The sequence below is a fragment of the Streptomyces sp. NPDC021093 genome (assembly GCF_044333135.1).
Classification (GTDB): Bacteria; Actinomycetota; Actinomycetes; order Streptomycetales; family Streptomycetaceae; genus Streptomyces.
This window is the reverse complement of sequence record NZ_JBIRQJ010000018.1, coordinates 57,672-114,670: the sequence shown is the minus strand read 5'-3', so window position 1 is coordinate 114,670 and position 56,999 is coordinate 57,672. Positions and strand designations below refer to the sequence as shown.

Here is a 56,999-nt window from a genome sequence, read left to right as displayed (position 1 = left end):
ACCTGGCCTTCCGCTGGATCCGCCTGGCCGCCCGCGTCCCCGTCCTGCGCACCTTCGTGGCCGCCGTCCTCGCGCCCCGCCACAAGGAACTGCGCACCGAGGCCCTCGGCCTGCGCATGCACGGCCCGTTCGGCCTGGCCGCCGGCTTCGACAAGAACGCCATCGCCATCGACGGCATGACGATGCTCGGCTTCGACCACATCGAGATCGGCACGGTCACCGCCCAGCCGCAGCCCGGCAACCCCAAGAAGCGCCTCTTCCGCCTGATCGCGGACCGCGCGCTCATCAACCGCATGGGCTTCAACAACGAGGGCTCCGAAGCCGTCGCCGCGCGCCTGGCGGCCCGTAACCCCGCTCTCGGTAAAAAGCACAGCAGGGCGACTGTCGGCGTCAACATCGGCAAGACCAAGGTGGTCCCGGAGGAGGAGGCCGTCGCCGACTACGTCACCTCCACCGAGCGCCTCGCCGCCCACGCCGACTACCTCGTCGTCAACGTGTCGTCCCCGAACACCCCCGGCCTGCGCAACCTCCAGGCCACGGAGTCGCTGCGTCCGCTGCTGACCGCCGTACGGGAAGCCGCCGACCGGACCGTCACGGACCGCCGCGTCCCGCTCCTGGTCAAGATCGCCCCCGACCTCGCGGACGAGGACGTCGACGCGGTCGCCGACCTGGCCCTGGAGCTGGGCCTGGACGGCATCATCGCCACCAACACCACCATCGCCCGCGAGACCCTCGGTCTGAAGTCGTCCCCCGAGCTGTACCAGGAGACCGGCGGCCTCTCCGGCGCCCCCGTCAAGGCCCGCTCCCTTGAGGTTCTGCGCCGCCTGTACGCCCGTGTGGGCGACGATCTCGTCCTCGTCGGGGTGGGCGGCATCGAGAACGCCGAGGACGCCTGGCAGCGCATCCTCGCCGGTGCCACCCTGATCCAGGGCTACAGCGCCTTCATCTACGAGGGCCCCTGCTACGCCCGCGCGATCCACAAGGGCCTGGCCGCGCGCCTGGCCGCCAGCCCGTACAAGACCCTCGCCGAGGCCGTCGGCGCAGACGCCAGGAAGCAGGCCTCCGCATGACTGTGATCCCCTTCGGCATCCGCCTCCGTACGGCCATGGACACCCGTGGCCCCCTCTGCGTGGGCATCGACCCGCACGCCTCCCTGCTGAGCGCCTGGGGCCTGGACGACGACATCAAGGGCCTGGAGACCTTCACCCGCACCGTCGTCGAGGCGCTCGCCGACCGGGTCGCCGTCCTCAAGCCGCAGTCCGCGTTCTTCGAGCGGTTCGGCTCGCGCGGCATCGCCGTACTGGAGAAGGCGGTCGAGGAGTCCCGGGCCGCCGGGGCGCTGGTCCTGATGGACGCCAAGCGAGGCGACATCGGCTCGACGATGGGCGCGTACGCGGCCACCTACCTCGACCCCGCGTCCCCGCTCTTCTCCGACGCGGTCACCGTCTCCCCGTACCTCGGCTTCGGCTCGCTGCGCCCGGCGCTCGACCTCGCGAAGGAGAACGGCGCCGGTGTCTTCGTCCTCGCCCTCACCTCCAACCCGGAGGGCGCCGAGGTCCAGCGCGCCACCGCGGCCGACGGCCGCTCCCTCGCCCAGCTGATGCTCGACCACATGGCCGCCGAGAACGCGGGCGCCGATCCGATGGGCTCCGTCGGCGCGGTCGTCGGCGCGACCCTCGGCGACGCGGGCGCGAACCTCGCGATCAACGGTCCGCTGCTCGCCCCCGGCATCGGCGCGCAGGGCGCGACGCCGGCCGACCTTCCCGGAGTCTTCGGTTCCGCGGTCGGCAACGTCGTGCCGAGCGTGAGCCGCGGCGTGCTGCGCCACGGACCCGGTCCCGTTGGACTCCGGGACTCGGCCCAGCGCTTCGCGGACGAGGTGCGCGAGGCCGTTTCGGGAGCGTGAACGCCCTGTCGGGAGCGGCCGGGGCGCGCTGTTGACGAAATCCTGACCCAAATCCCGGGTGTTATGGGGTAAATGTCCCGCTCGTCTGAGGCTGACCAGGACTTTTAGTCCGTTCTCACTGACGGGAGCGGCCATGCCCGCTAGTCTCCGACGAGAGCAAACGCACAGCTCCACCGTGTGTTGCTCACCGCGTGCGGGGTCATTGGCTTCGCACCGGTCCGTATCCGACAGTTCGACATCCGAGGTGACGTAGGCGTGGCTCTTCCGCCCCTTACCCCTGAACAGCGCGCAGCCGCGCTCGAAAAGGCCGCCGCGGCTCGCCGGGAGCGGGCCGAGGTCAAGAATCGACTCAAGCACTCCGGCGCTTCCCTCCACGAGGTCATCAAGCAGGGCCAGGAGAACGACGTCATCGGGAAGATGAAGGTCTCCGCCCTCCTTGAGTCCCTGCCCGGTGTGGGCAAGGTCCGCGCCAAGCAGATCATGGAGCGGCTCGGCATTTCCGAGAGCCGCCGGGTGCGTGGTCTCGGCTCCAACCAGATCGCATCCCTGGAGCGTGAATTCGGCGGCAGCGCTGCCTGAGCGCTCCCGCCGGAGGTCCGGCGTTCCCGGCACCCCCGGGAAGCTGGAATAATCGCTCCATGGCTGCAACATCCCGGGGGACGTCCCCCGCACCCCCGGACGTACGTCCGCGGCTGACCGTGCTCTCCGGCCCCTCAGGGGTCGGCAAGAGCACGGTCGTGTCGCATATGCGCAAGGTCCACCCCGAGGTCTGGCTCTCCGTCTCGGCCACCACCCGCAAGCCGCGACCCGGCGAGCGCAACGGTGTCCAGTACTTCTTCGTCACGGACGAGGAGTTCGACAAGCTGATCGCCAACGGCGAACTGCTGGAGTGGGCCGAGTTCGCGGGCAACCGCTACGGCACCCCGCGCAACGCCGTCTCCGAGCGTCTGGAGGCGGGTGAGCTCGTGCTCCTGGAGATCGATCTGCAGGGTGCACGCCAGGTCAAGGAGTCGCAGCCCGACTCCCAGCTGGTCTTCCTCGCTCCACCGAGCTGGGACGAACTGGTCCGTCGGCTCACCGGCCGCGGCACCGAGTCGCCCGAGGTCATCGAGCGGCGACTGGCCGCCGCCAAGATCGAACTCGCCGCCGAGGCCGAGTTCGACACCACCCTTGTCAACACCTCCGTCGAGGACGTAGCACGTGAGCTGCTAGCCTTGATGGAAGTTGTTTGATCTTTGTCCACTTTTTTCGGGCGCCCCAGAAGACCGGTCCTCCGGGAAGCCGGGTATCCCGGAAGTTTTCGGAAGGTAGAGCGTGTCCTCTTCCATCACCACGCCCGAGGGCATCATCAACCCGCCGATCGATGAGCTGCTTGAGGCCACGGACTCCAAGTACAGCCTCGTGATCTACGCGGCCAAGCGCGCGCGTCAGATCAACGCGTACTACTCCCAGCTCGGCGAAGGCCTGCTGGAGTACGTCGGTCCGCTGGTGGACACCCACGTCCACGAGAAGCCGCTCTCGATCGCCCTGCGTGAGATCAACGCGGGTCTGCTGACGTCGGAGGCCATCGAGGGCCCGGCGCAGTAGCCAGTACCAGCCCCACCGGCAGTACCAGCACCTTCATCACAGGCCCGACGGCACGTCCGTCGGGCCTGTGGTGTGTGATGGGTCCGTACGCATCCGATGAGCGCGGGGAGCCGTAACTGTGGAGAAGCCGAAGGTCGTCCTGGGGGTCAGCGGGGGCATCGCCGCCTACAAGGCGTGCGAGCTGCTGCGCCGGCTGACCGAGTCCGGCCATGACGTACGGGTCGTACCGACCGAGGCGTCGTTGCACTTCGTGGGCGCGGCCACCTGGTCGGCGCTGTCCGGGAACCCGGTCTCCACCGAGGTCTGGGACTCCGTCCACGAGGTCCCGCACGTCCGCATCGGCCAGCACGCCGATCTCGTCGTCGTCGCCCCGGCCACCGCCGACATGCTCGCGAAGGCGGCCCACGGGCTCGCCGACGACCTCCTCACCAACACGCTCCTCACCGCCCGCTGTCCGGTGCTCTTCGCCCCCGCGATGCACACCGAGATGTGGGAGCACCCGGCCACCCAGGAGAACGTGGCGACGCTGCGCCGCCGCGGCGCGGTCGTCCTGGAGCCCGCCGTCGGCCGGCTGACCGGTGTCGACACCGGCAAGGGCCGCTTCCCCGACCCGGTCGAGATCTTCGAGACCTGCCGCAGGGTCCTGGCACGCGGAACCGGTGCACCCGACCTCTCCGGCCGCCACGTCGTGATCAGCGCGGGCGGCACCCGTGAGCCGCTGGACCCGGTCCGCTACCTGGGCAACCGCTCCTCGGGCAAGCAGGGGTACGCCCTCGCCCGCACGGCCCTCGCCCGCGGCGCCCGTGTCACGCTCATCGAGGCGAACACCGGCCTGCCCGACCCGGCGGGCGCCGACATCGTGCGCGTCGGGACGGCCGTACAGCTGCGGGAAGCCGTCCTCAAGGCAGCCGCCGAGGCCGACGCGGTGGTGATGGCGGCCGCCGTCGCGGACTTCCGCCCCGAGACGTACGCCACAGGGAAGATCAAGAAGAAGGACGGCGAAGAGCCCGCGCCCATCGCGCTGGTCCGCAATCCGGACATCCTCGCCGAGGTCGCGGGCGGCGGTACGGGGGAGCGGCTGCGCCCCGGACAGGTCGTGGTCGGATTCGCCGCCGAGACCGACGACGTACTCGCCAACGGGCGCAAGAAGCTCCTGCGCAAGGGCTGTGACCTGCTCGTCGTCAACGAGGTGGGGGAGCGCAAGACCTTCGGCTCGGAGGAGAACGAAGCGGTCGTGCTCGCCGCGGACGGAGCGGAGACCCCGGTGCCCCACGGGCCGAAGGAGGCTCTCGCCGACGTCGTGTGGGACTTGATTGTCCCTCGTCTCGGGTAGACCGTTCTCTCCCTTCTGGGACGTTTTGGGAGTCGGGAATCCCGCCAAAACGGGATTTCTTACCCCTGGCGTCGCTCACTTTCCGTACTGCACAATGCAGTGCCGCGGATCACACAATGGCAATTCGGTGAGACACGTGGTCCAGCAGGCAAGAGCGACCGATAAAGTGGAAGCGGACCGACGCCGGGCGCAGCTCCCGGCCGGTCCACCAATGATCAGCCAGCAGCCGCTGCAACCCCAGGGAGCGTTGTGTCCCGTCGTCTCTTCACCTCGGAGTCTGTGACCGAGGGCCACCCCGACAAGATCGCTGACCAGATCAGCGACACGATTCTCGACGCGCTCCTGCGGGAGGACCCGACATCCCGGGTCGCCGTGGAGACCCTGATCACGACGGGCCTCGTGCACGTCGCGGGTGAGGTCACCACGAAGGCGTACGCGCCGATCGCGCAGCTCGTGCGCGAGAAGATCCTCGACATCGGCTACGACTCCTCGAAGAAGGGCTTCGACGGCGCCTCCTGTGGCGTCTCGGTGTCCATCGGCGCTCAGTCCCCGGACATCGCGCAGGGCGTCGACACCGCTTACGAGAAGCGGGTCGAGGGCGACGAGGACGAGCTCGACAAGCAGGGCGCGGGCGACCAGGGCCTGATGTTCGGCTACGCGTGCGACGAGACCCCGGAGCTGATGCCGCTCCCGATCCACCTCGCGCACCGTCTCTCCCGCCGTCTGTCCGAGGTCCGCAAGAACGGGACGATCCCGTACCTGCGTCCCGACGGCAAGACCCAGGTCACCATCGAGTACGACGGCGACAAGGCCGTCCGCCTCGACACGGTCGTCGTCTCCTCGCAGCACGCGAGCGACATCGACCTGGAGTCCCTCCTCGCCCCGGACATCCGCGAGTTCGTCGTCGAGCACGTCCTCAAGCAGCTCGTCGAGGACGGCATCAAGCTCGACACCGAGGGCTACCGCCTCCTGGTGAACCCGACCGGCCGCTTCGAGATCGGCGGCCCGATGGGCGACGCCGGCCTGACCGGCCGCAAGATCATCATCGACACGTACGGCGGCATGGCCCGTCACGGCGGCGGCGCCTTCTCGGGCAAGGACCCGTCCAAGGTGGACCGCTCGGCCGCCTACGCGATGCGCTGGGTCGCCAAGAACGTGGTCGCGGCAGGGCTGGCGTCCCGCTGCGAGGTGCAGGTCGCGTACGCGATCGGCAAGGCAGAGCCGGTCGGTCTCTTCGTCGAGACCTTCGGCACCGCCACGGTCGACACGGACAAGATCGAGCACGCCATCGCCGAGGTCTTCGACCTCCGTCCGGCCGCGATCATCCGCGACCTGGACCTGCTCCGCCCGATCTACGCGCAGACCGCCGCGTACGGTCACTTCGGCCGCGAGCTGCCCGACTTCACGTGGGAGCGCACGGACCGCGTGGACGCGCTGAAGAAGGCCGCAGGCCTGTAAGGCTCGTACGCCTGCGGGATTCGTTCGCCCGCGGGAGTCGTTTCACGACGGCCCCGGACCGCTTGACGCGGTCCGGGGCCGTCGTGCTTTTCCGGGTGCTCGTACGGCACGGAATTGCTGTGCTCCGCACGGGACTTGGGCCTAGGGCCTGTCCGGCGGGTCAGGCCGCACAGGGGTGACCTTGCCCGTTCGGTTCGGCTGAGCGGGGCATGGTGCGTGCAGCTGCAAGGCGGAGGATTGAGGCGACGCGGAGCGGGTGGGGCCTCCCCTGGTCGAACGGAGTTGAGAGCTTGGGGAAGATTGACGACAACGCCGCAGATGTGGGTGCCAGGGCACGCGACCGTGGCAAGACCCGTCGGACAGGCCCTAGGGTGGGGGCAGCCCGGTGCGCGGGCGAGCGGATACTTCTGGGTGAACGCACCCTCGCGGGTTCGAATCCCGCCGCCGGTTCCCCGTCGGGAGCCGGTGTGGCCGAGTGGTCCATGGCATAAGTCGCCCTTCGGGGCGTGCGCCGCTCGCCGCTTTGATCTCGGGCGACTTCTTGGGCGGCTGCCCCCGGACCGGTGTCAGAACGGGAGCGGGGAGTCCGCACCGTTCACCCTCTCGGACGTGCCGTCGGATTCGGGGGGACCGGCAGCGTACCGGTCCCGGAGGGCCTGGGCGAACTCCTCGTCCGCGTGCTCCGCCATGTCCGCGACGTACATCGCGAGCAGCGGCACCACCGGGGCGTCCGGGGCGATGTTCAACGCGCGCAACAGCTCCCCGAACGCTGTCTCGGGGGACGGGGCCGACTGCTCCTCGGGAACCTTCGCGAACCCGCCCGGGGAATGCGGCGGGCCGTCGGGCGGGCGTATCCCGTCCGGTGTTCCGGGTGCGTCGGGATCGTCGTCGGGAGGCCCCGCGACCAGGTGGCGCAGTCGCTCGTCGATGTCGGTGTCGTTGACGGCCGACGTGAGCTGGGCGAGCAGCCCGAGGTCCTGCACCGTCCGGTCGATCTTGTCGTCGTTGCGGTGCAGCCACCACACGACCGCACTGCCGGTGTTCGCCAGGACGTCGTCGCCCAGGTAGGCGCGGCGGCTCTGCTCGTACCTGCGCTCGTGTTCCCAGACGGCCTCGTCCTTGCGTACGGCGGCCAGCTTCGCGAGCCGGTCCCGGTCCTGGTCGGAGAGGGTGAGGGAGATGTCGACCGCCATGGCTTCGACCCGGCCGGTCAGGTCGTCGTCCATGGTCGCCAGATGACCGTCCAGCTCGTGCTGCACCAGCGAGGTGCGGGTCGGCGGGCGTACGGCGGTGAGCTGCCGGGCACGGGCCAGCACCGCGTCGACGGCGAGACCGCTCGCGTGGACGGGCGGGGCCCCGGCGGGGACGGAGTGGGGACACCAGCGGACCGTCGCCGAGAAGCGGAAGTCGTAGTCGTCGTAACTGCTGGGCAGGACGACGTCGGTGATCCGAATCTCGCGCTTCTCCAGCGGCGGGAGGGGAAGGTCCGGCTCGCGCAGCAGCTCGTTCGGGAACGGGTTCCGGTGCCGCCCGGCGAAGTGCCTCGCCAGCAGGGGTACGGCGATCAGCAGGGCCGCGACCGGCGGCCACAGCCACAGCGGCCAGCCCCGGGAGAGTCCCAGGATGGTGAGCAGCAGCCCGGTGATCAGGGTGAGGAAGACCGTCACGGTCTTCTGGCCGGAACTCATGGGGCGGTGTCCTCCCGGGATGGGGTGGTGCGGGACCGCTGGGCCAGGACGATCTTCCGGTAGAGCAGGTCCGGGAGTTCGACGGCCCGAGGGGTGGTGGGGTGGTGTACGGCGATGCTGCGGGCACTGTTGTAGAGCCGCCCGAGCAGGTCGCCCCGTTTTCGGCAGGCCGCGACGAGGACGTCCAACAGGCCTTCCGTGTAGGGGCTTTCGCCGCACGCGGCACGGAGCCAGTCCGTCGCACGGGGCGTCCATTCGGTCGTGGGACGTGAGGCGAGGACGGCTGTCCAGCAGTCTTCGAGGTGTTCGCGCACCTGCGTCTCGGCCAGCAGGGGCCGGGGGCGGCCGCCCCGGTCGAGAAGGGGGCCCGGTGCGGACAGGGCGAGGAAGATTCCGGGGTCGGCGGGAGGCGGGCAGGAGGAGGAGCGGGCGATGCGGTACAGCAGCAGGCGCAGCAGCCGGTGGTCGTCCTCGACCAGCCGTACGAGCGCCCGGTGCGCCCGGCCGGGGTCGCCCTCGTGCCGGGCCAGGTGGTGCAGCCGGACCAGTGCGGCGTCGGGGCGGTGCACGGCGATGCCCTGGGCGCACACGTCGACCAGCACCTGGCGGAACTGCGGGGACAGCTGGGAGCGCACCGCCCATTCGAGGACCTGCCTGAGGAAATGGCTGCCGTGCCGCTCGTCCTCCACCGCCTGCTGCAGGGTATGCGCGGCGGCCTGGAGCCGGGGGTGGTCCCGTACTCCTTGTATCGGTTTGACCCAGCGCACGACGAGCGTCTCCAGGTCCTCCGGGCGGTCGGCGGCCAGGCTGTGCTCGACGAACCTCCGTACCAGAGCGGCCCGTTCGTCCGGCGACAGCTCGGGCAGGCTCACCGCCTTCTCGACCCAGGCCCGCAACGGTTCGCGCAGACCGGGGAAGTTGGTGCGCAAGTGGCTCCGGGCCAGCGCGTCGGAGCCTCCGGTGAACCTGACCCGGCCGTCCTCGTCGACTGCGGCGTGCACCTGTCGCAGCCGCTCCTTGAACGGCTTGCGCTCCAGCAGCGCCCGTACCTCCGTCTCCGGATGCGTGGCGTCGAGCAGGAGCGCGGTACCGCGGTGCACGGCGTCCGCCCGTGCCTCGTGCAGCATGGCGGTCGCCAGCAGCAGGGTGCGGGGGCCGCCCTTGCGCACGTCGTCGAACTGGTCCGCGGCCGCCCCGGTGGGGGCGACCAGGGCCAGTGCGCGTGCCCAGCTCGCCGCCGCGGGAAGCCCTCGCGACAGGCAGCGGCAGAGTTCCTGCGCGAGCCCCGCGACCCGGTCCAGGGCCATCTCGCCGGCGAGACATGCGGCGACCTCGTCGGGGGGCCGGTCGGCGAGCCGGACGTCGTGCCCCGCGGTGCGCAGGTGCTTGCGGACGATGTCGGTCTCCATGCCGGGAAGCCGGGAGATCCGGCACCGCATGGAGCCGGGCGCGGAGCCGATGAAGTCGTCCCTGCGGTCCGGCAGCACCACCACGAGCGCCGCATCCCGGTCGTGCAGCGCCCGGCGGAAGGTGGACAGCTCGGAGACCGCGCGTTCCCAGCGGGCCGGGTCGGCCGAGGACAGGTCGAGCCACAGCCGGTCGCCGTCGTCGACGGTGCTCGGGTCCAGCAGCAGGCAGTCGGGGCTCTCCTCCTCGTCCGGGGAGACCTTGCGCAGCGTCCGGCTCCGGGGCAGGAAGCTGCCGAGCAGCATCTGGGCGGTGGCGGAGCGGCCGTCGCCCGGACGGCAGTCGAGGAGCACGGTCCGCCGTTCCGCCAGCACCTCGCACGCCTCGCCGAAGCCGCGCGGCTCCACGAAGTGCGACCGCAGGAGGGTGAGTTCGTCCTCCGCCTGCGCGCGGGGCGGTTTCTGCCGCGGATGGCCCAGCAGCGACTCGTCCCGGTCGGGGCCGCCCAAGTAGACGGGTCCCGTACCGGAGTTGACGAAGTAGGCGTGCGCGAACCGGCTGTCGGTCGTCATCGCCCCTCGTCCTCGCGCCGGGTCCTGGCTCCGAAGGTCTGGTGGATGCCCTCCCGGTTGTCACCGGCGACGTACTGTGCGCCGTCACCGGTGAGATGCGGGGCGTGCACCGCACCGGAGCCGGACTGGACCGGGCCGTGGGCGTGCTCGATGTGCGTCGTGGGCTGCCCCAGGTGCACGCCGCCTGAGATGTCCCGGGCCTGGACGGCCGTACCGCTGTTGTCGCCCATGGAGCTGTGCACGGAGCCGGCCCCGGGGCTCGGCGGGGCGCCCGCCGCCTCCGCCTTCTGCTTCTCCTTCGCCTTCGCCGCCCGTTCGGCCTCGGCGAACTGCGGTACCAGGTGGGCCAGTTCGTCGCCGATGCGGCCCAGCGTCCGCTCGGCGTCCTGGTTGTCGTACCGGAGGGACTGCACATGGGCCAGTCGCTCCAGTTCGGGCGGGAGCACATCCGGACGCAGGCGTTCCGTGCGGCGGCCGATCAGGATCGGCACGACGGGTATCGCGCAGGCGAAGGCCTCCAGGATCTCCCTGCGCACCCAGTCCGCGGGGTCGTGCAGCTTGGGCGACGCCTCCCAGTCCTTGCCGACCAGCGCCAGCAGTACGGCACTGCGCCGCACCCCGGTCAGCAGCTTCTCGTCGAACAGCGTCCCCGGCGGGATCGACTTGCTCGCCCGGAAGATCCGGTCGCTGCCGAAGCGCCGGCTGAGCTCGCGCTCCAGGGTGGTGGCGAACTCGTCGCCGTCGCCGGTGCGGTAGTTGATGAAGACGTCGGCCATGAGCGGGTGCCTTTCGTCGGGCGGATGGGGCGGCAGGGGTTACGGGCGGACGGCCGGGGCCAGCGCGAGGGCGAGCCGGGGGGCCAGCTCGCGGACGGCCGGGTGCGCGGGGTGGCGGCCCAGCGCGCGGCCCAGCCGTCGGAGGTCGAGGGCGACCGTCGCCGAGTCCACCGCGCGGACGGTCCTCAGGAGGTCCGCCGTCAGCGCACAGGCCTGGTCGAGGTCGCCCGCGAGCGCATGGGCGAGGGCCTGGCGGGTGCCGTAGCGGGCCAGGGTGCGGCGGGCGCCCGCCGGGACCCGGGACAGCTCCCGGGCCAGGGCTTCGGCGGCCTCCCGGGGGCGGCCCAGGTCGAGCAGGGACCAGCCGGTGATCATCGACACCGGGTCGGTGAGGTGCGTCGTCCCGAGCACGGGCGCGGAGGTGTCGCCCGCACCGCCGCGGGACAGCAGCTCCCTGGCCCGGTCGAGGCTCCGCATGCAGGCGCCGTGGTCGCCCGCGAGCGCATGGCCCTGGGCCTCGCGCTGGGCGGCGAGGCCGCGCACCCTGGCGGGCGCGCGGCCCGAGTGCGCCTGCCGGGCGAGGGCCACGGTGCCCGCCGCGTCGCCGCGGTAGTACGCGACGAGCCCGCGCCGCACCAGCGCGTAGGACGCGAGGTCGAAATCCCCGGCCGCGTCGGCCAGCTCCACCGCGTGGTCCGTCCAGCGCAGTGCCGCCGTCCGGTCGCCGGACTCCTGTGCCATCCAGCCCGCGAACTCGGCGAACCGGGCGGACAGGGCGAGCAGCTCGCGCGCGGTGCGCGGACCGGACGCGGCGGCCAGCCGGCGCAGCGCACGCGTCTGTTCCGTGAGCGCGGGCAGCACGGCGGCGGGCGACGCGCTCTGGCCCAGCCGGCGGTACTGGGCGAGCAGGGCGAGGTGGATGTCGAGGAGGGGGCCGTCGGCCGGGGGAAGGGGCGGCGCCCCGCCGCCCGCGGAGGCGGCGGCCGGGGTGTCCGCGAGTACGGTCACCGTGCCCGCGAGTACGGAGGCGGCGCCCGCCGTGACGATCTGGCGGCGGGCCGGTCCCGGCGGGGCCGTGCGGTGCGGGCCGAACGGGGCCGTGCGGCCCGCACCTGGCAGCAGGGAGAGCAGGGCGCCGTCGGCGCCCAGTTCCGCGTCGCAGAGCCGGCCCAGTTCGTCGGTGGGCCGTTTGTGCCCGGTCTCGACCTTGCTGATCTGGCCCTTGCTGTAGTGCACTCGGGCAGCGAGCTCGGCCACGGTCAGGCCCGCCGCCTGACGGGCACGGCGCAGTTCACTGCCGAACGTGGAAGGCTGTTCCGGCACTTCGACCCCCTGGTGCGGTAAGCGGCCGGGCACCCCGTCGGGTCCGTCCTCGCGTCCGTCGTCGCGAGCCAGGTTCGGCCCGGGAGACGGCGCGGACAAGGCGGCCGGGGAAGTTTCCCGTTTCCGGAAAGGGAGGCAACCGCATCCGCTTCGGGCTGTCGAGACGGCGATATCGGGCAGTCGGCGCACTCCCGCGGCGGATGCGAGCGGCGGCGGGCGGCCGGTGGGAGGCCGGTGGGCGCACGTCGGCTGTCAGTGCCGTCTGGTAGGAATTTGGCTGTGAGCAGCGACGACGACCAGCAGCAGGGCACGCAGGGCGATCCGCAGGACGGGCCGCCCGAGCAGCTTGCGCTGATGCGGGAGTTCCTCCGGCACGAGAAGCAGGTGCCGAAGGCGAAGCCGCGGACCTGGCGGGGGGCGCCGTTGGCCGCTGAGCTGCCCGTGGCACGGGTCATGGTCAACAAGGGGGTGCTGCACCTGGACCGGTACTTCGACTACGCGGTGACCGAGGAGCTGGACGCGGACGCCCGGCCGGGCGTGCGGGTGCGGGTGCGGTTCGGGGCGGGGGCGCACCGGGTCCGGGACGGCAGGCGGGAGGGCGGCGGGCTGATCGACGGGTTCATCGTCGAGCGGGTCGCCGAGTCGGACTACAACGGACCGTTGGCGGCACTGGCGCAGGTGGTGTCGCCCGAGCCGGTGCTCAGCGCGGAGCTGCTCGCTCTGGCGCGGGCCGTGGCGGACCGGTATGCGGGAAGCCTGGCCGATGTGCTGCAACTGGCGATCCCCCCGAGGAACGCACGGGCCGAGAAGAAGGAGTTCCCCGCCGCGCTGCCCGCGCCCGCCCCGCCCGGGACGGGGAGCTGGGGGCGGTACGAGCAGGGGGCGGCCTTTCTGGAGTCGCTGGCCGGCGGCGGTGCGCCGCGCGCCGTGTGGACGGCGCTGCCCGGGCCGTTGTGGGCGGAGGAGATCGCGCGGGCGGTCGCCGCGACGCTGGCCTCGGGGCGGGGGGCGCTCGTCGTGGTGCCCGACGGGCGGAGCGTGGAGCGGGTGCACACGGCCCTGGGCGAGGTCCTGGGGGAGGGACGGCACGCCGTGCTCACCGCCGACGCCGGGCCCGAGAAGCGGTACCGGGAGTGGCTCGCGGTGCGGCGGGGGGTCGTGCGGGCGGTGGTGGGGACCAGGTCGGCGATGTTCGCGCCGGTCAGGGACCTGGGGCTGGTCGTGGTGTGGGACGACGGGGACGGGAATCTGAGCGAGCAGCACGCGCCGCTGCCGCATGCGCGCGAGGTGCTGGAGCTGCGGGCCACCCAGGACAAGTGCGCGTTCCTGCTGGGGAGTACGAGCTGTACGGTCGAGGCCGCGCAGCTGGTGGCGAGCGGGTGGGCCAGGCCGTTGGCGGCGGGGCGCGAGCAGGTGCGGATCGCCGCCCCGCTCGTACGGACCGTGGGGGACCAGGAGCTGGCGCGCGACGAGGCGGCGCGGGCCGCCAGGCTGCCGAGCCTGGCCTGGCAGACCGTACGGGAAGGGCTCAAGAGCGGGCCCGTGCTGGTGCAGGTGCCGAGGCGGGGGTACGTACCGCGGCTGGCGTGCGAGCGGTGCCGGACGCCGGCCCGGTGCAAGCACTGCGCGGGGCCGCTGGAGGCCCCCGACGCACGGGAGTTGCACTGCGGATGGTGCGGTAGGACCGAGACGGGCTGGACCTGCGCGGAGTGCGGGTTCAACCGGTTGCGGGCGCAGATCGTGGGGGCGCGGCGGACCGCCGAGGAGTTGGGCCGGGCGTTTCCTACGGTGCCGGTGCGGACCTCGGGGCGGGACCACGTGCTGGACGTGGTGCCCGGCGTGCCCGCTCTGGTCGTGAGTACGCCCGGTGCGGAGCCCGTCGCCGAGGGCGGGTACGCGGCGGCCCTGCTGCTGGACGGGTGGGCCATGCTCGGGCGGCCCGACCTGCGGGCAGGGGAGGACGCGCTGCGGCGGTGGATCGCGGCGGCCTCGCTGGTACGGGGACAGGCGGCGGGCGGCACGGTGGTCATCGTCGCCGAGCCGACGCTGCGGCCCGTACAGGCGCTGGTGCGGTGGGACCCGGTCGGCAGCGCGCAGCGGGAGCTGGCCGAGCGGGCCGAGCTGGGCTTTCCGCCGGTGTCGCGGATGGCGGCGGTGAGCGGGCGCGGGGACGACGTGGCGGAGTTCCTGCGGGTGGCGGAACTGCCGCTGGAGGCCGAGGTGTTGGGGCCGATTCCGTTGCCGGTGGCTGATCCGGGGCGGCCTCGGCGGGCGCAGGATCCGCCGGTGGGGGAGCAGTGGGAGCGGGCGTTGGTACGGGTGCCGCCGGGGCGGGGGGCGGCGTTGGCGGCGGCGCTGAAGGTGGCGCAGGCGGCGAGGATGGCCCGAGGGGGAAGCGGGGGAGCGGGCGAGGGCGTGCGGATCAGGGTGGATCCGCCGGACATCGGGTGACGAGGGAGAGGTGACAGGGGGGTGCCCCCTGCCGGGGGACGGCAGGGGGCACCGGTGGGGCGGAGAGGGTCAGCCGTTGCGCGGGCCGGGGAAGGGGGCGGAGCGGGAATCCTCGCGGAGGGACTGGCTGCTCGCCGTCGGCTGCGGCGGCATGGAGCGGGCGGCGGGGACCGCGGGCAGGGTTCCGGGCATCGTCCGCGTGGCGACGGGGGCCGTCGCTGTCGCGGTCGATCCGGTCGCGGAAGCGGGGGAGGACGCGGAAGAGGGTGAGGAGGGCGAAGGCGAGGTGGTGGGGGCGGGCGGGAGGGACCCGGCAGGGGCGGACGAAGCGGACAGGGATCCGGAGGGGACGGACGAAGCGGACACGGAGTCCGTGCCGTGGTGGTCCGGGGCGGTCCCGTTCGCGGACTGCGCCGTGGCCCGGCGTGCGCCGTAACGGCGGTGCACCGCCTGCTTGGTGACCCCGAGCGCCGAACCCACCGCGTCCCACGAGAAACCGAGCGAGCGGTCGAAGTCCACGGCGGCGGTCACCAGTGTCTCGACGCTGTCCCGCAGTTCCTGCGCGAGGCGGACGGTCGGGGCGGGGGCCCGCCCGTACACGACGAAGCCCGTGGAGGGTCCCGAGCGGCGCGGGCGGTAGACGTTGCCCAGCTGGGCGGTGAGGGTACGCAGCGCGTCCACCTGTCGGCGGACCCGCTCGATGTCCCGTACCAACAGGTGCAGGCTGGCCCGCGCTTGGGCGTCATGGGTTGCGTGGTCGGCCATGAAAAAGCCTCTCGAACCGGCGTTGAATGAAGAAGGACGAATGAAGGACGGGGCCGTCAGGTCGTCGGCCCGTTTCGGTCAATCTCTTTTGACCAACGCGCCACCCGGTGTTGTGGTCACGCTCCAGGGGCGTGTCCGCATATGCGCGGGGCGCACGGATGTGCGTACGCCCCCTGGGGCGGGTCCGGGACGTCGCCCATAGACTGGTGCGCTGCCCGATCGCCGACCGAGAGGCTCGTACATTCCCATGAAGCTCGTCTTCGCCGGCACCCCCGAGGTCGCCGTTCCCGCCCTGGACGCCCTGATCGCCTCCCGGCACGAGGTCGTCGCCGTCGTCACCCGGCCCGACGCCCCCGCCGGGCGCGGCCGCCGTCTCGTCGCCAGCCCCGTCGCGGACCGGGCCGAGGAGGCCGGGATCGAGGTGCTCAAGCCGGTGAAGCCGCGCGACGAGGAGTTCCAGGCCCGGCTGCGGGAGATCGGCCCGGACTGCTGCCCGGTCGTGGCGTACGGCGCGCTGCTGCCGAAGTCGGCCCTGGAGATCCCGGCCCACGGCTGGGTCAACCTGCACTTCTCGCTGCTGCCCGCCTGGCGCGGCGCCGCCCCCGTGCAGCACTCGGTGATGGCCGGCGACGAGGTCACGGGTGCGTCGACCTTCCAGATCGAGCAGGGGCTGGACTCCGGCCCGGTGTACGGCGTGATCACGGAGGACGTGCGCCCCACGGACACCAGCGGTGACCTGCTGACCCGGCTCGCCTTCGCCGGATCCGGCCTGCTCGTGGCCACCATGGACGGCATCGAGGACGGGTCGCTGAAGCCCGTTCCGCAGCCCGCCGACGGCATCAGCCTCGCCCCGAAGATCACCGTCGAGGACGCACAGGTCGACTGGCGGGCCCCCGCGCTGCGCGTCGACCGCATCGTGCGCGGCTGCACCCCCGCGCCCGGCGCGTGGACGGTCTTCCGCGGCGAGCGGCTGAAGCTGGTGCAGGCGGGACCGGTGGCGGAGCGCACCGATCTTGCTCCCGGCGAGCTGTCCGCGGGCAAGAACAACGTCCACGTCGGCACCGGTTCGCACGCGGTCGAGCTGCTCTGGGTGCAGCCGCAGGGCAAGAAGCCGATGAGGGCGGCGGACTGGGCGAGGGGCGTGCGCATCGCCCCCGGCGAGCTTCTGACCACGGCGGACGTACGCTGAGGGGAACCCCCTCACTTAAGCGGAGCACCTTTTGAGCGACCAGAAGCCCCAGCAGAGCCGTCCCGCGCGCAAGCCGTACAAGCCGCACCGCAAGCCCCAGAAGGACCCCGTCCGCTTCCTCGCCTTCGAGGCGCTGCGCGCCGTCGACGAGCGGGACGCGTACGCGAACCTGGTGCTGCCGCCGCTGCTCAAGAAGGCCCGCGAGAAGAACGAGGGCTTCGACGGGCGCGACGCCGCGCTCGCCACCGAGCTCGTCTACGGCACGCTGCGCAGGCAGGGCACGTACGACTCGATCATCGCGGCCTGCATCGACCGGCCGCTGCGCGAGGTCGACCCGCCGGTGCTCGACGTGCTCGCGCTCGGCGCCCACCAGCTGCTCGGCACCCGCATCCCCACCCACGCGGCCGTCTCGGCCAGCGTGGAGCTGGCGCGGGTGGTGCTCGGCGAGGGACGCGCGAAGTTCGTCAACGCGGTGCTCCGCAAGATCTCCAAGCAGGACCTGGAGACGTGGGTGGAGCAGGTGGCTCCGCCGTACGAGGACGATGCCGAGCAGCACCTCGCCGTGGTGCACTCGCACCCGCGCTGGATCGTCTCCGCGCTGTGGGACGCGCTGGGCGGCGGCCGGGGCGGCATCGAGGACCTCCTCGAAGCCGACAACGAGCGCCCCGAGGTGACGCTGGTCGCCCGACCGGGCCGGTCCACCGCGGACGAACTCCTCGACGTGCTGGGCGAGGAGTCCGGGCTGCCGGGGCGCTGGTCGCCCTATGCGGTACGGATGGCCGAAGGCGGCGAGCCGGGTGCGCTGGACGCGGTACGGGACGGGCGCGCGGGCGTCCAGGACGAGGGCAGCCAGCTCGTGGCCGTGGCCCTCGCCAACGCCCCGGTGGAGGGCCCCGACAAGCAGTGGCTCGACGGCTGCGCGGGCCCCGGCGGCAAGGCGGCGCTGCTCGCCGCCCTCGCCTCCGAGCGGGGCGCGGCGCTGCTCGCCTCGGAGAAGCAGCCGCACCGCGCGCGTCTGGTGGCGCAGGCGCTGGCGGGGAACCCCGGTCCTTACCAGGTCATCGCCGCGGACGGTACGCGTCCGCCGTGGCTGCCCGGCACCTTCGACCGGGTGCTGATGGACGTGCCGTGCTCGGGTCTTGGCGCGCTGCGCCGACGTCCCGAGTCGCGGTGGCGGCGCCGGCCGGAGGACCTGGAGGGTTTTGCTCCGCTGCAGCGCGGGCTGCTGCGGGAAGCGTTGAAGGCCGTACGGGTCGGGGGGGTCGTGGGGTACGCGACCTGCTCGCCGCACCTCGCGGAGACGCGGACCGTGGTGGACGACGTGATCAAGGGCAAGGGCGCGGGCAACGAGCCGTTCGAGGTGGAGTGGGTGGACGCGCGGCCGCTGATGCCGGGGGTTTCGGCGTTGGGGGACGGGCCGGATGTGCAGCTTTGGCCGCATGTGCATGGGACGGATGCGATGTATCTGGCGGTGCTGAGGCGGGTGGGCTGAGGTAGCGGGGCGGTGTCGGGGGTGGGCAGTCGTGAGCGGGCACGGTCAGCGCGAGGGGCCGCCCCCTTGCCCACCCGTCCCGCCCCAGGGGGCGGCCCCTGTGCCCAAGGAGGCTCGGGGGCTGGGGCTGGAGGGGTAGGGGCTGGAACACCCGGTCGGGGAACCGGGTTGGGGCATGGCAGGCTTGGGGCATGGCAGCGCAGATCAATCCCAGTATCCTGTCCGCCGACTTCGCCCGGCTCGCCGATGAGGCCAGGGCCGTCGAAGGCGCCGACTGGCTCCATGTCGACGTCATGGACAACCACTTCGTGCCGAACCTCACCCTCGGCGTGCCGATCGTCGAGTCGCTGAGCAGGGCCACGGACATTCCGCTGGACTGCCACCTCATGATCGAGGACCCGGACCGGTGGGCGCCGCAGTACGTCGAGGCGGGCGCCGGTTCCGTGACCTTCCACGCCGAGGCGGCCGCCGCCCCGGTCCGTACCGCGCGCGAGATCCGTGCCAAGGGCGCCCGCGCGTCCATGGCGCTCAAGCCGGCCACGCCCATCGAGCCGTACGAGGACCTGCTCCCCGAGCTCGACATGCTGCTGATCATGACGGTCGAGCCGGGCTTCGGCGGGCAGTCGTTCCTCGACATCATGCTGCCGAAGATCCGCCGTACCCGGCAGCTGATCTCCAAGCACGGACTGGAGCTGTGGCTCCAGGTGGACGGCGGCGTCTCCGCCTCCACCATCGAACGGTGCGCCGAGGCGGGCGCGGACGTCTTCGTCGCGGGCTCCGCCGTCTACAACACCGACGACCCGGCGGCCGCCGTACGCATGCTGCGCCACCAGGCCGACGAGACGACGGCCAAGGCATCCTGGGCCTGCGCACACTGATGCCCGGGGAACGGCGCTGCAGCAGCGGCACGGCCACGGTAATAAGAAGGCAAAATGAACGTGGGCCCGCAGGGCTGATCAAGGTGCGTCACATCTGACAGGATGAACGACGAACCATTGTGTGAAAGTGAACCAAGGTAAGGAGATCGCGGTGTCTGCGATGTCAGCGGGCCGGTCGGCCATGCGGATGGGACCCGCTGAGCTGGTTCAGGCGGCGGCGATGGCCCGCCGCTTCTACCTTGAGGGCAAATCCAAGATCCAGATCGCCGAGGAGTTCGGCGTCAGCCGCTTCAAGGTGGCCCGGGTCCTGGAGACCGCTCTCGAACGTGATCTCGTACGGATCGAGATCCGCGTCCCCGCCGAACTGGACGCGGAGCGCTCCGACGCCCTGCGCGCCAGGTACGGCCTGCGGCATGCCGTGGTCGTCGAGTCCCCGGCCGATGCGGCCGACGACGCCCCCGACCCGGAGAACCTGGGCGAGGTCGCCGCCGACCTGCTCGGCGAACTGGTCAACGAGGGCGATGTGCTGGGCCTGGCCTGGGGCCGCTCCACCATTCACATGGCCGCCGCCCTGCACCACCTCCCGCCGTGCACGGTCGTGCAGTTGACCGGTGTGTACGACGCGGGGACGGCCGAGCGCGGCTCGGTCGAGGCGGTCCGCAGGGCCGCCCAGGTCTCCGGCGGCGAGGCCCACCCGATCTACGCGCCGATGCTGCTGCCCGACCCGGCGACCGCTGCCGCGCTGCGCAACCAGACCGGGATCGCCCGCGCCTTCGACTACTTCGACAAGGTGACGGTCGCCTGTGTGTCCATCGGCTCGTGGGAGCCGGGCATCTCGACGGTCCACGACATGCTGACGGACGAGGAGCGCGCGCACTACGCCTCCCTCGGTGTCGCCGCCGAGACGTCCGCGCACCTCTTCGACGCGGAGGGCCGCCGGGTCGGACGTGACCTCGGCGAGCGCTGCATCACCGTCGAGGCGGACCGGCTCCGCCGGATTCCCGAGGTGGTCGCCATCGCGGGCGGACTGCGCAAGGCCGCCGCGATCGACGCGGTGCTCCGTTCCGGGCTGGTCACCAGCCTGGTCACGGACACGGCCGCAGCGGACCACCTGCTGAACGCGGGCGGCCCGCCGCCGCGTCCGGCGCTGGACCGGGCGGACCCGGACGACTGAGTCCTCCGGAAGTACGTACGAGGAAGGGGCGCCCGGCATGATGCCGGGCGCCCCTTCCTCGTGGCTGAGTTCAGCGGCCGTCTAGCCCACCACGGTCTCCGCCGCCGGCTTGGCCTCCGGGAAGTGGCAGGCCGCGCGGTGGTCGGCGGCGTGCGAGGTCATCGCCGGGGTCTCGGTGGTGCAGCGCTCCTGCTCCTTGGCGCCGAGCGCCAGGAACACCGGGCAGCGGCCGCGGAAGCGGCAGCCCGTCTGCTTGTCGGTCGGGCTGGGCGGGTCGCCGGGCAGCAGGATCCGCTGCCGTGCGCGCTCCCGCTTCGGGTCGGGCACCGGTACGGCCGACAACAGGGCCTTGGTGTAAGGGTGTTGGGGGTTGTCGAAGACGGTGTCGACGTCGCCCGACTCGACGGTGCGGCCCAGGTACATGACGCTGACGCGGTCCGCGATGTGGCGGATCACCGACAGGTCGTGCGAGACGAAGAGGTAGGAGAGGCCCAGCTCCGCCTTGAGCTGCTGGAGCAGGTTGAGCACACCGGCCTGGATGGACACGTCGAGCGCGGACACCGGCTCGTCCAGGACCAGGAGCTGGGGCGAGACCGACAGCGCGCGGGCGATGCCGATGCGCTGGCGCTGGCCGCCGGAGAACTGGTGCGGGAAGCGCTGCGCGTACTCCGGGTTGAGCCCCACCTTGGCGAGCAGGTCCGGGACGACCTCGGCGATCTTCTCCTTCTCCATCTTCAGCGCCCGCATGGGCTCCGCGATGACGTCGGCGATCGGCATGCGCGGGTCGAGGCTCGCCATCGGGTCCTGGAAGACGATCTGCATCGCGGAGCGCAGCTTGTGCAGCTCGGCGCGGCCGAGCGAGCCGGTGTCCTGGCCGAGGAGTTCGATCGAACCCGACTCCGGCTTGGACATGTTCAGGATCTCGAAGAGCGTCGTGGACTTGCCGGAACCGGACTCGCCGACCAGACCGAGCGTCTCGCCCTGCCGGATGTCGAGGTCGACGCCGTCCACCGCGTACACGCTGCCGACCCGGCGCTTGAAGGCGGTGCCCTTGAACTGGGGGAAGGTCTTCACCAGTTCGGTCACCCGCAGGACGCTGTCGCGCTGCTCGCGCGGTACGGCGGCCTCGGCGAGCGGGGGGATCTCGGGCAGCGGGTAGATGTCGGCGGGGCCGAGGTTCTTCGCCACGATCTCGTCGGTGCGGTGGCAGGCGACGAGGTGGTCGTCGCCGGACAGGGCCGGGTCCTGCGTACGGCAGTCGTCCTGCACCATCGGGCAGCGGTTGGCGAACGCGCAGCCGCCCGTGAGCTCCTGCAGCGGGCTCGGCGAGCCGGGGATCGGCACGAGGGGCTTGGCCTGCGCCTTCGTACCGTCCTCGCTGGGCTCGTCGACGCGCGGGACGGCGCCGATCAGGCCGAGGGTGTACGGCATCCGGGGGCGTTCGAAGACGTCGTCGACGGCGCCGGTCTCGACGACGCGGCCGGCGTACATCACGGCGATGCGGTCGGCCGTACCGGCGATGACACCGAGGTCGTGGCTGACCAGGACGAGGGCGGCGCCGGTCTCGCGCTGCGCGGTCTTGAGGACCTCCAGGACCTGGGCCTGGATCGTCACGTCGAGCGCGGTGGTCGGCTCGTCGGCGAGGATCACGGCCGGGTCGTTGGCGATCGCCATGGCGATCATCGCGCGCTGGCGCATGCCGCCGGAGAACTCGTGCGGGAAGGACTGGGCACGGGCCTTCGGGTTGGGTATCCCGACCAGGTCGAGCAGCTCGACGGCGCGGGCCGCCGCCTTCTCCTTGCTCAGGTCGCCGTGCGTGCGCAGGGCTTCGACTATCTGCTCGCCGATGCGGTACACGGGGGTGAAGGCGGACAGCGGGTCCTGGAAGACCATGGCGACCTTGTTGCCGCGGATCCGGCTCATCTCGCGGTCGGACGCGCCGAGCAGCTGCTGCCCGTCGAGCTTGACGGAACCGGTGATGATCGCGGTGTCCGGCAGCAGGCCCATCGAGGCCAGCGAGGTCACGGACTTGCCGGACCCCGACTCGCCGACGATGCCGAGGACTTCGCCCCGGTGCAGGTCGAGGTCGACGCCGCGGACGGCGGGGACGATGCCGTGCGGCCCCTGGAAGCTGACATTCAGGTCGCGGACCTGGAGCAGCGGCTCGCCCTTCTTGAGGGAGGCTGCTGCGGTGGAGGGGCTGGCGGTGGTGGTCACGCACGGCTCCCGGGGGTCTCGTGGGTGGAAGTGGGGGAGGTGTTCGCGGCGAGGGCGGCGGCTGCCTTCTCGCGGACGGCCTTGGCCTCGCGGGCGATCGCGCGGCGCTGCTTGCGCGAGACGCGGTCGGAGGTGGGATCGAGGGCGTCGCGCAGACCGTCGCCCATGAGGTTGACGGCGAGGACGAAGAGGACCAGCAAGCCGGCGGCGAAGTAGAACATCCACGGCTGGGTGAGGGCCGAGGGTTCACCGAGGGAGATCAGGGTGCCCAGCGACACGTCGGGGGACTGCACGCCGAAGCCGAAGTAGGAGAGGCCCGTCTCGGCCATGATCGCGCCGCCGACCGCGATGGTCGCGTCGATGATCAGGAAGGAGGCCATGTTCGGGAGGATGTGTCGCAGGATGATCCGGAAAGGGTGGACGCCCATGAAGCGGGCGGCCCGGACGAACTCCTGGTCCTTCAGCGAGAGCGTCATGGAGCGCACCACGCGGGCAGTGATCATCCAGCCGAAGACCGCCAGCAGACCGACGAAGGCGATCCAGCCGCTCTCCTTGAACATCGGGGACATGATCGAAATGATCAGGAACGCGGGGAAGACGAGCATCAGGTCGACCACGAACATCGCGACCCGGTCCACCCAGCCGCCGAAGTAGCCGGCGCAGGCGCCGACGATCGAGGCGAGCACCGTGGAGAACATCGCGACCAGCAGACCGATCAGCAGCGACTTCTGCAGACCGCGCAGGGTCAGCGTGAACATGTCCCGGCCGATCTGGTCCGTGCCGAACCAGTGGGCGCCGGACGGCGGTTCCTGCAGGGCGGTGTAGTCGACGTCGGTGTACTGGTACGAGCTGAACACCGGGCCGACGAAGGCCAGCAGGAACAGCAGCACCACGGCGACGGCGCCCGCGAGTGAGCCCTTGTTGGAGATGAAGCGGCCCCAGACGACCTTGCTGCGGCTGGGCGGTGCGGATGGCGACGCCGCGGTGGCGATCTCGGCGACGGTTGCGGTTTCGGTGGTCATCGGTGTGCTGCTCCCTGCGGGACGGTCTTCGTCTGGGCTCGGTCGGCAGTCCGTGCACGCACGGTGCGGCCGTCAGCCATTGCGGACCCGCGGGTCGAGCGCGGCATGAAGGATGTCGGCGACGAAGCCGGCGAGCAGGACCATGACGGCGGCAAACAAGCTGTACGCGACAACGGAGTTGACGTCGTTGCTGGTGATGGAGTCGATGAGCCATTCACCCATGCCGTGCCAACCGAAGATCTTCTCGGTGAAGGTGGCGCCCGTGAACAGGCCGAGGAATCCGTAGGCGAAGAACGTGGACATCGGAATCATCGCGGTCCGCAGACCGTGCTTCATCAGTGCCTTGTTGCGGGAGAGCCCCTTGGCGCGTGCTGTGCGCAGGTAGTCCGAGCCGAGCACGTCGAGCATGGTGCTGCGCTGGTAGCGGCTGTACGACGCGATGGTCACGAACACGATCGCCAAGGTGGGCAGCAGCAGGTGGATCGCTCGCTCCTGGAGGAAGGGGAACACCCCGTCGCTGATCGAAGCGCTGCCCTCGCCGATGAACTTGATGTCGGTGCCCAGGGTGTTGTTGAGCCACATCGCGCCCTGCTTGACGAACGCGGCCACCAGCAGCATGGGCATCGACATGATGAGGAACGAGAAGATCATCATGGCCCGGTCGGAGAATTTGTACTGGCGTATCGCCCCCCAGGCTCCGAACAGGATGCCGAGCACCGTGCCGAGGATGGTGCCGATCAGCAGCAGGCGGAGCGAGACGCCGATGCGGCCGGTGAACTCATCATTGACAGAGGTGTCCTTGATGGTCTTGCCGAGGTCCCCCTGTGCGACGTTTGACGCCCAGTCACCGAATCGCTCGGGCAGTGGGGTCTTGTCGTTGATCCCGAGCTGGGTGAGCTGGCTGTCGACCACGGTGGCCGCCGGGCGCGGGTTCCGGTTCTCGAAGTACGACCGGGGGGTGAGGGATGTCGAGGCGAGTGCGTACGACAGCCCGACAGCGACCACGAGCAGGACGACGTAATAGCCGAGCCGCTTCGTCAGAAAGCCGAGCACGGAACCTCCAACTGACCTGAGGGGGATGATGCTTCCGTGGTGCGGCCACGGAGTGCGGCAACCGGGGTCCGACACCGATTGCGGTGTCCACATTCTGGGTCGCGATGTCCGATTAAAGGACTTCTGCAAGATCTCGATCAGGCAAAGATTCGCCGCGCAACGTTTTATTTGGCGAGATGAGGACCCTAATGTCGCGGATCAACAGCGATCGGGATCCGTCGGGCGAAGACGGCCGACGCGTCTCAGTCTGTGAGATTTAGCAACCAGGAGTCCCCACATGCGTACTTCCACCAGAACGGCCGCCTTCGTCGTGGCGAGCGTGACCGCGTCGCTGCTGCTGACGGCCTGTGGCTCGGACAAGTCCGAGAGCGAGCCGAAGAAGAAGGCCGTCGCGGAGCACGCCTCCGAGGTCAATCCGCAGCCCGCTTCCGCGCTGAAGCAGGGCGGCGAGCTGAAGATCCCGGTCCGCGAGTGGATCACGCAGTTCAACCCGAGCCACGTGGAAGGCTCGCAGGGAGACCGCAACACGATAGCCGACCCGATGATGCCGAGCGTCTGGCAGCAGGATGCCAAGGGCGTCATCACCCCGGACAAGGACTACGTCGAGTCCGTCAGTTCGGTGGACAAGGGCGGCAAGCAGGTCATCACGTACAAGCTCAACCCGAAGGCCAAGTGGTCGGACGGCACGCCGTTCAGCTACCGCGACTTCGAGGCGATGTGGAAGGCGCAGGGGCAGGGCAACGACAAGTTCCTGATCAGTGAGTCCACCGGCTACGAGGACATCGAGTCGGTGAAGGCCGGTGCGAACGACCAAGAGGTCGTCGTCACCATGAAGAAGTTCAGCTCCCAGTACCAGCTGATGTTCTGGGACCTGGTGCCGGCCAAGTACATCGACACGCCGGAGAAGTTCAACAAGGGCTGGGTCGAGAAGATCCCGGTCACGGCGGGCCCGTACAAGCTCGGCAAGATGGACAAGACCGCCCAGACGATCACCATGGTGCCGGACGCCAACTGGTGGGGCGAGAAGCCCAAGCTGGACAAGATCGTGATCCGGGTTCTCCAGCCCGACGCGCAGATCGATGCCTTCCTGAACAAGGAGCTCGACATCACGACGGCGTCCACCGCCGACTACTACAAGCGACTCAAGGGCGCCAAGGACACCGACTTCCGCATCGGTTCCCCTTGGGACGAGACCCACATGACCTTCGGTTCCGAGGGCGTCGTCTCGGACGTCAAGGTGCGTCAGGCCGTGCAGATGGCGGTCGACAACAAGGTCATGGCCGACATCGCGGGCAAGGGCCTGCCGGTCGAGTTCAAGACCCTGGGCAGCCACTTCTACATGCCGAACCAGGTGGGTTACCAGGACAACTCCGGCAAGTACGGCAAGGGTGACGTTGCCGCCGCCGGAAAGCTCCTGGACGAGGCCGGCTGGAAGTCCGGTGGCGAGGGCCAGATCCGCACCAAGGACGGCAAGAAGCTGGAGCTCAACTACGTCACGGGCGCCGGTGCCAGCGCTACGGTGAAGGCGCGCGACGCCGCCACCCAGTCGATGCTGAAGAAGGTCGGCATCGACATGAAGATCAACGAAGTCTCCCAGAACGACTACTTCAACAAGTACGTCAACAAGGGTGCCTTCGACATCACCGGCTTCCGTTTCACCAGCCGGAAGGCCCTCACCTCGGACGGCTTCGGCATCTACCGCGACCCGAAGGGCGGCCAGATCTTCCAGAACTACGGCAAGGTCGTCACCCCGGGTGGCGAGGCCAAGTTCCGCGAGGCGCTGGCGGCGAAGACGCCGGAGGAGGCCCGCAAGCTCCAGAACGAGGCCGACAAGCTGTTCTGGGACGCCGGTCACTCGCTGGAGATCTTCCAGACCCCGGCGATCATCGCCACCCCGAAGAAGCTCGCCAACTACGGCTCGCCGGGCCTCGCCTCGGTCGAGTGGGCCAAGGTCGGCTACATGAAGTAACCACCGGGTCCCGCACTCCGTGGCACCCCGCGCCCCGTCCCGCCTCCCCGGCGGGGCGGGGCGCACCCGTTTCCGGCCACGGGCCGTGCCGACCGCGGGCCCCGTCGCCGTGGTCGGCGGCCGGGCGTGGGTGGCAGGGCGCGGGCGGTGCCTGCCCGGGTCGGCTCCATGGATCAGCAGGGAGGGGGTCCCGGTCGGCGCGGACGGGCGGTCCTCGGGTCCTCCGCCAGCCGCGAGAACCCAGCCGTTGCCCGACACCGAGTCCGTCACGGGCGCGGCCCTCGCCGCAGGGCGCGGGGCGGCCTCGCCACGCCTCGCCGCCACGGGGCCCCGGGCACCGGACGGCCGCCGTCGCCCTCCGGTGCCCGGGGCCCCGTACCCGCCCGGTCGGCCGATGCCACCCCGGCGGCATTACGGGGGCATCCGCTTTACGGGGGCGCATCCGCTGTACGGGGGGGCACGTCCGCACCCCCGTGAACCCGTCCCGCAGCCCGCTCCAGCCCCCTTTGGAGCATCGCCCAGGGCCCGTGCACCCGGCCTGGAGGATCCCCCCAGGTCACAAATCCGGACAGTCGTGGGAGAATCAAGTACGTGCGTTTTCCCCCGGGCTGAAATGCCCCGGGGCCAACACCGAACGACTGGATGTTCCGCGCGTGCGTTTCCTCAACGATCTCAAGCCGCCGTACGACCTCACGTACGACGACGTCTTCATGGTGCCGAGCCGCTCCGCGGTCGGTTCCCGCCAGGGTGTGGACCTCTCCGCCCCCGACGGCACCGGCACCACGATCCCGCTGGTCGTCGCCAACATGACCGCCATCGCGGGCCGCCGCATGGCCGAGACGCTGGCCCGCCGCGGCGGCCTCGTCGTCATCCCGCAGGACATCCCGATCGAGGTCGTCACCGAGGTCGTGTCCTGGGTGAAGACCCGGCACCTCGTCCTCGACACGCCGATCGTGCTGGCCCCCACCCAGACCGTCGCCGACGCCCTCTCCCTGCTGCCCAAGCGGGCGCACAACGCGGGCGTCGTCGTCGACGCGGACCAGCGTCCGGTCGGTGTCGTCACCGACCAGGACCTGGCAGGGGTCGACCGCTTCACCCAGCTCTCCGAGGTCATGTCCAAGGACCTCGTACTGCTGGACGCGGACATCGACCCGCGCGAGGCGTTCAACAAGCTCGACGGCGCCAACCGCCGCTACGCCCCCGCCGTGGACAAGGACGGCCGCCTCGCCGGCATCCTGACCCGCAAGGGCGCCCTGCGCGCGACCCTCTACACCCCGGCCACCGACGCCAACGGCAAGCTGCGCATCGCCGCCGCCGTCGGCATCAACGGCGACGTCGCGGGCAAGGCCAAGCAGCTCCTCGACGCGGGCGTCGACACGCTCGTCGTCGACACCGCGCACGGCCACCAGGAGTCGATGATCGCCGCGGTCAAGGCCGTGCGCGCGCTCGACCCGCAGGTGCCGATCGTGGCGGGCAACATCGTCGCGGCGGAGGGTGTACGGGACCTGATCGAGGCCGGTGCCGACATCATCAAGGTCGGCGTGGGCCCCGGTGCCATGTGCACCACCCGCATGATGACCGGCGTCGGCCGGCCGCAGTTCTCCGCCGTGATGGAGTGCGCGGCCGAGGCCAAGAAGCACGGCAAGCACGTCTGGGCCGACGGCGGTGTCCGCCACCCGCGCGACGTGGCGATGGCGCTCGCCGCCGGTGCGTCCAACGTCATGATCGGGTCGTGGTTCGCCGGTACGTACGAGAGCCCCGGCGACCTCCAGCAGTCGGCGGACGGCCGCTGGTACAAGGAGTCCTTCGGCATGGCCTCCGCGCGCGCGGTCAAGAACCGGACGAGCGAGGAGTCCGCGTACGACCGGGCCCGCAAGGCGATCTTCGAGGAGGGCATCTCCACCTCGCGGATGTTCCTCGACCCTTCGCGTCCGGGCGTCGAGGACCTGATCGACTCGATCGTCGCGGGTGTGCGGTCGTCGTGCACGTACGCGGGTGCGGCTTCTCTTGAGGAGTTCGCGGAGAAGGCGATCGTCGGTGTGCAGAGCGCGGCTGGGTACGCGGAGGGGAAGCCGCTGCACGCCAGCTGGAGTTAAGGGCTGGGCGGTGCGGGGCGCGGGCGGCTTCCGCGGGTGCGTTGGTTGCCTGCGGGTGCTTCGTGGCTGGTCGCGCAGTTCCCCGCGCCCCTGAAGGGCCGGCCTGTCCCCCCTCGGGGGGACAGGCCGGCCCTTTGCGTTAGCCTGCGGCGGGAGTTGGGTCGGGGCGAGGGGGAGTTGCATGATCCGGGTACTGCTGGCGGACGACGAGGCGATGATCAGGGCCGGGGTGCGGGCCATCCTCTCCTCGGCGGACGACATCGAGATCGTCGCCGAGGGCGGCGACGGGCACGAGGCCGTCGAGCTCGCGCTGAAGCACCGGCCCGACGTGTGTCTGCTCGACATCCGGATGCCGCGGCTCGACGGACTGCGGGCGGCGGAAGAGCTGCGGCGGATGCTGCCGGAGACGGCGGTCATGATGCTGACGACGTTCTCCGAGGACGAGTACATCGCGAGCGCGCTCGGCTCGGGGGCGGCCGGGTTCGTCCTCAAGTCGGGGGACCCGCGCGAACTGATCGCCGGGGTCCAGGCGGTCGCCGAGGGCGGTGCTTACCTCTCGCCGAGCGTCGCGCGGCGCGTCATCACCCACCTGGGGACGGGGCAGTTGGGCAAGCGGGCCAGCGCCCGTGCCCGGGTGGAGGAACTCACCGGCCGGGAGCGCGACGTGCTCGCCCTGGTCGGGGCGGGCCTCTCCAACGCGGACATCGCCCGGCGGCTGCACGTCGTCGAGGGGACGGTGAAGGCGTACGTCAGCCAGATCCTGGCCCGGCTCGACTTCAAGAACCGGGTGCAGGCGGCGATCCTCGCGTACGAGGCGGGGCTCGTGCCGGAGGAGTAGGAGTAGGAGTAGGAGTTGGGGTGGTGCCAGTCGCCAAGTGCGCCTGCCGGGCGGGTGGTTCACGGCCGCACTCATGACTTTCGTCAGCGGCGTCCGGCCGGAGGATCGGCCAAGCTGGTGTCATGAAGAGCAAGCGACTCGGCCGGTGGCTGTACGACCTCGGGCTCTGGCTGGTGCTCAGCGCGCCGCCCGTCCTGGAGGAGGCGAGCCGGCACGTGCCGGCCGTGCCGGCGGCGGCCGTCGGGGTTCCGCTGCTGGCCCTGGCCGTCGGGGCAGGGCGGCGGTGGCCGCTGGCGGTGCTCCTCGTGCCGCTGGCGCTGAATCTCGTACGGGACGTCGAACTGTTCACGCTGCCGTTCCTGCCCGCGCTGGTGGTCATGGCCTACCTCGCCGGGGTCCGGGCCCCGCAAGTGCGGCCCGCGGTGCGGTTCTTCGGGGCGGTGGCCCTGGCCGGACTGCCGGTGTGCGTGCTGGTGCGTGACCTGTGGGCCTGGCCCGCGCAACTGATCATGCTGCTGCTGTGCGTGGGACTGCCGTGGCTGCTCGGCCGCTGGCGCGGGCAGTACGCGGACCTGGTCAGCAGTGGGTGGCGGCTCGCCGACCGGATGGAGCGCGAGCAGCGGGCCGTCGCCGACCGCACCCGGATGCGCGAACGGGCCCGGATGGCGAGCGACATGCACGACTCCCTGGGGCACGACCTGACGCTGCTCGCCGTGCAGGCGGCGGCACTTCAGGTCGACCGCACCCTGGACGCCAGGCAGCAGGCCGCCGTCGGTGAACTGCGGGAGGCCGCCGCCGCGGCGACCGGACGGCTGCGGGAGATCATCGGCGTACTGCGCACCGACGACGAGGGCCAGGCGGCGGAAGGGGCGCCCGCCACCCCGGAGGCCCTCGTCGAGCGGGCGCGGGCCTCCGGCATCGACGTCGTACTGGAGGAGGAGCGGGGGGAGCAGGACGGGCTGCCGCCCCTGGCGGAGCACGCCGTGCACCGCGTCGTCCAGGAGTCCCTGACGAACGCGGCCAAGCACGCCCCCGGAGCGCGCATCCGGGTCGCGGTCGTCCGGGACGGCGACGTCCTGGCCGTCACCGTCGTCAACGGCCCCGCGGCCCAAGGCGTTTCGGCCCCGGGAGTGGCGTCAGGCTCCACCGGGCTGATCGGCCTCGACGAGCGGGTGCGGCTCGCGGGCGGCACCCTGCGCGCGGGACACGCGCCCGACGGGGGGTTCGAGGTCGTCGCCCGGCTCCCCGCCACCGCAGGAGCCGCGCCCCGGCCTGCCGCCGATCCGTATCCCACGGTGTCCGCACGGGAGTTGGCGCGGGCCAGGGAGCGGGTGCGGGGGAGACTCCGGCAGACCGTGCTGGCACCGCTCGCCGTACTGGCCGGGATCCTGCTGGTCATGGTCCCCGTCGCCCTGATCAGCTCCGGCTTCTCGGTACTGGACCGGCAGGAGTACGACCGCCTGGTGGTGGGCGGGGAGCGCGGCGCGGTGGAGGAGGTACTGCCCGCGTTCACCCGGGACGAAGCACCCGAAGGATCACCGGCCGAACCCCCGGGCGAGGACTGCGTCTACTACAGCACGCGGCTGATGTCGGACGACGCCTATCGGTTGTGCTTCTCCGGTGGGAGGCTGGCGTCGAAGGGCACCGTGGGCGGTTTGCGGTGAGTTGATGACGAGGTGAGAAGGGTATAAATCGCGGATGTGAAGGTGGTGTTGAAGAAATCGCAGTGCGTGAGCACGAATGGCAGGCAGGCCTCCGGGTACACGCGCCCTTGCGCTGATACACCGATGAAGGGGAGGACACCGTGTCCATGGCGACCGCAGTCCCGACCGGAACCACGCACGGAGTGACCGGGACCGCACCCGCGGACCTGGAACTTCCGTACGTGGAGAGTCCGGCGGAGGTAGCCCCGAAGGACGCCCGTGAGCTGTCGAGGCTCTTCTTCGCGCGGCTCGCCGTCCTTGAGGAGGGCACGCACCCGTACCAGTACGCCCGCAACACCCTGATCGAGCTCAACCTGGCGCTCGTGAAGTACGCGGCCACCCGCTTCCGCAACCGGTCCGACCAGATGGAGGACATCGTCCAGGTCGGCACGATCGGTCTGATCAAGGCCATCGACCGGTTCGAGCTGAGCCGCGAGGTCGAGTTCGCGACCTTCGCCATGCCGTGCATCGTCGGCGAGATCAAGCGGTTCTTCCGCGACACCAGCTGGTCGGTGCATGTGCCGCGCCGCCTGCAGGAGCTGCGGATAGACCTCGCGAAGGCGTCCGACGTGCTGTTCCAGCAGTTCGACCGCGCGCCCACCACCGCCGAGCTCGCCTGCTACCTGGACAGGGCGGAGGACGAGATCGTCGAGGGTCTGGTCGCTTCCAACGGCTACACCGCCGGCTCCATCGACATCCCCCTCGACGACGGTGCGGACCCCGGTGCGCAGACCCTCGCCGACCGCCTCGGCGACACCGACTCCGATCTGGAGATCGTGGAGAACGTCCAGGCGCTGAAGCCGCTCATCGACGAACTCGACGAGCGCGACAAGAAGATCCTGAGCATGCGGTACGGCGCGGAGATGACGCAGTCGCAGATCGGGGACGAACTGGGCGTGTCCCAGATGCAGGTGTCCCGGCTGCTGACCCGCATCACGAAGAGGCTGCGGGAGGGGCTCCTCACCCAGGAATGAGGAGGCTCCTCACCCGAATGAGGGGGATCCTCACCCAGGAGTGAGCGGGTCCGGCCGACGTACGTACGAAGGCCCGGCCGACCTCATCAGGAAGGCCGGGCCCTTCGTGCGTACGCGGGCGCACCGCCGTACGCACCCCGACGCAAGGTTCGGCGTCACCAGGTGCCCTCCGCCTGGCGCAGCCACGTCGCACGGACCCGTTTCCCGTCCGGCAGCGGGCGCACCTCCACCTGGCCCGCCAGCCGCTGCACCATGTGCCAGCCGAAGCCCCCGCCGCCGGAGAAGTCGGGCTTCCGGGGCACCGGCGGGTCCGGGCTGGAGTCGTCCAGCTCGACCACCAGCCGCCCCTGCCCGGCGCGCAGCCGCAGCCGCCACCACCCCGAGGTGTGCCGTACGGCGTTGGCGACGAGCTCACCGACCACCAGCAGCACCGCGTCGAAGTCGGCCCAGGGGCAGTGCTGGGCCAGAAACGCCGCAGCGGTCTCCCGCGCGGTCGCGCTGTCGCCTTGCGCTCCCTGCGGTGAATCCAGGACAACCACGGGCGGCTCCTCAGTCATCAACCGCTCGCATACCCCGAGTTGCGCCACTCATCCTGCACCCGAGTCCCGGGATGCCTCCGCCGGTTACGCGGGTGGGTGCCGGAGCAGTTTGTCCAGGGCCGTCGCCACCGCGTCCGCGAGCGCGGCGTGCCCCGCGTCGTTGGGGTGCAGTCCGTCCGCGAGGTGCTCGGGGCCGAGCAGGCCGTGCCCCGGCAGCAGTGCGAGCCGGGCGTCCCCGGCCGACATCTCCTCCCGTACGACGTCCTCCAGGGCCTCGCGCAGTCCGGCCAGCGTCGCCCCCAGGGCGTTCGGAGCGTGCTCGGCCTCGGGACGCAGCACCGGGGAGAGCACGAGCAGCGGGGTGTGCGGATGTCCCTGCCGTACGAGCGCGAGGAAGGCGCGCACCGTCTCGCGCAGCAGGGGAGCGGTGAACGGGGTCCGGCCCCAGCAGTTGGTGCCGAAGGCGAGGGTGACGGCGTCCGCGGGGAGGGTGGCGAGCTGCAGTGCGGTGGCCAGTTCGCCGCGCGCGGCACCCGCGTATCCGAGGTTCACGGTGTCCAGGCCGAGCAGCCGGCCGGCCGTGGCGGGCCAGGCGTGCGCGGGACGGGTCGACCACCAGCCCTCGGTGATCGAATCGCCGTGCACCAGCCAGCGCGGGCGCGGCCCGGCGGGCTCGATGCGCCCGCCCACGGTGCGTATGCCCAGGAAGCGCGGCGACTGCGTCTCCGGCGGGTAGACCGTGAACGGGCCCTGGAGCGGCGGGAGTTCGATCCGCACCACGGATTCGGCGGCCGGTTCCGCGAGCACCTCGGCCAGCCGGCGGCCGCCCTCCCAGAGGCCGAACGCGTGCGGGACGGTGCCCGCCACGGCGCGGTAGTGCAGCTCCACGGCGCCCGCCCCGAACGAGACGAACTCCAGCCGCACGCCGACCGGCACCTCCGCGCGCTCCGTGACGTCCCACGGCAGCCGGTCCAGGTCGCCCGGGTCCGCCCGCACGGGGAGCCCGTCCGTGTCGCGCCAGGCCACTCCGCGCAGAAAGAGCCCCGGGTCCAGCCAGGTCATCGGTGCCTCCCTCTCGGTGGTGCGGCGGACTCGGTTGTGCAGCAGTTGTGCAGTTGGTCCCCGACACCCTGCCCACTCCCGGCACGGGACATGAGCGGGATCTCCGCACGGCCGCCTCTACGTACCGGACAAAAGGGAAATCGAAAACTGGGGCGCAACGATCGGCCGTCAGGGGCCGTTGCGCGCAATGATCGTCCGCCGATGCGCAAGGTTGCTGCATTACGTGTGGGAACTTCTGCCTCATAGGCTTCACCGCTGTACGTGGAGTGGCGGGGATCGCCTGCTCGGCGGTCTCCCGGGCTTTCGGCTGCTTCGCCGTGCCTTTCGCAGGGATCGTCGCGGTCGTCCGCCGCCCGATGAGGCAGCAGAAGGAGCCACCCCCGTGTTGGACCAAGGCGCAGCGTCACCCGCCGTCCCCCCGCCGTCCCCAGGAGCCTCGAACGGTTCCCCGCTGTGGCGGCGCAAGCCGGTCGAGCGGCTGGTCAGTGAGAGTGGGCAGGGTGAGGGTGGCACGCTTCGGCGCACGCTCTCCATGTGGCAGCTGACGATGATCAGCATCGGTGCCACGCTCGGCACCGGCATCTTCGTGGTGCTCGGCACGGCCGTCCCCAAGGCCGGTCCCGCCGTCACGATCTCGTTCGTGATCGCCGGTCTCACGGCGCTCTTCTCGGCGCTCTCGTACGCCGAACTCGCGGGCAGCATCCCGGTTTCCGGGTCCTCCTACTCGTATGCGTACGCAACGATGGGTGAATTCATTGCCTGGATCTGCGGCTGGTGCCTGGTCCTGGAGTACGGCGTCTCGGTGGCGGCGGTGGCCGTCGGCTGGGGCGAGTACCTCAACGAATTCCTCGACGGGACGATTGGCGTCACCATCCCCGACGCCCTGTCCGCACCGCCCGGCGACGGCGGCGTCTTCAACCTCCCCGCGCTGATCGTCGTGCTCCTCGCGATGGTCTTCCTGCTCGGCGGGGCCAAGGAGTCGGCCCGCGCCAACACGATCATGGTCGCGATCAAGATCGGCGCGCTGCTGCTCTTCTGCGTGATCGGCTTCCTCGGGTTCAAGTCCGGCAACTACGCCGACTTCATGCCGTTGGGCATGGCGGGCGTCAGCGCCGCCGGCGCCTCGCTCTTCTTCTCCTACATCGGCTTCGACGCCGCCTCCACGGCCGGCGAGGAGGCGAAGAACCCGCAGCGCGACCTGCCGCGCGCGATCATGCTCTCGCTGATCATCGTCACCGCGCTGTACGTCCTGGTCGCGGCCGTCGCCGTCGGCGCGCGCAACTGGAAGGGCTTCGAGGGCTCGGAGGCCGCACTCGCCGGGATCATGAAGGACGTCACGGGCCAGGCCTTCTGGGGCACCCTCCTCGCCGCCGGCGCGGTCATCGCCATCGCGAGCGTCGTCCTGACCGTGCTGTACGGCCAGACCCGCGTGCTCTTCGCGATGTCCCGCGACGGCCTGGTCCCGAAGGTCTTCGCCAAGGTCAGCCCGAAGACCGGCACGCCGCGCGTCAACACGATCATCGTGTCCCTCTTCTGCGGCATCCTGGCCGCGGCGATCCCGCTCGGCAACCTCGTGGACGCCACCAGCATCGGCACACTCTTCGCGTTCGGCCTGGTCAACATCGCGGTGATCATCCTGCGGGTGAACCGCCCGGACATGAACCGCACCTTCCGCGTGCCGCTCGGCCCGGTCTTCCCGATCCTGGGCTTCGGCTTCTGCGTCTACAACATGTTCGGGCTCGGAACCGCGACCTGGGTGTATTTCGGAATCTGGATGGCCGTCGGTCTCGTGTTCTACTTCGGGTACGGCATTCGTCACTCGCAGCTGGCGAAGGGCGCGCCGGAGAAGGTTTCCGCAGACGCGTAGAAAAGTGAACGACCCGCAGTGCGACTGAACGATCTCGACGAGCGAATCGTCCATGCCCTGGCAGCGGACGCCCGCCGCTCCTATGCCGACATCGGCTCCCTGGTGGGCCTGTCCGCCCCGGCGGTGAAGCGCCGGGTCGACCGGCTGCGCGCGGAAGGCGCCATCACCGGGTTCACCGTACGGGTGGACCCGGCGGCGCTGGGCTGGGAGACCGAGGGATTCATCGAGATCTACTGCCGCCGGAACACCTCGCCCGAGGCGATCAACCGGGGCCTTGAGCGCTACCCGGAGATCGCGTCCGCCTCCACCGTCACCGGTGAGGCGGACGCGATCGTCCAGGTCTTCGCCTCCGACATGAGGCACTTCGAGCGGGTCCTTGAGCGGATCGCGGGGGAGCCGTTCGTGGAGCGCACGAAGTCGGTGCTGGTGCTCTCGCCGCTGCTGCGGCGGTTCTCTTCGGGGTCGCCGGCGTAGGGACGGAGCCCGAGGGCTCCGTCCCGTACCCCCCGTTCCTGCTCCCGATCCCCCGACGGGAGCAGGCGTTACGGCAATTCCAGCGGCAGTACCGCGAAATCGCCCGTCTTCGTGTCCACCTTCTCGAACGGCACCGAGCCCAGGCACTTGCGCAGCCCGCGCGGCTGCTCCTTGATCGTGCCGTCCAGCAGCCAGCTGTAGCCCAGCCGGTCGCCCTCGGGGCGGTCGTCGACGGTGATGCCGACCCGCTTGCCGCGCTGCCCCTCGATGTTGCTCTTCTCCACGGTGCCGCTGACGATCGCGACCTTGCCGCCCGTCACCAGGCAGTCCACCGCGACGTTCGCCCACTGGGCCTTCTCGGCCCCGGGGAAGCGGTGGCTGATGGTGAAGGTGCCCTTCGCCTCCTCGGGTCTGACGTCGGGTGCCAGGTGCGCGTCGAAGCTGAAGGTGATCTCGTGCCCCGGCCGGTCCAGGTTGGCCTTCCCGGTGAGGGCGGCGGCCTCGCGCGGTGTGCCGGGGTGCGCCGCCGCGGTCGTCGCAGGACCGGTCCGCGCGGTGCCCGCGGCGCCCGCCTCCGCCCCGGAAGCGGCCGCGCTGCCCGCCGCCCCGGCCGTGACCAGCAGGGCCGCGGCGACGGCCACGAGGCGGGTCCTGCGGGTGGTGGCGACACGGGAAGAGACGGTCCGGGTCGTGGTCGTCATGGCGAAGCCCTCCGTGGGAGTCCTGCGAGGTCAGGAGCGGTTCTCCCGACGACCACCACTCTTCCGCGGACCCCTGCGCCCCACATCGTCCCGGAGCACCCTCCCGTCTCCGCCGCCCGGCGGAGAGGCCCTCCACCGTGCGCCCGACGGGACGTGCCCCGCTGTGAGCGCGGGAGCGCCGTCCGCACACCCCTCGCCCCGTACGCAACGAATCGCCGCCGCACCCCCTGTCCGCGCAATGGATCAACGGTCGGTCCGCAACGCTCGTGCCTTGTCCCGGACGAACGCCGGACCGTACCGTCAATACGTCTCCCACCCCACCTTCCCCACCCGCCCGAGGTCCGCCATGCCGTCGTCCCCGCCCGCGCAGCCGCTGCGCATCGCCCTGCTCCAGAGCTCCGGGCGCCCCGGCTCCGTGGCCGCGAACCTCACGGTCCTCGACGAGGCGGCGGGCCGGGCCGCGGCCGCAGGGGCCGCACTGCTGGTCACGTCGGAGATGTTCCTGACCGGCTACGCCATCGGCGAGGGCGTCCACCGGCTCGCCGAGAGCGCCGACGGGGACGGAGCCGACGCGGTCGCCGACATCGCCGCCCGGCACGGCCTCGGCATCGTCTACGGCTACCCGGAGCGCGACGGCGCACAGGTCTTCAACTCCGTCCAGCTCATCGACGCCGCGGGCGCCCGGCTGGCCAACTACCGCAAGACCCACCTCTTCGGCGGCTTCGAGCAGGAGGCCTTCGTCCCCGGCCAACAGCCCGTCGTCCAGGCCGAGTTGGGTGGCCTGCGGGTCGGCCTGATGATCTGCTACGACGTGGAGTTCCCGGAGAACGTCCGCGCGCACGCCCTGGCCGGGACCGATCTGCTGCTGGTGCCGACCGCGCAGATGCACCCCTTCCAGTTCGTCGCCGAGTCCCTCGTCCCGGTGCGCGCCTTCGAGAGCCAGATGTACATCGCGTACGTCAACCGGACCGGCCCCGAGGGCGAGGGCGCGGACGCCTTCGAGTTCGTCGGGCTGAGCTGCCTCGCGAGCCCCGACGGAGCCACCCGGGTCCGCGGCGGACAGGGCGAGGAACTCCTCGTCGGCGAGGTGGACCCCGCCCTGCTGAGCGCCTCCAGGGAGACCAACCCGTATCTGCGCGACCGCCGCCCGGGGCTGTACGGCTCGCTGGCCTGACCGGCCCCGTCGTCCCGCCCCTTCTTCCCCGTTCCGTCCCGCAAGGAGTCCGTACCCCATGACGTCCACGGTGCCCACCGCCGTCCAGCACACCGACGCTCAGCCGCCGATCACCATGTTCGGTCCGGACTTCCCGTACGCGTACGACGACTTCCTCGCCCACCCGGCGGGGCTCGGCCAGATACCCGCGGCCGCGCACGGCACCGAGGTCGCCGTCATCGGCGGCGGACTGTCCGGCGTCGTCGCCGCGTACGAACTCATGAAGATGGGCCTCAAGCCCGTCGTCTACGAGGCCGACCAGATCGGCGGCCGGCTGCGCACCGTCGGCTTCGAAGGCCCCAGCACCGAGGGCCTGACCGCGGAGATGGGCGCCATGCGCTTCCCGCCGTCCTCGACCGCGCTCCAGCACTACATCGACCTGGTGGGCCTGGAAACGCGCCCCTTCCCCAACCCGCTCGCGCCCGAGACCCCCTCCACGGTCGTCGACCTCAAGGGCGAGTCGCACTACGCGGAGACCGTCGACGACCTCCCGCAGGTCTACCGCGACGTCGCCGCCGCCTGGAACGCCTGCCTCGAAGAGGGCGCCGACTTCTCCGACATGAACCAGGCGATGCGCGAGCGCGACGTACCGCGCATCCGTGAGATCTGGGCGAAGCTCGTCGAGAAGCTCGACAACCAGACCTTCTACGGCTTCCTCTGCGAGTCGGAGTCCTTCAAGTCCTTCCGGCACCGCGAGATCTTCGGCCAGGTCGGCTTCGGCACGGGCGGCTGGGACACCGACTTCCCGAACTCGATCCTGGAGATCCTCCGGGTCGTCTACACCGAGGCCGACGACCACCACCGCGGCATCGTCGGCGGCAGCCAGCAGCTCCCGCTGCGGCTGTGGGAGCGCGAGCCGCAGAAGCTCGTGCACTGGCCGCTCGGCACCTCGCTGAAGTCGCTGCACGAGGGCGACCCGAAGCCCGCCGTGACCCGGCTGAACCGCACGGCCGGAAACCGGATCACCGTCACGGACTCGTCCGGCGACATCCGTACGTTCCCGGCGGCGATCTTCACCGCCCAGTCCTGGCTGCTCCTGTCGAAGATCGCGTGCGACGACTCGCTCTTCCCCATCGACCACTGGACGGCGATGGAGCGCACCCACTACATGGAGTCCAGCAAGCTCTTCGTGCCGGTGGACCGGCCGTTCTGGCTGGACAAGGACGAGGAGACCGGCCGGGACGTGATGTCCATGACGCTGACGGACCGCATGACGCGCGGCACGTACCTCCTGGACGACGGCCCGGACAAGCCCGCCACGATCTGCCTCTCGTACACCTGGTGCGACGACAGCCTCAAGTGGCTGCCGCTGTCCGCGCAGGAGCGGATGGAGGTCATGCTCAAGTCGCTCGGCGAGATCTACCCGAAGGTCGACATCCGGAAGCACATCATCGGCAACCCGGTGACCGTGTCCTGGGAGAACGAGCCGTACTTCATGGGCGCCTTCAAGGCGAACCTGCCCGGCCACTACCGCTACCAGCGCCGCCTGTTCACCCACTTCATGCAGGACCGCCTCCCCGAGGACAAGCGCGGCATCTTCCTCGCGGGCGACGACATCTCGTGGACGGCCGGCTGGGCGGAGGGTGCGATCCAGACCGCGCTGAACGCGGTCTGGGGCGTCATGCACCACTTCGGCGGCAGCACGGACACCACCAACCCGGGGCCGGGCGACGTGTACGACGGCATCGCGCCGGTGGAGCTCCCGGAGGACTGATCGGCTTCGTTGGCGCAGCGGGTGACCCGTCGGCGCGGCGGGTGACCCGTCAGCGCAGCGGGGTGAGCAGGAAGCGCCCCACCAGTCCCACCCCCGCGTCCATCCGCTGGGTGAACTCCCCTGCCAGTTCGGGGAGTTCACGCAGTCCCCAGAGCACCCGGGCCGCCGACCACGCCGCCTCCCTGGCCCGCTCCAGGCTCCACGTCCCCACCAGGTGCGTCAGCGGGTCGGCGATCTCCAGCAGGTCGGGGCCAGGCATCAGCTCCTCCCTGATCCGCTCCTCCAGCGCGATCAGGGTGTCCCCGACCCGGTCGAACTCCGCCTCCACGTCGCCGGGCGCGCACCCCAGTGCCGCACACGTGTCGACCACGGCCAGGGGCAGGTCGTGCCCGATGTGCGCGTTGATCCCCGCGAGCGCGAACTGCAGTGGACGTACGCCAGGATGGCGCCGGTACTGGAACAGCGGGCGCCAGCAGGCAGGGGTGCGGCGGCCCGCGGCGGCGGATTCCACGGCGGCCAGATAACGTTCCGCGAACAGTACGTCCAGCGTGGCCGCGGCACGGGGGTCGGGGAATCGGCCGCCGCCGATCTGCCGGCCGATCTCCTCGGTCACCGTCAGATAGACGCGGTTGAAGACCGCGACCCCGTCGGCCGGGTGCCATCCGGAGTGCACCGTACGCATCCGGTGCGCGACGCCGTCCACGGCCGACCGTGGAGTGAGCTGCGCGGAGAGCCGTGTACGGTCCCTCTGAACTGCGAAGTGCTCGATCTGTGCCATGGGGGCAGCGTCCCAGTCATAGGCTTCGCACGACGCAGCCGGGCCGGGGCTTCCCCAGAACGAGGGAATGACGAGCCCCCGGTACCGGGGGGAAAGGGGGGAGTGCCACGGTGTCAGGCATACCAGGCCAACGCCGGAAGGGCCGCGCCGAGAGCCGGCGCGGGAACAGCAGGGCGGGCCGCGCCACGGGCGCGGCGAGCGCCGAGAGCGCCGCGACCACGGGCGACAGTGCCGCGACCACGGGCGGCATCGACGGCACGGACCAGTTGGTCGGTGCCGGCACGGGCTCCCGACGGGCGGCGCGAGCGGGCCGGAAACCCGGCAGGGGTGACAAGCGTGTGAACGCTTCCTCCCTCCGCGGTGCCATGGCCGTCCTCGCCTCGGCGGTGGTCGCCGTCGGTACGGTCAGCGGAGTCGTGTCCGCGACCTCGGGCGAGGGAGAGCGCACCACGGCGGCCCCCGAAGTGACGAGGGCGCCGGTGCTGCCACCGCTCCCCGCGGTACCCAGCCCGTCCCCGACCACCGCCTCGCCGTCGCCCACCGCCACGGCGACGAAGAAGCCGGTGGCCAAGAAGCCGGCGCCGCCGAAGAAGAAGCAGCAGCCGCCCCAGCACCAGAGCGCACCGGTCTCCGGCAGCCTCTACCTGCACCCGGAGTCGCAGGTCCTGGACTGGGTACGGGCCAACCGCGGGGACCCGCGGCAGTCGCTCATCCAGTCGAAGATCGCCGCACAGCCGGCCGCCGTCTGGTTCGCCGAGTACAACCCGAGCACCATCGCGGGCAAGGTCAGGGCGGTGACGTCGGGAGCCGCGGCGGCGGGCCGGGTGCCGGTCGTCGTCCCGTACGCGATCCCGGAGCGGGACTGCGGCGGCGCCTCCCAGGGCGGCGCGCCGGACTTCGACTCGTACGACTCGTGGATACGCAGCTTCGCGTCCGGGCTCGGCAAGGGCGACGCGATCGTCATCCTCGAACCCGACTCGATCGCCCAGACCGACTGCCTCGACGACGGCCAGCGGGCCAACCGCTTCGCCGCGCTCTCCCGGGCGGGCAAAGCCATCCACGCGGCCAATCCGAACGCCCGCGTCTACTTCGACGCGGGGCACTCCGGCTGGCACGCGCCCTCGAAGATGGCGGGCTACCTCCGCCAGGCCAACGCGGCGACCAGCAGCGACGGCATCTTCACCAATGTGTCGAACTTCCACCGCACGGCCGACGAGGTCCCGTACGCCCGCCAGGTCCTCTCCGCCATCGGCGGCCCGTCGTCCCTCGGCGCGGTCATCGACACCAGCCGCAACGGCAACGGCGCACCGGCGGCGGGCCAGTGGTGCGACCCGTCGGGCCGCGCGCTGGGCCGCCCGCCGACGACGCGCACGGGAGAGTCCCGGATCGACGCCTACCTCTGGGTCAAGCTCCCGGGCGAATCGGACGGCTGCAAGGGCTCGGCGGGCAGCTTCACACCGGACTACGCGGTGGAACTGGCGAACGGGTAGGGGGTACGGGGCGGGGCGGGCGGTCGTGGGGGGGGGCAGGCAGTTAGGGGCGCGGGGCCGTACTGGATCTGCGGCTCCGCCGCGCGGGCGCGACCAGCCACGACGCACCCGCACGACGCCCACCAGCCCCCGCAGGATCAGCTCTTCGGCTCGCCCCCCGCCGACTCCGAGTCGTAGGACGACGTCCCCTCGTCCAGCAACGGGGCCCCCTCCCGCATGTGGGCCGGCGCCAGTGCCCGCAGCACGTGGTACCCGGTGATCACCACGATCGTGCCCAGGGCGATCCCGCTCAGTTCGAAGCTGTCGGTGAACTTCAGGCTGACCCCGCCCACCCCGATGATGATCCCCGCCGCCGCAGGCACCAGGTTCAGCGGATTGCGCAGATCGACCTTCGCGTTGATCCAGATCTGGGCGCCGAGCAGCCCGATCATGCCGTACAGAATCACCGTGATTCCGCCCAGCACCCCACCCGGAATCGCCGCCACGACCGCCCCGAACTTCGGGCAGAGGCCGAACAGCAGGGCGAAGAAGGCCGCCGCCCAGTAGGCCGCCGTCGAGTAGATGCGGGTGGCGGCCATCACGCCGATGTTCTCGGAGTACGTCGTGTTCGGCGGCCCGCCCACCGCCGTGGACAGCATCGAGGCCGCGCCGTCCGCCGCGATCGCGGTACCCAGCTTGTCGTCCAGGTTGTCGCCGGTCATCTCACCGACGGCCTTCACGTGCCCGGCGTTCTCGGCGATGAGCGCGATCACGACCGGCAGGGCGACCAGGATCGCCGACCACTCGAAGCTCGGCGCGTGGAACGACGGCAGCCCGATCCAGTCGGCCTTGGCGACACCCGACAGGTCCAGCCGCCAGTGGTCGACGGCCGCGCCCCCGCCCACCGGCGAGTTGATCTTCCCGAAGACCTGGTCGAAGAGCCACGAGATCCCGTACCCGAAGATCAGCCCGAGGAAGATCGCGATGCGCGAGAGGAAACCGCGCAGCGCCACCACGGCCAATCCGGTGAACAGCATCACGAGCAGCGCCGTCCACTGGTCCTGCGGCCAGTACGTCGAGGCGGTGACCGGCGCCAGGTTGAAGCCGATCAGCATGACGACCGCACCGGTCACCACCGGCGGCATCGCCGCGTGGATGATCCGTGCCCCGAACCGCTGCACGGCGAGCCCCGCCAGGAACAGCGCGCCGCCCACCACGAACACCGCGCCGGTGACCGTGGCACTGTCGCCGCCGGTCGCCCGGATCGCGGCGGCCACGCCCACGAAGGACAGCGAACAGCCCAGGTAGGAGGGCACCTTGCCCTTGGTCGCGAGCAGGAAGATGACCGTCGCGACACCCGACATCATGATGGCGAGGTTCGGGTCCAGGCCCATCAGCACCGGGGCGACGAAGCTCGCCCCGAACATCGCGACCACATGCTGCGCACCCAGCCCCGCCGTCCGCGGCCACGACAGCCGCTCGTCGGGTCGGACGACGGCTCCTGGCGCGGGGGTGCGCCCGTCGCCGTGCAAGGTCCAGCGGACGCCGAGGCCCATGGGTGCTCCCGTTCAGCTCTGCAAGTGATCCGAATCGATCGAATTGATCGAAGCAAATGCTATGGCTGAAAAGGACTGCTCACTTCCCGCCCGACTGCGTACCCGACGCCGCCGCCGACTCCTTCGGCGCGGCCTCCCGGCCCGCCCCGCGCAGCACCTGGGCCCCCACCACGAGCCCGAACGCCAGCAGTGTCACCAGCCCGAACGACACCACCAGCGACGTCACGTCCGCGACCGCCCCGATCGCCGACGGCGCGAGCAGCCCCGAGGTGTAGGTGATCGTGGCGACGCCCGCGATGGCCTGGCTCGGGTTCGGCCCGCTGCGTCCGGCCGCCGCGAAGGCCAGCGGTACGACGACGGCGATCCCCAGACCCATCAGCGCGAACCCGGTCATCGCCACCGGCACGCCCGGAGCCAGCGCCACCAGCAGCCCGCCGACGGTCGCCAGCACCCCGCCGACGCGCACGGTCCTGACCGGTCCGAACCGGTCCACCACCTTGTCGCCCGCGAGCCGCGCCACCGCCATGGTCAGGGCGAACGCCGTCGTGGACGCCGCCGCGAGCCCCGGGTCCGTGTTCAGTACGTCCCGCAGGTAGACCGCCGACCAGTCCAGCCCCGAACCCTCCGCGAAGACGGCACAGAAGCCGACCGCACCGATCACCACCGCCGACTTCGGCGGCAGCGTGAAACGCGGCGGAGCCTCCGCCTCCGGTGCGCTCTGCAGATCGAGTACGCCCTGGCAGGCGGCCAGCCCTGCGGCGGTCAGCACCAGCGCGGCGAGCAGGTGGTGCAGCCGTGCGTCGCTGCCCAGGTGCGCGGCGAGCGTGCCGCCGGCCGAACCGATCAGCGCGCCCACGCTCCACATGCCGTGCAGCCCGGACATGATCGACTTCCCGAGCCGGTTCTCGACCTCGACGCCCAGCGCGTTCATCGCCACGTCCGACATGCCCGCGCTCGCGCCGTACAGGGCGAGTGCCGCGCACAGCGTCCAGATGTTCGGCGCCAGTGCGGGCAGGATCAGCGCCAGCGTCCACATGGCGAGGAGACCGCGCAGCGCGTTGCGGGCGCCGAACCGGTGGCTGATCGCTCCGGCGAGCGGCATGGTCAGGGACGCGCCGATCGCCGGGAAGGCGAGCGCCAGACCGAGCTGGCCCGCACTGATCGAGGTGTGGTCCTGGATCCACGGGATGCGGGTGGCGAAGCTGCCGGTCACCGCCCCGTGGACACAGAAGACGGCTGCGATGGCGTACCTCGCCCGCTTCAACCGTTCCGTACCGAATTCCATGTCTCCCTCTCACGCCCCTGGTTCTGCCGATCGCCCCTTGGTTCCGCTGCTCGGGCCCCTCGGTCTCCGTATCGCGCCGTAAACTATCAGGAAGCCTGCCTGATAAATAGATCTGGAAGGATCTGGCCCATGCCCGCCTCCCCGAGCACCGCCCGCGCCATCAACGACCGGCGTGCCCTGCACCTGCTCCAGGAGGAGGGCCCGTTGACCGCAGGACAGCTCAAGGCCCTCACCGGACTCTCCCGTCCCTCCGTCGCCGACCTCGTCGAACGCCTCCAGGGCGAGGGCCTGATCGCCGTCGTCGGCGAGGCCGGCGCCGAGCGCCGCGGGCCCAACGCACGGGTGTACGGGATCGTCGCCGAACGCGCGTACCTGGCCGCCCTGGACGTACGGACCGACAGCGTCGCCGTCGGCGTCGCCGACCTCCTCGGCCGGACCCTCGCCGAGGCGACCCTGACGATGGGGGAGGACGTACCCACCGAGCAGGCGGTGGAAGCGGCCGTCGCCCTGCTGGAACGCACCGCCCGCGGGGCAGGGGTCGCCGCCCTGCACACCGTCGGCATCGGCGCCCCCGGCCTCATCGACCCGGCGACCGGGGAGCTGCGCGACTCCTCGGGTCTGCCGGCCTGGCACCGCAGACTCATCGCCGTACTGCAGGGACGGTTGCCCGCCGCCGTCCTCGTGGAGAACGAGACCAACCTCGCGGCCGTCGCCGAACAGCGGCTCGGCGCCGCCCGCGCGCACGACACCTTCGTCTTCCTGTGGCTGGGCAAGGGCGTGGGGGCCGCCGTCGTACTGGACGGCAAGGTGCGCAGAGGGGCGTCGGGCGGTGCGGGCGAGATCGGGTTCCTGCCGGTTCCCGGGACGGCGGGGCTGCCCTCGGCGACCGGTTGCGAGGGGGGTTTCCACTCCCTCGTGGGGGAGGCGGCGGTCCGCGCGCTCGCGCAGGCGCACGGTCTGCCCGGAGCTGTGGACGGGGCCGCGGTCATCGCCGGCGCACTGGAGGCGGGCGAGCGGGCGGAACCCTTCCTCGACGCCCTCGCGGAGCGCCTGGCGCTGGGGGCGGCCTCCGTCGTGGCGGTCCTCGACCCGGGCTGCGTGGTGCTCGGCGGCGAGATGGGTCTGGCCGGCGGCAAGGTCCTGGCCGACCGGGTCGAGGCACGACTGGCTCAGCTCTCCCCGCTGCGCACCGAGGTGCGGGCCGGGGCGCTCGGCGGCGGCGCGGTGCGGGACGGCGCGCTGCTCATCGCCAGGGAAGCGGCCCAGGAAGAACTCTTCGCCCCGGCGGGCTGACAGCCGGGGCGAAGAGGCGGGCGGGGGACGTCAGTGGGTTCAGCAGGTACCGAGGTCCTGCCAGACACCCCATTCACCGGTGGTGCCGGGCTCGGCGCCCTGCGTCCACCACTTGGCCTTCCACTGGTGCCCCTTGTGCGAAACGGTCACTCCACTGCCGTACGCCTTGTCCGCGACGTACGCGGGCGCGGCGCACGCACCCGGGGTCGGCGTGGGCGTCGGCGTCGGGTCGGGACCGGGACCCGTGCCCGTCCCCGGCTCGACGGTCTCGGTGCCGCGCGCCAGGTCCCCGGCGAGGGCGTACGACGTGCCGCCGATGTTCACCGTCCAGTTCCACGGCGTGGAGACCGGCAGGTAGTAGTTGAACGACAGCTCGACCGAAGCGCCCGGTGCCAGCGCCTGCCACGCGGGAAGCTTCAGCGAGGCCCGGTGGAAGTCGCCCTTCAGGCCCCCGACGTTGCTGCCGGTGTGGTCGCTGCTGATCACCCCGGTGCCGAAGCCCGACTGGTCGGAGGCGTTGGCAGGGGCCGCCGTCGAGTAGTCGAACTGGAACTCCGTGCCGCCCGGAAGGGACGTCTTCGTGTTGTTGGTGATCTTCAGCTTCGGCGTGATCGGGTAGTTGGAGTCGCCGAGCTTGAAGTCCCCGAACTCCACGCCGATGTTCACGGCCTTCTTCGGCAGCGCCTTGTTCGAGACGGAGGCGCCGTACGGCTTGGCCGCCTTGAACTTGTCGTACATCAGCGAGGTCAGCGTGGAACCGGTCTCGTACTGGCCCTTGGCCGCGTTCCAGCCGTAGTCGCCCGCCAGCTCCCAGATCATCGTGCCGCCGATGCCCCGGTCCACCACGTAGTCGGCCTTGGCGCCGATCGACTGCTCGTCCTCCGTCGACAGGAAGACCTTCTTGTCGGCGTTCCAGAGCCACGGCGCGACCAGCGAGGAGTCGTACTTGCGGACGTAGGCGCCGGTCAGTTTGGTGTCGGCGGGGAAGCCGTACTTCGTGACGTAGTCGCCGACGATCCCCTTCTCCAGGTTCTTCGCGTGCCACATCGGGTTGGAGCCCGCCGGGGACTCCTTGCCGTTGTCGTCCTTGTCGTGCCAGAGGTTGTCGATGCCGACGGCGCCGTCACCGCACTTCGTCAGTCCTGACCCGGCCGGGCAGCTGGTGGCCGCGGCCTTGCCCCACAGGCCGTCGGTGCCGCCCTGCACGTTCTTGTGGCCGCGTGTGTAGTACGGCAGACCCACGTTGATGCGTCCCGAGGGCATCGAGCCGCGGAAGTAGTGGTAGGCCCAGTCGGTGTTCAGATAGCCGATTCCGCCGTACTGCGCGCTGCCGTAGACGTTGGCGGCGGCCAGTTCGCCGTCCTTGCCGTTGTCGAAGAGCGAGGCGTTCGGGCCGACGTGCTCGTTCCAGGCGCCGTGCAGGTCGTAGGACATGATGTTGACGTAGTCCAGGTACTTCTGGACCTGGAAGGTCTCCATGCCGCGCAGCAGGTAGCCGGACGAGGGGGCCGCGACGGTCAGCAGGTAGTGCTTGCCGTCGGCGGCGCCCGCCGCGTCGAGCTTCTCGCGCAGGCTCTTCATCAGCGCCGCATAGCCCTTGACCAGGCCGCCGCGCCGGGCGTTGGAGATCCCGAAGTCGGCCGGGTGGCCCGCGTCCTTCATCGTCGTCGGGTACTCGTAGTCGATGTCGACGCCGTTGAAGCCGTACTTCTTGATGAAGGAGACGGCCGAGTCGGCGAAGGTGTTGATGCCGGCCTGGTTCACCGAGCCGTCGGCGTTGGTGGCCATCGTGTAGAAGCCGCCGGAGCCGACGCGCTTGCCGTCCTCGCCGAAGTAGCCGCCGGTCTCGGCCCAGCCGCCCACCGACACGAGGGTCTTGACGTTCGGGTGCTTCTTCTTGAACTTGTTCAGCAGGTTGAAATGGCCCTTGTAGGGGAGTGCGGGGTCCATTTCGGCGCCCGCGACACCGGGCCAGGTCATCCCGGTGGCGGCGTTCTTCTCGCCGTCCGCGCCGACGGACAGCTTGTTGGCCCCGTCGATGTGCCCGAACGCGTAGTTGAGGTGGGTGACCTTGTCCCAGGGGATGTCGGACGCCAGGTAGGAGGGCAGGCCGTCCTTGCCGGTGCGCCAGCCGGTGAAGTAGCCGATGACCCGGCGCTGGTGGTCGGCGCCCATCTTCTCGCGGCCCTCGGTGTCGTAGACCGAGCAGTAGGGGACGTCGACGCCCGGTGTCCTGTAGAGCCCGTCAGGTCGACAGGACTCGTTGTTCACGGCGGCGGGGGCGGGGGCCGCGGCAGGGGCGGCGTTGGCGGAGAGCGTGCCGGCGAGGAGTGCGGCGAGAGCGGTGGCCGCGGTGCCCGCGGCGAGCAGGGAAGCCCGGGCGCCGAGGGCGCGGGATCGGGTGGATCTGGTGGGGGACAGCACGTCAGGTCCTCCTGTGGAGGCTCAGCGTCACACGACGGTACGGGGATGGGTCCGTGTTGCGTGCCCGGGGCGTGCGCACACCTGGCGGGCTGTCTCCTGGGAGTGACGCAGACGTTAAGAGGACTAGACCAGCACGTCAATAGGTCTGGACCATTGGATGTGACTCGCCCCACATGTCTCCCGGTGCACCCTGTGTCCCTGAGCGCGACCCGGCTCGCCCTTGTCTGTGAGTCACCCCACAACTCCGTCAGGGCATGCCGCCGATCAGTCGTGGCACACTGACCGTGTACCAGCAGCAGCGCACTCCGGGGTCGGTGTAATTCCGAACCGGCGGTTATAGTCCGCGACCCGGTCACCTCCAGTGACCGGTTGACCAGGTGTAATTCCTGGACCGACGGTGAAAGTCCGGATGGGAGGCAGTGCGCGGCGGGCCCTCACAGGTCTTTTTCGGTACGCCGCCGTCGGCGGGCGCCCCCTACCCGGGGAGGCCCCTCTTTCCCGGCCCGGCGTCGCCGTTGACGTACCCGTGATTCGCCCGCTTCATCTGTCGTCATCGACAGGCCCCGGAGTCCGTGCCCGAAGAGGCAGGAGGACCCGGTGGCAACCGCCGCAGCCGATCAGACCGCGATGCGCCGAGCCGTGGAGCTCGCAGCACGCGCACTCGGCGCCACCAGCCCCAATCCGGTCGTCGGATGTGTCATCACCGACGCCTCCGGCGCCCCCGCGGGCGAGGGCCACCACCAGCGGGCGGGCGGCCCGCACGCCGAGGTCCACGCCCTGCGGGACGCCGGGGAGCGGGCCAGGGGCGGCACCGCGTACGTCACCCTGGAGCCCTGCAACCACACCGGCCGCACCGGCCCCTGTGCACAGGCCCTGATCGACGCCGGAATCGCCCGCGTCGTCTACGCCGTCGCCGACCCGAGCCCGCAGGCCACCGGGGGAGCGGACACCCTGCGCGCGGCCGGCGTCCAGGTCGAGCACGGCCTCCTCAAAGAGGCGGCGGCGGCCGGGAACGCCGCCTGGCTCACCTCCGTACGACTGCACCGTCCGTACGTCCTGTGGAAGTACGCGGCCACTCTCGACGGCCGCATCGCCGCGGCCGACGGCACCAGCCGCTGGATCTCCTCGGCCGAGTCCCGCGCCGACGTGCACCGGCTGCGCGCCGAGGCCGACGCGGTCGTGGTCGGCTCGGGAACGCTGCGCGCGGACGACCCGCATCTCGCCGTGCGGGGCATCGAGGGCGCGGTGCAGCCGCTGCGCGTCGTCCTCGACACCCACGCCACGATCAAGCCGGGGGCCCGGGTCCTGGACGACGCGGCGCCGACGCTGATCGCGGTCGCCGAGGACGCGAAGACCGACCTTCCCGACGTCCTGCGACTGCCCCGCACCGGCTCGGGGCTCGATGTGTCCGCCCTGCTCACCGCGTTGTACGCACGCGGAGTCCGCTCCGTGCTGCTCGAAGGCGGGCCCACCCTCGCGGGCGCGTTCGTCGCGGCCGGAGCTGTCGACAAGGTCGTCGGCTACCTCGCCCCCGTACTCCTCGGCGCGGGCCCCGCCGCCCTCGCCGACGCCGGAATCACCACGATCGCGGACGCGTTGCGCCTGGATGTGACCGAGATGGTCCGCATCGGCCCCGACCTCCGCATCACCGCCACCCCCAAGGGAGCCTGACCGTGTTCACCGGAATCGTCGAAGAACTGGGTGAGATCACCGCCGTCGAGAACCTCGGCGACTCCTCCCGCTTCCGCCTGCGCGGCCCCCTCGTCACCGAGGGTGCCAAGCACGGCGACTCGATCGCCGTCAACGGCGTCTGCCTGACCGTCGTGGACACCGCCGACGGCGAGTTCACCGCCGACGTGATGGCCGAGACCCTCGACCGCTCCAGCCTCGGCGCCCTCGCCGTCGGCTCGCGCGTCAACCTGGAGCGCCCCATGGCGCTCGGCGGGCGTCTCGGCGGCCACCTCGTCCAGGGCCACGTCGACGGCACCGGCACGATCGTCGACCGCGAGCCGTCCGAGCACTGGGAGATCGTCAAGGTCGCGCTCCCGGCCGGGCTCTCGCGGTACGTCGTCGAGAAGGGCTCCATCACTGTCGACGGCGTCAGCCTCACCGTGGTCGAAGCGGGCGACGACTACTTCACCCTCAGCCTCATCCCCACCACGCTCGCGCTGACCACGCTCGGCATCAAGCAGGCGGGGGACCCGGTCAACCTCGAAGTGGACGTACTCGCCAAGTACGTCGAGCGACTGCTCGGCGCGCGGGAGAGCGACACCTCCGGCGACAGCTCGAAGGAGACCGTGCAGTGAGCGCCCTCGACTGGCTCAACTCCGAAGCCTTCACCGCCTTCGGCCAGCACATCCTGTGGTCCGACATGATCGGCAACAGCATGGGCCTGCTGGCCCTCGCGCTCGGCTGGCGGCGCTCCATATGGAGCTGGCCCGCCCAGCTCCTGTCCGGCCTCATCCTGGTCGCCGCGTACGCCTCCGTGCACCTCGGCGGCGGAGTCGGCAAGCAGCTGCTGGTCATCGGCGTCGCCGTGTGGGGCTGGCGGCAGTGGCAGCGCGGCAAGCAGCAGGCGCAGGACGGGACGATCGCCGTCCGCTTCGCCACCTGGCGCGAGCGGGGTCTGCTGCTCGGCGGCGCGGCCGTCGGCACCCTCGCCGTCGGCGGCCTCTTCACGCTCTTCCCGTCGCTGTCCTGGAGCCCGTGGGCCGACGCGTACATCTTCGTCGGCACCCTCGCCGCGATGGTGGCGCAGGCCCGCGGCCTGGTCGAGTTCTGGTTCGCCTGGCTGCTCGTCGACCTCGTCGGCGTCCCGCTCGCCTTCTCCAGCGGACTCGCCTTCTCCGGTCTCGTCTACGTCATCTACTTCGTCGTCGTCATGTGGGGGATGCGGGACTGGTGGCTGCGCTCCCGCGCCGCTGCCGCCACCGCGCCCGCCCTCGAAGGAGCCACGGCATGACCACCGCCCTGACACCCGCCCCGTACGACACCCGGGAGGCACCGGTGATCGACGACCTCCAGGGAGACCTGGCACTCGACCCCGTCGAGCAGGCGATCCGCGACATCGCGGCCGGTCGCCCGATCGTCGTCGTCGACGACGAGGACCGGGAGAACGAGGGCGACCTGATCGTCGCCGCCGAGCTGATCACTCCCGAGATCGTCGCGTTCATGATGAGCGAGTGCCGCGGCCTGATCTGCGCCCCCATGGAGGGCCCGGAGCTGGAACGCCTGGCGCTGCCGCAGATGGTCGAGCACAACACCGAGTCCATGCGGACGGCCTTCACCGTCTCCGTCGACGCGTCCGGCGCGCACGGGGTCACCACCGGAATCTCCGCCTCCGACCGTGCCGCGACCCTGCGGCTGCTGGCCTCGGGCGACAGCACCCCCGATGACTTCGTACGCCCGGGCCACATCTTCCCGCTGCGCGCCCGCCCCGGCGGCGTCCTGGCCCGCGACGGCCACACCGAGGCCGCCGTCGACCTGGCCCGTCTCGCGGGACTGCGCCCGGCCGGCGCCATCGTGGAGATCGCCGACGAGAACGGCGTGATGCTGCGGCTGCCCGAGCTGGTCCCCTTCGCCCGCAAGCACGGCCTGACGATCATCTCCATCGAGGACCTGATCGCGTACCGCCGCGCCACCGAGGCCCCCGAGGCGGTGCGGCCCCCCGCGGCCGCCGTCCGGCGCGAGGCGGAGGTCCACCTCCCCACCTCCCTCGGCGACTTCACCGCGTACGGCTACCGCGCCGGCGACGGCGTCGAGCACGTCGCCCTGGTCCACGGCGAGATCGGCGACGGCGAGGACGTCCTGGTCCGGCTGCACTCCGAGTGCCTCACCGGGGACATCTTCCACTCGCTGCGCTGCGACTGCGGCCCCCAGCTCGACGCCTCCATGCGCCGCGTCACCGAGGCCGGCCGCGGCGTCGTGGTCTACCTGCGCGGCCACGAGGGCCGCGGCATCGGCCTGCTGTCCAAGCTGCGCGCGTACGAACTCCAGGAGCGCGGCGTCGACACCCTCGACGCCAACCTCGAACTGGGCCTGCCCGCCGACGCCCGCGACTACGGGGCCGGTGCGGAGATGCTCACCGACCTCGGTGTGCGCAGTGTGCGTTTGATGACGAACAACCCGGACAAAATCACCGCGCTGGTACGACACGGACTCACCGTCAGCGGACGCGAGGTCATGCCCGTACAAGCCAGTGAGCACAATCTGCGGTACCTGCGCACCAAGCGGGACCGGATGGGCCACGACCTGCCCTGGCTGGACGGCGCCGCCGCCCCCACCTGCGGCAACCAGTAACCACAGCAAAGAGGAGAGAACCAGCGTGAGCGGCAAGGGCGCACCCGAACTGAGCGTGAAGAACTGCAGCGACCTGCGGGTGGCGGTGATCGCGGCCCAGTGGCACGAAAAGATCATGGACGGACTCGTCGACGGCGCCCTGCGCGCCCTGCACGAGCTGGGCATCGACGAGCCCACCCTGCTCCGGGTCCCCGGCAGCTTCGAACTCCCCGTCGTCGCCAAGGTCCTCGCGGGCCGCGGCTACGACGCCATCGTCGCCCTCGGAGTCGTCATCCGTGGCGGCACCCCCCACTTCGAGTACGTGTGCCAGGGCGTCACACAGGGCCTCACCAAGGTCTCCGTCGACACCGGCGTCCCCATCGGCTTCGGCGTGCTGACCTGCGACACCGAGGAGCAGGCCCTCGACCGCGCAGGGCTCGTCGGCTCCGTCGAGGACAAGGGGCACGAGGCCGTCACCGCGGCCGTCGCCACCGCCACCACACTGCGCACGGTCGCCGAACCCTGGCGCTGAGCGCCGCAGGGGGACCCCGTACTCTAAGGACCATCATGGCGAACAAACCTCCCAAGAGCTTCGAAGAGCTCTTCACCGAGCTCCAGCTCAAGGCCGCCAACGGCGACCCCAGCACCTCCCGTACCGCCGAGCTGGTGGAGAAGGGCGTGCATGCCATCGGCAAGAAGGTCGTCGAGGAGGCCGCCGAAGTCTGGATGGCCGCCGAGTACGAGGGCAAGGAAGCCGCCGCCGAGGAGATCTCGCAGCTGCTGTACCACGTCCAGGTGATGATGGTCGCCCGCGGGATCTCGCTCGACGACGTCTACGCCCACCTCTGAGCACGCCTTCACCCCGCTCCGCAACTCCCTTCGCACCAAAGGAAGCTGACCTCATGCTGCGCATCGCCATCCCGAACAAGGGCTCCCTCTCCGGACCTGCGTCGGCGATGCTCCATGAGGCCGGCTACCAGCAGCGCAAGGAGTCCAAGGAGCTCGTCCTGGTCGACCCGGAGAACGAGGTCGAGTTCTTCTACCTCCGGCCCAAGGACATCGCGATCTACGTCTCGGCCGGCCGCCTCGACATCGGCATCACCGGCGAGGACCTCCTGATCGACTCCGGGGCCGGCGCCGAGCCGATCCTCCCGCTCGGCTTCGCCCGCTCCACCTTCCGCTTCGCCGCCAAGCCGGGCACCGCCACCTCCGTGGAGGACCTGGTGGGCAAGACGATCGCCACCTCGTACGAGGGCATCGTCGCGAAGTTCCTCGCCGAGCGCGGCATCGACGCGTCCGTGGTCCACCTGGACGGCGCCGTCGAGACCGCCATCGAGCTGGGCGTCGCCCAGGTCATCGCGGACGTCGTGGAGACCGGCACCTCGCTGCGCAACGCGGGCCTGGAGGTCTTCGGCGAGCCGATCATGACCTCCGAGGCCGTCGTCATCCGCCGTACTGGCGCGGAGACGGACGACCCCAAGATCCAGCAGTTCCTGCGCCGCCTCCAGGGCGTCCTGGTGGCCAGGTCGTACGTGATGATGGACTACGACTGCCGGGTCGAGCACCTGGAGCAGGCCGTCGCCCTCACCCCCGGCCTGGAGTCCCCGACGATCTCCCCGCTGCACCACGAGGGCTGGGTCGCGGTCCGCTCCATGGTCGCCGCCAAGGAGGCCCAGCGGATCATGGACGACCTGTACGAGCTGGGCGCGCGCGCCATCCTCACCACGGCCATCCACGCCTGCCGGCTCTGACACCTCCGCCCGCCCCGCCTTCCGCCCGCCCCGCCTTTCCTCGTACGTACGCAGAAGGATGCCGTCCGCCGTGTCGCAGCCCGAACTCCCCGCCCTCCCGGTCACCTTCCGGCCGAACCGCACCCGGGCGGTCCTGCTGACCGTGGGGGTGGCGCTGTTCGTCGTCGTCTCGGCGGTCGGTCTGATGCTGGAGATGCTCAGCCCGGGCGAGCGGGTGAGCTTCATCTTCACCGGCGCGCTCCTCTTCGCCGTCCTGCTGCTGCTCAGCCGCCCCAAGGTCGTCGCCGAGGAATCCGGGGTCACCGTGGTGAACCTCACGACGAAGCGGCGCCTGGAATGGGCCGAGATCCTGAAGGTCAACCTGCGCCCCGGCGACGCCTGGGTGTTCCTGGATCTCAGTGACGGCACCAGCCTGCCCGCCCTCGGCATCCAGCCCGGCATCGCCAAGGAGCAGGCCATCCGCGACGCCCGCACCCTGCGCGCCCTCGTCGAGGCGCGGAGCACCACGCACAGCGACTGACCGGAGCCGCATCCGCCGTCCGGGCCCGGAGCCCGGTCGAGGACGGGTAACCCAGTCGAGGACGGGAACCCGGTCGTGGCCCGGCCCCGGTTCCCGGCCCGGGGCGTACGGACACTCACCGGCTGAGCCCCTGCCGTCGCACCGGCAGTCTTGTCTACTCTGTGGGGTGGGGCGCCAGGCGCGCCCCACCCCGCTCAGTACGGCCCTCGTGGCCCGCGGGGTCGCACCTTCGACCCAAGGAGTGACTCCCTCCAGCAATGGACGGATCGTCCGGTAGTACCTGCGCCGCCCCCTCGCCTCTTGAGGCGGCGGCATGACCATCCCGCTACTGCTGCTCGCCGCAGCGTTCCTCCTGATCCTCGCCAACGGCTTCTTCGTGGCGGCCGAGTTCGGCCTCGTCACGGTGGAGCGGCCCGAAGCCGAACGCGCCGCCGCAGCGGGCGACAAACGAGCCCGTACGGTCGTGAAGTCCCTGCGCGAGCTGTCCTTCCAGCTCTCCGGCACCCAACTCGGCATCACCCTCACCTCCCTGGTCGTCGGCATGCTCGCCGAGCCCGCGCTCGCCGCGCTCCTCGACGGGCCGCTGACCGCCACCGGGATACCGGCGGGCGCCGTCTCCGGCATCAGCGTCGTCATCGGCATGCTGCTGGCCTCCGCCGTGCAGATGGTGATCGGCGAACTCGTGCCCAAGAACTGGGCGGTCGCCAAACCGCTCCAGGTCGCCCGCTTCGTGGCCGGCCCGCAGTACCGCTTCTCGACCGTGTTCCGGCCGGTGATCTCCCTCCTCAACACGGTCGCCAACCGCCTCGTACGGGCCCTGGGCGTCGAACCGACGGACGAGCTCGCCTCGGCCCGCACGCCCGGCGAACTCGTCTCCCTGGCCCGGCACTCGGCGCGGGCCGGAACACTGGAGCAGGACACCGCCGACCTGTTCGTACGGACCCTGTCCCTCGGGCACCTCACCGCGCAGCACGTGATGACGCCGCGCGTGAAGGTCAGCTCCCTCCAGTCGTCCGCGACCGCCGCCGACGTCCTCAACCTCACCCGGGCCACCGGGCTCTCGCGCTTCCCCGTCTACCGGGAGCGCATCGACGAGATCGTCGGCATGGTGCACCTCAAAGATGCGCTCGCCGTCGCCGCGCACGAGCGCATGCGCGTCCCCGTCGGCCGGATCGTCGTACCACCGCTGCTCGTACCGGAGACGCTGCCCGTGCAGCAACTCCTGGAACGGCTGCGCAGCGAGCAGCCGATAGCGGTCGTCGTCGACGAGTACGGCGGCACCGCGGGCGTCGTCACCCTGGAGGACATCGTCGAGGAACTCGTCGGCGAGGTCCGCGACGAGCACGACGCCGAGGGCGCCGACCGGCCCGAGCTGGCCGCCGTCGCCCCCGCCGACGACGGCAGCCCGTCCTGGGAGGCCGACGGCAGCTGCCGGGTGCTCACGTTGCGCCGGATAGGGCTCGACGTCCCCGACGGCCCGTACGAGACGGTGGCGGGCCTGGTGGCCGACCTGCTCGGCCGCATCCCGGCCCCCGGCGACCGGGCCGAACTGCCCGGCTGGAAGCTCTCCGTACGACAGGTGGACCGCTACCGGGCCGAGCGCGTGCGCCTGGTGCGTACCGTCGCCGCACCGCCGCGTGCCAAGCAGCTCACGGAGGCCGCACGATGAGCGCAGTCCAACTCCTCCTCGCGCTGCTCCTGGTCCTGGCGAACGGCTTCTTCGTCGGCGCCGAGTTCGCGCTCGTCTCCGTACGCCGCAGCCAGATCGAACCTCTCGCGGCGAGCGGCTCCGCGCGGGCCAAGCAGGTGATGTACGGGCTTGAACACCTGCCGCAGATGATGGCGGCGGCCCAGTTCGGCATCACCGTCTGCTCGTTGACGCTGGGCGCGGTCGCCGAACCCACCGTCGCGCACCTCCTGGAGCCGCTCTTCCACGCGGCCCACGTGCCCGCCGGGCTGATCCACCCCCTCGGGTACGCGATCGCCCTCGCGGTCGTCGTCTCCCTCCACCTCGTCATCGGCGAGATGGTGCCGAAGAACCTGGCGATGGCGGCCCCCGAGAAGACCGCGCTGTGGTTCAGCCCCGGTCTGGTCGGCTTCGCCCGGCTGTGCCGGCCGGTCACGGCGGCGCTCGGCTGGTGCGCCCGCATGGTCCTGAAGCTGTTCCGGGTGGAACCCAGGGAGGAGGTCGAGTCCGTCTTCAC

48 protein-coding genes and 1 riboswitch (2 of these 49 cut by a window edge) are annotated in these 56,999 nt (G+C 71.1%); of the genes, 33 read left to right on the top strand and 15 right to left on the bottom strand.

From position 1 onward, the window contains the following. The 7 genes from ACH4SP_RS40080 to metK all read left to right on the top strand — a co-directional run. Positions 1-1,070 carry the 3' portion of a quinone-dependent dihydroorotate dehydrogenase gene (locus tag ACH4SP_RS40080; protein WP_398423016.1) on the top strand. The gene continues 58 nt to the left of window position 1, outside the view, so 1,070 of the gene's 1,128 nt are visible here — the last part of the coding sequence; its start codon lies beyond the left edge, outside the window; its stop codon occupies positions 1,068-1,070. Beyond that, entirely contained in the window at positions 1,067-1,906 is an 840-nt protein-coding gene (pyrF, locus tag ACH4SP_RS40075) for an orotidine-5'-phosphate decarboxylase (RefSeq protein WP_398423014.1), read from the top strand. The genes ACH4SP_RS40080 and pyrF overlap by 4 nt, the downstream gene beginning before the upstream one ends. A 255-nt stretch (positions 1,907-2,161) precedes the next feature. Continuing rightward, on the top strand, positions 2,162-2,485 hold the full coding sequence (locus ACH4SP_RS40070) for an integration host factor (protein ID WP_014157387.1): 324 nt from the start codon (positions 2,162-2,164) through the stop codon (positions 2,483-2,485). A gap of 59 nt (positions 2,486-2,544) precedes the next feature. Beyond that, positions 2,545-3,138, top strand: coding sequence for a guanylate kinase (gene gmk, locus ACH4SP_RS40065; RefSeq protein WP_398423011.1), 594 nt, complete (start codon positions 2,545-2,547; stop codon positions 3,136-3,138). A gap of 82 nt (positions 3,139-3,220) precedes the next feature. Beyond that, positions 3,221-3,493, top strand: a complete 273-nt coding sequence (gene rpoZ / locus ACH4SP_RS40060) for a DNA-directed RNA polymerase subunit omega (RefSeq protein ID WP_003970369.1) — start codon at positions 3,221-3,223, stop codon at positions 3,491-3,493. A 118-nt stretch (positions 3,494-3,611) separates the two neighbouring features. Continuing rightward, positions 3,612-4,826 (top strand): bifunctional phosphopantothenoylcysteine decarboxylase/phosphopantothenate--cysteine ligase CoaBC, encoded by a 1,215-nt coding sequence (gene coaBC / locus ACH4SP_RS40055; RefSeq protein WP_398423009.1) that lies wholly within the window; start codon positions 3,612-3,614, stop codon positions 4,824-4,826. A gap of 249 nt (positions 4,827-5,075) precedes the next feature. After that, complete coding sequence (metK, locus tag ACH4SP_RS40050) at positions 5,076-6,284, top strand: methionine adenosyltransferase (protein ID WP_398423007.1); 1,209 nt, start codon at positions 5,076-5,078, stop codon at positions 6,282-6,284. Between the two features lie 566 nt (positions 6,285-6,850). Here the strand turns inward: metK and ACH4SP_RS40045 are convergent. Genes ACH4SP_RS40045 through ACH4SP_RS40030 form a run of 4 tightly spaced genes read right to left on the bottom strand, consistent with a single transcriptional unit; the run spans position 6,851 to position 12,050 of the window. Further along, positions 6,851-7,972: a hypothetical protein gene (locus tag ACH4SP_RS40045; RefSeq protein ID WP_398423005.1), complete on the bottom strand. Its 1,122-nt coding sequence runs from the start codon at positions 7,970-7,972 to the stop codon at positions 6,851-6,853. Further along, the gene (locus ACH4SP_RS40040) at positions 7,969-9,951 is read right to left on the bottom strand and encodes a hypothetical protein (RefSeq protein ID WP_398423004.1); all 1,983 of its coding nucleotides are present in this window, start codon (positions 9,949-9,951) and stop codon (positions 7,969-7,971) included. The genes ACH4SP_RS40045 and ACH4SP_RS40040 overlap by 4 nt, the downstream gene beginning before the upstream one ends. Beyond that, positions 9,948-10,727 carry a toll/interleukin-1 receptor domain-containing protein gene (locus ACH4SP_RS40035; RefSeq protein WP_398423002.1) on the bottom strand — a complete coding sequence of 260 codons (780 nt, stop codon included), beginning with the start codon at positions 10,725-10,727 and terminating at the stop codon, positions 9,948-9,950. The genes ACH4SP_RS40040 and ACH4SP_RS40035 overlap by 4 nt, the downstream gene beginning before the upstream one ends. A gap of 39 nt (positions 10,728-10,766) precedes the next feature. Beyond that, positions 10,767-12,050 carry a helix-turn-helix domain-containing protein gene (locus ACH4SP_RS40030; RefSeq protein WP_398423000.1) on the bottom strand — a complete coding sequence of 428 codons (1,284 nt, stop codon included), beginning with the start codon at positions 12,048-12,050 and terminating at the stop codon, positions 10,767-10,769. 279 nt (positions 12,051-12,329) lie between these two features. Here ACH4SP_RS40030 and ACH4SP_RS40025 point away from each other — a divergent pair, with 279 nt between their 5' ends. Beyond that, positions 12,330-14,501 carry a primosomal protein N' gene (locus tag ACH4SP_RS40025; RefSeq protein WP_398422998.1) on the top strand — a complete coding sequence of 724 codons (2,172 nt, stop codon included), beginning with the start codon at positions 12,330-12,332 and terminating at the stop codon, positions 14,499-14,501. 69 nt (positions 14,502-14,570) lie between these two features. On the opposite strand, the gene ACH4SP_RS40020 is transcribed toward ACH4SP_RS40025, so the two are convergent. Then, positions 14,571-15,266 carry a hypothetical protein gene (locus ACH4SP_RS40020; protein WP_398422996.1) on the bottom strand — a complete coding sequence of 232 codons (696 nt, stop codon included), beginning with the start codon at positions 15,264-15,266 and terminating at the stop codon, positions 14,571-14,573. Between the two features lie 247 nt (positions 15,267-15,513). Between ACH4SP_RS40020 and fmt the strand changes: the two genes are divergently transcribed. The 4 genes from fmt to ACH4SP_RS40000 all read left to right on the top strand — a co-directional run bounded on the left by fmt (position 15,514) and on the right by ACH4SP_RS40000 (position 19,999). Continuing rightward, positions 15,514-16,455: a methionyl-tRNA formyltransferase gene (gene fmt / locus ACH4SP_RS40015; RefSeq protein ID WP_398422994.1), complete on the top strand. Its 942-nt coding sequence runs from the start codon at positions 15,514-15,516 to the stop codon at positions 16,453-16,455. Positions 16,456-16,486: 31 nt separating this feature from the next. Next, a complete protein-coding gene (locus ACH4SP_RS40010; RefSeq protein ID WP_398422992.1) occupies positions 16,487-17,947 on the top strand; it encodes an RsmB/NOP family class I SAM-dependent RNA methyltransferase in 1,461 nt (486 codons plus the stop codon). Between the two features lie 191 nt (positions 17,948-18,138). Continuing rightward, entirely contained in the window at positions 18,139-18,825 is a 687-nt protein-coding gene (gene rpe / locus ACH4SP_RS40005) for a ribulose-phosphate 3-epimerase (RefSeq protein WP_398422990.1), read from the top strand. Between the two features lie 160 nt (positions 18,826-18,985). Continuing rightward, complete coding sequence (locus tag ACH4SP_RS40000) at positions 18,986-19,999, top strand: sugar-binding transcriptional regulator (RefSeq protein WP_398423152.1); 1,014 nt, start codon at positions 18,986-18,988, stop codon at positions 19,997-19,999. A gap of 81 nt (positions 20,000-20,080) precedes the next feature. On the opposite strand, the gene ACH4SP_RS39995 is transcribed toward ACH4SP_RS40000, so the two are convergent. From ACH4SP_RS39995 to ACH4SP_RS39985, 3 genes are all read right to left on the bottom strand, one after another. Next, positions 20,081-22,216, bottom strand: coding sequence for a dipeptide ABC transporter ATP-binding protein (locus ACH4SP_RS39995; protein ID WP_398422988.1), 2,136 nt, complete (start codon positions 22,214-22,216; stop codon positions 20,081-20,083). Beyond that, positions 22,213-23,238 carry an ABC transporter permease gene (locus ACH4SP_RS39990; RefSeq protein ID WP_398422986.1) on the bottom strand — a complete coding sequence of 342 codons (1,026 nt, stop codon included), beginning with the start codon at positions 23,236-23,238 and terminating at the stop codon, positions 22,213-22,215. The genes ACH4SP_RS39995 and ACH4SP_RS39990 overlap by 4 nt, the downstream gene beginning before the upstream one ends. 72 nt (positions 23,239-23,310) lie before the next feature. Beyond that, a complete protein-coding gene (locus tag ACH4SP_RS39985) occupies positions 23,311-24,291 on the bottom strand; it encodes an ABC transporter permease (protein WP_398422984.1) in 981 nt (326 codons plus the stop codon). Positions 24,292-24,568: 277 nt separating this feature from the next. On the opposite strand from ACH4SP_RS39985, the gene ACH4SP_RS39980 reads away from it, so the two are divergent. The 5 genes from ACH4SP_RS39980 to ACH4SP_RS39960 all read left to right on the top strand — a co-directional run bounded on the left by ACH4SP_RS39980 (position 24,569) and on the right by ACH4SP_RS39960 (position 31,871). Then, a complete protein-coding gene (locus ACH4SP_RS39980) occupies positions 24,569-26,260 on the top strand; it encodes an ABC transporter family substrate-binding protein (protein WP_398422982.1) in 1,692 nt (563 codons plus the stop codon). A 653-nt stretch (positions 26,261-26,913) separates the two neighbouring features. Next, on the top strand, positions 26,914-28,356 hold the full coding sequence (locus ACH4SP_RS39975) for a GuaB1 family IMP dehydrogenase-related protein (protein ID WP_398422980.1): 1,443 nt from the start codon (positions 26,914-26,916) through the stop codon (positions 28,354-28,356). A gap of 181 nt (positions 28,357-28,537) precedes the next feature. Next, positions 28,538-29,194: a response regulator gene (locus ACH4SP_RS39970; protein ID WP_398422978.1), complete on the top strand. Its 657-nt coding sequence runs from the start codon at positions 28,538-28,540 to the stop codon at positions 29,192-29,194. Positions 29,195-29,316: 122 nt separating this feature from the next. Then, entirely contained in the window at positions 29,317-30,858 is a 1,542-nt protein-coding gene (locus ACH4SP_RS39965; RefSeq protein WP_398422976.1) for a sensor histidine kinase, read from the top strand. Positions 30,859-30,998: 140 nt separating this feature from the next. Then, positions 30,999-31,871 carry a SigB/SigF/SigG family RNA polymerase sigma factor gene (locus ACH4SP_RS39960; protein WP_398422974.1) on the top strand — a complete coding sequence of 291 codons (873 nt, stop codon included), beginning with the start codon at positions 30,999-31,001 and terminating at the stop codon, positions 31,869-31,871. A gap of 155 nt (positions 31,872-32,026) precedes the next feature. Here the strand turns inward: ACH4SP_RS39960 and ACH4SP_RS39955 are convergent, their stop codons facing one another. Together ACH4SP_RS39955 and ACH4SP_RS39950 are read right to left on the bottom strand one after the other, a co-directional pair. Beyond that, on the bottom strand, positions 32,027-32,410 hold the full coding sequence (locus ACH4SP_RS39955; protein ID WP_398422972.1) for an ATP-binding protein: 384 nt from the start codon (positions 32,408-32,410) through the stop codon (positions 32,027-32,029). Between the two features lie 84 nt (positions 32,411-32,494). After that, positions 32,495-33,472 carry a GDSL-type esterase/lipase family protein gene (locus ACH4SP_RS39950; RefSeq protein WP_398422970.1) on the bottom strand — a complete coding sequence of 326 codons (978 nt, stop codon included), beginning with the start codon at positions 33,470-33,472 and terminating at the stop codon, positions 32,495-32,497. A gap of 382 nt (positions 33,473-33,854) precedes the next feature. On the opposite strand from ACH4SP_RS39950, the gene ACH4SP_RS39945 reads away from it, so the two are divergent. Beyond that, on the top strand, positions 33,855-35,339 hold the full coding sequence (locus ACH4SP_RS39945) for an amino acid permease (protein WP_398422968.1): 1,485 nt from the start codon (positions 33,855-33,857) through the stop codon (positions 35,337-35,339). Between the two features lie 18 nt (positions 35,340-35,357). Then, entirely contained in the window at positions 35,358-35,813 is a 456-nt protein-coding gene (locus ACH4SP_RS39940; protein ID WP_398422966.1) for an Lrp/AsnC family transcriptional regulator, read from the top strand. 68 nt (positions 35,814-35,881) lie between these two features. Here ACH4SP_RS39940 and ACH4SP_RS39935 read toward each other — a convergent pair whose 3' ends face one another. Then, positions 35,882-36,514, bottom strand: a complete 633-nt coding sequence (locus ACH4SP_RS39935) for a Repetin (RefSeq protein ID WP_398422965.1) — start codon at positions 36,512-36,514, stop codon at positions 35,882-35,884. Positions 36,515-36,860: 346 nt separating this feature from the next. Here ACH4SP_RS39935 and ACH4SP_RS39930 point away from each other — a divergent pair, with 346 nt between their 5' ends. Next, positions 36,861-37,688 carry a carbon-nitrogen hydrolase family protein gene (locus ACH4SP_RS39930; protein WP_398423150.1) on the top strand — a complete coding sequence of 276 codons (828 nt, stop codon included), beginning with the start codon at positions 36,861-36,863 and terminating at the stop codon, positions 37,686-37,688. A gap of 58 nt (positions 37,689-37,746) precedes the next feature. After that, positions 37,747-39,441: a flavin monoamine oxidase family protein gene (locus tag ACH4SP_RS39925; RefSeq protein ID WP_398422964.1), complete on the top strand. Its 1,695-nt coding sequence runs from the start codon at positions 37,747-37,749 to the stop codon at positions 39,439-39,441. Between the two features lie 49 nt (positions 39,442-39,490). Here the strand turns inward: ACH4SP_RS39925 and ACH4SP_RS39920 are convergent, their stop codons facing one another. Continuing rightward, a complete protein-coding gene (locus ACH4SP_RS39920; protein ID WP_398422962.1) occupies positions 39,491-40,219 on the bottom strand; it encodes a DUF5995 family protein in 729 nt (242 codons plus the stop codon). A gap of 365 nt (positions 40,220-40,584) precedes the next feature. On the opposite strand from ACH4SP_RS39920, the gene ACH4SP_RS39915 reads away from it, so the two are divergent. After that, positions 40,585-41,709 carry a glycoside hydrolase family 6 protein gene (locus tag ACH4SP_RS39915; protein ID WP_398423148.1) on the top strand — a complete coding sequence of 375 codons (1,125 nt, stop codon included), beginning with the start codon at positions 40,585-40,587 and terminating at the stop codon, positions 41,707-41,709. Between the two features lie 137 nt (positions 41,710-41,846). Here ACH4SP_RS39915 and ACH4SP_RS39910 read toward each other — a convergent pair whose 3' ends face one another. Together ACH4SP_RS39910 and ACH4SP_RS39905 are read right to left on the bottom strand one after the other, a co-directional pair. After that, positions 41,847-43,244: a uracil-xanthine permease family protein gene (locus ACH4SP_RS39910; RefSeq protein ID WP_398422960.1), complete on the bottom strand. Its 1,398-nt coding sequence runs from the start codon at positions 43,242-43,244 to the stop codon at positions 41,847-41,849. A 79-nt stretch (positions 43,245-43,323) separates the two neighbouring features. Next, entirely contained in the window at positions 43,324-44,529 is a 1,206-nt protein-coding gene (locus tag ACH4SP_RS39905; RefSeq protein WP_398422958.1) for an MFS transporter, read from the bottom strand. A 129-nt stretch (positions 44,530-44,658) separates the two neighbouring features. Between ACH4SP_RS39905 and ACH4SP_RS39900 the strand changes: the two genes are divergently transcribed. After that, positions 44,659-45,822, top strand: coding sequence for an ROK family transcriptional regulator (locus ACH4SP_RS39900; RefSeq protein ID WP_398422956.1), 1,164 nt, complete (start codon positions 44,659-44,661; stop codon positions 45,820-45,822). A gap of 39 nt (positions 45,823-45,861) precedes the next feature. Here ACH4SP_RS39900 and ACH4SP_RS39895 read toward each other — a convergent pair whose 3' ends face one another. Then, complete coding sequence (locus ACH4SP_RS39895) at positions 45,862-48,246, bottom strand: chitinase C-terminal domain-containing protein (RefSeq protein WP_398422954.1); 2,385 nt, start codon at positions 48,244-48,246, stop codon at positions 45,862-45,864. 296 nt (positions 48,247-48,542) lie between these two features. Next, a riboswitch (FMN riboswitch) is annotated at positions 48,543-48,673 on the top strand. Positions 48,674-48,873: 200 nt separating this feature from the next. Between ACH4SP_RS39895 and ribD the strand changes: the two genes are divergently transcribed. The 10 genes from ribD to ACH4SP_RS39845 all read left to right on the top strand — a co-directional run. Further along, a complete protein-coding gene (gene ribD / locus ACH4SP_RS39890; protein ID WP_398423146.1) occupies positions 48,874-49,917 on the top strand; it encodes a bifunctional diaminohydroxyphosphoribosylaminopyrimidine deaminase/5-amino-6-(5-phosphoribosylamino)uracil reductase RibD in 1,044 nt (347 codons plus the stop codon). A 2-nt stretch (positions 49,918-49,919) separates the two neighbouring features. Further along, positions 49,920-50,552, top strand: a complete 633-nt coding sequence (locus ACH4SP_RS39885; RefSeq protein ID WP_398422952.1) for a riboflavin synthase — start codon at positions 49,920-49,922, stop codon at positions 50,550-50,552. Continuing rightward, the gene (locus ACH4SP_RS39880; RefSeq protein ID WP_398422950.1) at positions 50,549-51,208 is read left to right on the top strand and encodes a nicotinamide riboside transporter PnuC; all 660 of its coding nucleotides are present in this window, start codon (positions 50,549-50,551) and stop codon (positions 51,206-51,208) included. Before ACH4SP_RS39885 ends, ACH4SP_RS39880 begins: the two co-directional genes overlap by 4 nt. Further along, the gene (locus ACH4SP_RS39875; protein ID WP_398422948.1) at positions 51,205-52,545 is read left to right on the top strand and encodes a bifunctional 3,4-dihydroxy-2-butanone-4-phosphate synthase/GTP cyclohydrolase II; all 1,341 of its coding nucleotides are present in this window, start codon (positions 51,205-51,207) and stop codon (positions 52,543-52,545) included. Before ACH4SP_RS39880 ends, ACH4SP_RS39875 begins: the two co-directional genes overlap by 4 nt. Positions 52,546-52,570: 25 nt before the next feature. Then, on the top strand, positions 52,571-53,056 hold the full coding sequence (gene ribH, locus ACH4SP_RS39870; protein WP_398422946.1) for a 6,7-dimethyl-8-ribityllumazine synthase: 486 nt from the start codon (positions 52,571-52,573) through the stop codon (positions 53,054-53,056). A gap of 35 nt (positions 53,057-53,091) precedes the next feature. After that, on the top strand, positions 53,092-53,373 hold the full coding sequence (locus ACH4SP_RS39865) for a phosphoribosyl-ATP diphosphatase (RefSeq protein ID WP_355267536.1): 282 nt from the start codon (positions 53,092-53,094) through the stop codon (positions 53,371-53,373). Between the two features lie 53 nt (positions 53,374-53,426). After that, on the top strand, positions 53,427-54,275 hold the full coding sequence (gene hisG, locus ACH4SP_RS39860; RefSeq protein WP_398422944.1) for an ATP phosphoribosyltransferase: 849 nt from the start codon (positions 53,427-53,429) through the stop codon (positions 54,273-54,275). Between the two features lie 70 nt (positions 54,276-54,345). After that, positions 54,346-54,795 carry a PH domain-containing protein gene (locus tag ACH4SP_RS39855; protein WP_398422942.1) on the top strand — a complete coding sequence of 150 codons (450 nt, stop codon included), beginning with the start codon at positions 54,346-54,348 and terminating at the stop codon, positions 54,793-54,795. A gap of 313 nt (positions 54,796-55,108) precedes the next feature. Beyond that, positions 55,109-56,464, top strand: a complete 1,356-nt coding sequence (locus ACH4SP_RS39850) for a hemolysin family protein (protein WP_398422940.1) — start codon at positions 55,109-55,111, stop codon at positions 56,462-56,464. After that, a protein-coding gene (locus ACH4SP_RS39845; protein WP_398422938.1) for a hemolysin family protein crosses the window boundary here: on the top strand, positions 56,461-56,999 show its beginning. The gene runs 574 nt beyond the window's last position; 539 of the gene's 1,113 nt are visible here — the first part of the coding sequence; the start codon lies at positions 56,461-56,463; the stop codon falls past the right edge of the window. Before ACH4SP_RS39850 ends, ACH4SP_RS39845 begins: the two co-directional genes overlap by 4 nt.

Excerpts from the sequence above, each read along its gene's own strand:
- pyrF (WP_398423014.1), top strand. The coding sequence starts at position 1,067 with ATGACTGTGATCCCCTTCGGCATCCGCCTCCGTACGGCCATGGACACC.
- gmk (WP_398423011.1), top strand. The coding sequence starts at position 2,545 with ATGGCTGCAACATCCCGGGGGACGTCCCCCGCACCCCCGGACGTACGT.
- ACH4SP_RS40045 (WP_398423005.1), bottom strand. The coding sequence starts at position 7,972 with ATGAGTTCCGGCCAGAAGACCGTGACGGTCTTCCTCACCCTGATCACC.
- ACH4SP_RS40040 (WP_398423004.1), bottom strand. The coding sequence starts at position 9,951 with ATGACGACCGACAGCCGGTTCGCGCACGCCTACTTCGTCAACTCCGGT.
- ACH4SP_RS40035 (WP_398423002.1), bottom strand. The coding sequence starts at position 10,727 with ATGGCCGACGTCTTCATCAACTACCGCACCGGCGACGGCGACGAGTTC.
- ACH4SP_RS40020 (WP_398422996.1), bottom strand. The coding sequence starts at position 15,266 with ATGGCCGACCACGCAACCCATGACGCCCAAGCGCGGGCCAGCCTGCAC.
- fmt (WP_398422994.1), top strand. The coding sequence starts at position 15,514 with ATGAAGCTCGTCTTCGCCGGCACCCCCGAGGTCGCCGTTCCCGCCCTG.
- rpe (WP_398422990.1), top strand. The coding sequence starts at position 18,139 with ATGGCAGCGCAGATCAATCCCAGTATCCTGTCCGCCGACTTCGCCCGG.
- ACH4SP_RS40000 (WP_398423152.1), top strand. The coding sequence starts at position 18,986 with ATGTCAGCGGGCCGGTCGGCCATGCGGATGGGACCCGCTGAGCTGGTT.
- ACH4SP_RS39990 (WP_398422986.1), bottom strand. The coding sequence starts at position 23,238 with ATGACCACCGAAACCGCAACCGTCGCCGAGATCGCCACCGCGGCGTCG.
- ACH4SP_RS39980 (WP_398422982.1), top strand. The coding sequence starts at position 24,569 with ATGCGTACTTCCACCAGAACGGCCGCCTTCGTCGTGGCGAGCGTGACC.
- ACH4SP_RS39970 (WP_398422978.1), top strand. The coding sequence starts at position 28,538 with ATGATCCGGGTACTGCTGGCGGACGACGAGGCGATGATCAGGGCCGGG.
- ACH4SP_RS39965 (WP_398422976.1), top strand. The coding sequence starts at position 29,317 with ATGAAGAGCAAGCGACTCGGCCGGTGGCTGTACGACCTCGGGCTCTGG.
- ACH4SP_RS39950 (WP_398422970.1), bottom strand. The coding sequence starts at position 33,472 with ATGACCTGGCTGGACCCGGGGCTCTTTCTGCGCGGAGTGGCCTGGCGC.
- ACH4SP_RS39935 (WP_398422965.1), bottom strand. The coding sequence starts at position 36,514 with ATGACGACCACGACCCGGACCGTCTCTTCCCGTGTCGCCACCACCCGC.
- ACH4SP_RS39930 (WP_398423150.1), top strand. The coding sequence starts at position 36,861 with ATGCCGTCGTCCCCGCCCGCGCAGCCGCTGCGCATCGCCCTGCTCCAG.
- ACH4SP_RS39925 (WP_398422964.1), top strand. The coding sequence starts at position 37,747 with ATGACGTCCACGGTGCCCACCGCCGTCCAGCACACCGACGCTCAGCCG.
- ACH4SP_RS39920 (WP_398422962.1), bottom strand. The coding sequence starts at position 40,219 with ATGGCACAGATCGAGCACTTCGCAGTTCAGAGGGACCGTACACGGCTC.
- ACH4SP_RS39915 (WP_398423148.1), top strand. The coding sequence starts at position 40,585 with ATGGCCGTCCTCGCCTCGGCGGTGGTCGCCGTCGGTACGGTCAGCGGA.
- ACH4SP_RS39910 (WP_398422960.1), bottom strand. The coding sequence starts at position 43,244 with ATGGGCCTCGGCGTCCGCTGGACCTTGCACGGCGACGGGCGCACCCCC.
- ACH4SP_RS39905 (WP_398422958.1), bottom strand. The coding sequence starts at position 44,529 with ATGGAATTCGGTACGGAACGGTTGAAGCGGGCGAGGTACGCCATCGCA.
- ACH4SP_RS39900 (WP_398422956.1), top strand. The coding sequence starts at position 44,659 with ATGCCCGCCTCCCCGAGCACCGCCCGCGCCATCAACGACCGGCGTGCC.
- ribD (WP_398423146.1), top strand. The coding sequence starts at position 48,874 with ATGCGCCGAGCCGTGGAGCTCGCAGCACGCGCACTCGGCGCCACCAGC.
- ACH4SP_RS39875 (WP_398422948.1), top strand. The coding sequence starts at position 51,205 with ATGACCACCGCCCTGACACCCGCCCCGTACGACACCCGGGAGGCACCG.
- ACH4SP_RS39865 (WP_355267536.1), top strand. The coding sequence starts at position 53,092 with ATGGCGAACAAACCTCCCAAGAGCTTCGAAGAGCTCTTCACCGAGCTC.
- hisG (WP_398422944.1), top strand. The coding sequence starts at position 53,427 with ATGCTGCGCATCGCCATCCCGAACAAGGGCTCCCTCTCCGGACCTGCG.
- ACH4SP_RS39850 (WP_398422940.1), top strand. The coding sequence starts at position 55,109 with ATGACCATCCCGCTACTGCTGCTCGCCGCAGCGTTCCTCCTGATCCTC.